The sequence below is a fragment of the Methylobacterium sp. Leaf104 genome, from assembly GCF_001422885.1.
Classification (GTDB): domain Bacteria; phylum Pseudomonadota; class Alphaproteobacteria; order Rhizobiales; family Beijerinckiaceae; genus Methylobacterium.
The window spans coordinates 333409-390515 of sequence record NZ_LMMZ01000034.1 but is presented as its reverse complement, the minus strand read 5'-3'; the positions used below and the strand labels follow the sequence as shown (position 1 = coordinate 390515).

At 70.6% G+C, this 57107-nt stretch carries 52 protein-coding genes and 1 pseudogene (2 of these 53 only partly in view); 29 read left to right on the top strand and 24 right to left on the bottom strand.

The features are described 5' to 3' along the window. A protein-coding gene (locus tag ASF49_RS17080) for an exopolysaccharide biosynthesis polyprenyl glycosylphosphotransferase (RefSeq protein WP_082511366.1) crosses the window boundary here: on the top strand, positions 1-47 show its 3' portion. The gene continues 649 nt to the left of window position 1, outside the view; only the last 47 of its 696 coding nucleotides appear in the window; its start codon lies beyond the left edge, outside the window; the stop codon is at positions 45-47. Positions 48-294: 247 nt separating this feature from the next. On the opposite strand, the gene ASF49_RS17075 is transcribed toward ASF49_RS17080, so the two are convergent. Further along, entirely contained in the window at positions 295-519 is a 225-nt protein-coding gene (locus ASF49_RS17075; protein ID WP_056475492.1) for a hypothetical protein, read from the bottom strand. A 487-nt stretch (positions 520-1006) separates the two neighbouring features. Between ASF49_RS17075 and ASF49_RS17070 the strand changes: the two genes are divergently transcribed. Both ASF49_RS17070 and mutS read left to right on the top strand, forming a co-directional pair. Beyond that, positions 1007-1300, top strand: coding sequence for a hypothetical protein (locus tag ASF49_RS17070; RefSeq protein ID WP_082511383.1), 294 nt, complete (start codon positions 1007-1009; stop codon positions 1298-1300). 159 nt (positions 1301-1459) lie between these two features. Further along, positions 1460-4213: a DNA mismatch repair protein MutS gene (mutS, locus tag ASF49_RS17065; protein ID WP_056475487.1), complete on the top strand. Its 2754-nt coding sequence runs from the start codon at positions 1460-1462 to the stop codon at positions 4211-4213. Positions 4214-4284: 71 nt separating this feature from the next. On the opposite strand, the gene ASF49_RS17060 is transcribed toward mutS, so the two are convergent. Together ASF49_RS17060 and ASF49_RS17055 are read right to left on the bottom strand one after the other, a co-directional pair. Beyond that, a complete protein-coding gene (locus tag ASF49_RS17060; protein WP_056475611.1) occupies positions 4285-4812 on the bottom strand; it encodes a retropepsin-like aspartic protease family protein in 528 nt (175 codons plus the stop codon). Between the two features lie 159 nt (positions 4813-4971). Further along, positions 4972-5421, bottom strand: a complete 450-nt coding sequence (locus ASF49_RS17055; RefSeq protein WP_056475484.1) for a MarR family winged helix-turn-helix transcriptional regulator — start codon at positions 5419-5421, stop codon at positions 4972-4974. A gap of 227 nt (positions 5422-5648) precedes the next feature. Between ASF49_RS17055 and ASF49_RS17050 the strand changes: the two genes are divergently transcribed. The 6 genes from ASF49_RS17050 to ASF49_RS17025 all read left to right on the top strand — a co-directional run bounded on the left by ASF49_RS17050 (position 5649) and on the right by ASF49_RS17025 (position 10433). Then, positions 5649-5945 (top strand): hypothetical protein, encoded by a 297-nt coding sequence (locus ASF49_RS17050; RefSeq protein WP_056475480.1) that lies wholly within the window; start codon positions 5649-5651, stop codon positions 5943-5945. Between the two features lie 152 nt (positions 5946-6097). Then, positions 6098-6325 (top strand): hypothetical protein, encoded by a 228-nt coding sequence (locus tag ASF49_RS17045; RefSeq protein ID WP_156653060.1) that lies wholly within the window; start codon positions 6098-6100, stop codon positions 6323-6325. Between the two features lie 435 nt (positions 6326-6760). After that, a complete protein-coding gene (locus tag ASF49_RS17040) occupies positions 6761-7453 on the top strand; it encodes a 50S ribosomal protein L25/general stress protein Ctc (RefSeq protein ID WP_056475477.1) in 693 nt (230 codons plus the stop codon). Between the two features lie 126 nt (positions 7454-7579). After that, complete coding sequence (pth, locus tag ASF49_RS17035; protein ID WP_056475474.1) at positions 7580-8188, top strand: aminoacyl-tRNA hydrolase; 609 nt, start codon at positions 7580-7582, stop codon at positions 8186-8188. A gap of 67 nt (positions 8189-8255) precedes the next feature. Continuing rightward, positions 8256-9353, top strand: coding sequence for a redox-regulated ATPase YchF (gene ychF / locus ASF49_RS17030; protein ID WP_056475471.1), 1098 nt, complete (start codon positions 8256-8258; stop codon positions 9351-9353). Between the two features lie 84 nt (positions 9354-9437). Further along, positions 9438-10433: a MaoC family dehydratase gene (locus ASF49_RS17025; RefSeq protein ID WP_056475468.1), complete on the top strand. Its 996-nt coding sequence runs from the start codon at positions 9438-9440 to the stop codon at positions 10431-10433. Between the two features lie 4 nt (positions 10434-10437). On the opposite strand, the gene mtnA is transcribed toward ASF49_RS17025, so the two are convergent. From mtnA to ASF49_RS17010, 3 genes are all read right to left on the bottom strand, one after another. After that, positions 10438-11535, bottom strand: a complete 1098-nt coding sequence (mtnA, locus tag ASF49_RS17020) for an S-methyl-5-thioribose-1-phosphate isomerase (protein ID WP_056475465.1) — start codon at positions 11533-11535, stop codon at positions 10438-10440. Positions 11536-11653: 118 nt separating this feature from the next. Continuing rightward, positions 11654-13246: a phosphoglycerate dehydrogenase gene (gene serA / locus ASF49_RS17015; protein WP_056475461.1), complete on the bottom strand. Its 1593-nt coding sequence runs from the start codon at positions 13244-13246 to the stop codon at positions 11654-11656. 106 nt (positions 13247-13352) lie between these two features. After that, positions 13353-14531 (bottom strand): phosphoserine transaminase, encoded by a 1179-nt coding sequence (locus ASF49_RS17010; RefSeq protein ID WP_056475457.1) that lies wholly within the window; start codon positions 14529-14531, stop codon positions 13353-13355. A 326-nt stretch (positions 14532-14857) separates the two neighbouring features. Between ASF49_RS17010 and ASF49_RS17005 the strand changes: the two genes are divergently transcribed. Next, complete coding sequence (locus ASF49_RS17005; RefSeq protein ID WP_056475455.1) at positions 14858-15814, top strand: helix-turn-helix domain-containing protein; 957 nt, start codon at positions 14858-14860, stop codon at positions 15812-15814. A 73-nt stretch (positions 15815-15887) separates the two neighbouring features. Here the strand turns inward: ASF49_RS17005 and trmD are convergent, their stop codons facing one another. After that, positions 15888-16589 (bottom strand): tRNA (guanosine(37)-N1)-methyltransferase TrmD, encoded by a 702-nt coding sequence (gene trmD, locus ASF49_RS17000; RefSeq protein WP_056475452.1) that lies wholly within the window; start codon positions 16587-16589, stop codon positions 15888-15890. 71 nt (positions 16590-16660) lie between these two features. Here trmD and ASF49_RS16995 point away from each other — a divergent pair, with 71 nt between their 5' ends. Further along, positions 16661-17473 carry a class I SAM-dependent methyltransferase gene (locus ASF49_RS16995; protein WP_082511364.1) on the top strand — a complete coding sequence of 271 codons (813 nt, stop codon included), beginning with the start codon at positions 16661-16663 and terminating at the stop codon, positions 17471-17473. A 10-nt stretch (positions 17474-17483) separates the two neighbouring features. Here the strand turns inward: ASF49_RS16995 and ASF49_RS16990 are convergent, their stop codons facing one another. After that, complete coding sequence (locus ASF49_RS16990; RefSeq protein WP_056475449.1) at positions 17484-19136, bottom strand: sensor histidine kinase; 1653 nt, start codon at positions 19134-19136, stop codon at positions 17484-17486. Between the two features lie 289 nt (positions 19137-19425). On the opposite strand from ASF49_RS16990, the gene ASF49_RS16985 reads away from it, so the two are divergent. Then, entirely contained in the window at positions 19426-20982 is a 1557-nt protein-coding gene (locus ASF49_RS16985; protein WP_056475445.1) for a sensor domain-containing diguanylate cyclase, read from the top strand. A 21-nt stretch (positions 20983-21003) separates the two neighbouring features. Here ASF49_RS16985 and rimM read toward each other — a convergent pair whose 3' ends face one another. From rimM to ASF49_RS16915, 13 genes are all read right to left on the bottom strand, one after another. Further along, on the bottom strand, positions 21004-21690 hold the full coding sequence (gene rimM / locus ASF49_RS16980; protein ID WP_056475442.1) for a ribosome maturation factor RimM: 687 nt from the start codon (positions 21688-21690) through the stop codon (positions 21004-21006). A 13-nt stretch (positions 21691-21703) separates the two neighbouring features. Then, positions 21704-22066, bottom strand: coding sequence for a 30S ribosomal protein S16 (gene rpsP, locus ASF49_RS16975; protein WP_056475437.1), 363 nt, complete (start codon positions 22064-22066; stop codon positions 21704-21706). A gap of 105 nt (positions 22067-22171) precedes the next feature. Then, positions 22172-23734: a signal recognition particle protein gene (gene ffh, locus ASF49_RS16970; protein WP_056475433.1), complete on the bottom strand. Its 1563-nt coding sequence runs from the start codon at positions 23732-23734 to the stop codon at positions 22172-22174. A gap of 38 nt (positions 23735-23772) precedes the next feature. Further along, positions 23773-23997, bottom strand: a complete 225-nt coding sequence (locus ASF49_RS16965; protein WP_056475430.1) for a hypothetical protein — start codon at positions 23995-23997, stop codon at positions 23773-23775. A 730-nt stretch (positions 23998-24727) separates the two neighbouring features. Next, positions 24728-25810 carry a class I SAM-dependent methyltransferase gene (locus tag ASF49_RS16955; protein ID WP_056475426.1) on the bottom strand — a complete coding sequence of 361 codons (1083 nt, stop codon included), beginning with the start codon at positions 25808-25810 and terminating at the stop codon, positions 24728-24730. Beyond that, positions 25807-26706, bottom strand: coding sequence for a prolipoprotein diacylglyceryl transferase (gene lgt / locus ASF49_RS16950; protein ID WP_056475602.1), 900 nt, complete (start codon positions 26704-26706; stop codon positions 25807-25809). Before lgt ends, ASF49_RS16955 begins: the two co-directional genes overlap by 4 nt. Positions 26707-26825: 119 nt before the next feature. Then, a complete protein-coding gene (locus ASF49_RS16945) occupies positions 26826-28976 on the bottom strand; it encodes a methyl-accepting chemotaxis protein (RefSeq protein WP_056475423.1) in 2151 nt (716 codons plus the stop codon). Between the two features lie 213 nt (positions 28977-29189). Continuing rightward, entirely contained in the window at positions 29190-30731 is a 1542-nt protein-coding gene (ilvA, locus tag ASF49_RS16940; RefSeq protein WP_056475420.1) for a threonine ammonia-lyase, biosynthetic, read from the bottom strand. A 155-nt stretch (positions 30732-30886) separates the two neighbouring features. Beyond that, on the bottom strand, positions 30887-31270 hold the full coding sequence (locus ASF49_RS16935; protein ID WP_056475416.1) for a hypothetical protein: 384 nt from the start codon (positions 31268-31270) through the stop codon (positions 30887-30889). Between the two features lie 13 nt (positions 31271-31283). Further along, the gene (locus ASF49_RS16930; protein ID WP_056475413.1) at positions 31284-32342 is read right to left on the bottom strand and encodes an asparaginase; all 1059 of its coding nucleotides are present in this window, start codon (positions 32340-32342) and stop codon (positions 31284-31286) included. 149 nt (positions 32343-32491) lie between these two features. After that, entirely contained in the window at positions 32492-32848 is a 357-nt protein-coding gene (locus ASF49_RS16925) for a diacylglycerol kinase (RefSeq protein ID WP_056475412.1), read from the bottom strand. Between the two features lies 1 nt (position 32849). Continuing rightward, a complete protein-coding gene (locus ASF49_RS16920) occupies positions 32850-33899 on the bottom strand; it encodes an AbrB family transcriptional regulator (protein WP_056475409.1) in 1050 nt (349 codons plus the stop codon). A 75-nt stretch (positions 33900-33974) separates the two neighbouring features. Further along, a complete protein-coding gene (locus tag ASF49_RS16915) occupies positions 33975-34949 on the bottom strand; it encodes a LysR substrate-binding domain-containing protein (RefSeq protein ID WP_056475405.1) in 975 nt (324 codons plus the stop codon). Positions 34950-35101: 152 nt separating this feature from the next. On the opposite strand from ASF49_RS16915, the gene ASF49_RS16910 reads away from it, so the two are divergent. Together ASF49_RS16910 and ASF49_RS16905 are read left to right on the top strand one after the other, a co-directional pair. After that, the gene (locus tag ASF49_RS16910; protein ID WP_056475403.1) at positions 35102-36691 is read left to right on the top strand and encodes a catalase; all 1590 of its coding nucleotides are present in this window, start codon (positions 35102-35104) and stop codon (positions 36689-36691) included. A gap of 505 nt (positions 36692-37196) precedes the next feature. After that, positions 37197-39179, top strand: coding sequence for a putative bifunctional diguanylate cyclase/phosphodiesterase (locus ASF49_RS16905; protein WP_056475400.1), 1983 nt, complete (start codon positions 37197-37199; stop codon positions 39177-39179). Between the two features lie 106 nt (positions 39180-39285). Here ASF49_RS16905 and rplS read toward each other — a convergent pair whose 3' ends face one another. Beyond that, positions 39286-39741 (bottom strand): 50S ribosomal protein L19, encoded by a 456-nt coding sequence (gene rplS / locus ASF49_RS16900; RefSeq protein ID WP_055957797.1) that lies wholly within the window; start codon positions 39739-39741, stop codon positions 39286-39288. A 269-nt stretch (positions 39742-40010) separates the two neighbouring features. On the opposite strand from rplS, the gene ASF49_RS16895 reads away from it, so the two are divergent. The 10 genes from ASF49_RS16895 (at position 40011) to ASF49_RS16850 (ending at position 50020) form a co-directional block, all read left to right on the top strand. Next, a complete protein-coding gene (locus tag ASF49_RS16895; RefSeq protein WP_056475398.1) occupies positions 40011-40577 on the top strand; it encodes a NifU family protein in 567 nt (188 codons plus the stop codon). Between the two features lie 161 nt (positions 40578-40738). Then, positions 40739-41416, top strand: a complete 678-nt coding sequence (gene tsaB, locus ASF49_RS16890) for a tRNA (adenosine(37)-N6)-threonylcarbamoyltransferase complex dimerization subunit type 1 TsaB (RefSeq protein ID WP_056475395.1) — start codon at positions 40739-40741, stop codon at positions 41414-41416. Continuing rightward, a complete protein-coding gene (locus tag ASF49_RS16885; RefSeq protein ID WP_056475392.1) occupies positions 41413-41934 on the top strand; it encodes a GNAT family N-acetyltransferase in 522 nt (173 codons plus the stop codon). Before tsaB ends, ASF49_RS16885 begins: the two co-directional genes overlap by 4 nt. 27 nt (positions 41935-41961) lie before the next feature. Further along, positions 41962-42894, top strand: a complete 933-nt coding sequence (locus ASF49_RS16880) for a lysophospholipid acyltransferase family protein (RefSeq protein ID WP_056475389.1) — start codon at positions 41962-41964, stop codon at positions 42892-42894. Further along, positions 42891-44231, top strand: coding sequence for a tRNA (N6-isopentenyl adenosine(37)-C2)-methylthiotransferase MiaB (gene miaB / locus ASF49_RS16875; protein WP_056475386.1), 1341 nt, complete (start codon positions 42891-42893; stop codon positions 44229-44231). The genes ASF49_RS16880 and miaB overlap by 4 nt, the downstream gene beginning before the upstream one ends. Before the next feature lie 213 nt (positions 44232-44444). Beyond that, positions 44445-45488 carry a PhoH family protein gene (locus ASF49_RS16870; protein ID WP_431739902.1) on the top strand — a complete coding sequence of 348 codons (1044 nt, stop codon included), beginning with the start codon at positions 44445-44447 and terminating at the stop codon, positions 45486-45488. Continuing rightward, entirely contained in the window at positions 45485-46000 is a 516-nt protein-coding gene (gene ybeY, locus ASF49_RS16865; protein WP_056475379.1) for an rRNA maturation RNase YbeY, read from the top strand. The genes ASF49_RS16870 and ybeY overlap by 4 nt, the downstream gene beginning before the upstream one ends. Before the next feature lie 48 nt (positions 46001-46048). Further along, positions 46049-47161: a hemolysin family protein gene (locus ASF49_RS16860; RefSeq protein ID WP_056475376.1), complete on the top strand. Its 1113-nt coding sequence runs from the start codon at positions 46049-46051 to the stop codon at positions 47159-47161. A 10-nt stretch (positions 47162-47171) separates the two neighbouring features. Further along, complete coding sequence (gene lnt / locus ASF49_RS16855) at positions 47172-48848, top strand: apolipoprotein N-acyltransferase (RefSeq protein WP_056475372.1); 1677 nt, start codon at positions 47172-47174, stop codon at positions 48846-48848. Beyond that, positions 48845-50020: an MFS transporter gene (locus ASF49_RS16850; protein ID WP_243214588.1), complete on the top strand. Its 1176-nt coding sequence runs from the start codon at positions 48845-48847 to the stop codon at positions 50018-50020. Before lnt ends, ASF49_RS16850 begins: the two co-directional genes overlap by 4 nt. A 152-nt stretch (positions 50021-50172) precedes the next feature. On the opposite strand, the gene ASF49_RS16845 is transcribed toward ASF49_RS16850, so the two are convergent. Further along, a complete protein-coding gene (locus ASF49_RS16845; protein ID WP_056475368.1) occupies positions 50173-52242 on the bottom strand; it encodes a protein meaA in 2070 nt (689 codons plus the stop codon). Positions 52243-52806: 564 nt separating this feature from the next. On the opposite strand from ASF49_RS16845, the gene ccrA reads away from it, so the two are divergent. After that, positions 52807-54084: a crotonyl-CoA carboxylase/reductase gene (gene ccrA / locus ASF49_RS16840; protein WP_056475365.1), complete on the top strand. Its 1278-nt coding sequence runs from the start codon at positions 52807-52809 to the stop codon at positions 54082-54084. 28 nt (positions 54085-54112) lie between these two features. Here ccrA and ASF49_RS24270 read toward each other — a convergent pair whose 3' ends face one another. Next, entirely contained in the window at positions 54113-54280 is a 168-nt protein-coding gene (locus tag ASF49_RS24270) for a hypothetical protein (protein WP_181017318.1), read from the bottom strand. A 175-nt stretch (positions 54281-54455) separates the two neighbouring features. Between ASF49_RS24270 and leuD the strand changes: the two genes are divergently transcribed. The 4 genes and pseudogenes from leuD to ASF49_RS16825 form a co-directional block, all read left to right on the top strand. Further along, complete coding sequence (gene leuD / locus ASF49_RS16835) at positions 54456-55058, top strand: 3-isopropylmalate dehydratase small subunit (protein ID WP_056475361.1); 603 nt, start codon at positions 54456-54458, stop codon at positions 55056-55058. A gap of 206 nt (positions 55059-55264) precedes the next feature. Further along, positions 55265-56470: a lytic murein transglycosylase gene (locus ASF49_RS16830; RefSeq protein WP_056475595.1), complete on the top strand. Its 1206-nt coding sequence runs from the start codon at positions 55265-55267 to the stop codon at positions 56468-56470. 19 nt (positions 56471-56489) lie between these two features. Next, positions 56490-56579, top strand: a pseudogene (locus ASF49_RS24580) (RidA family protein); the annotation flags it as partial. Positions 56580-56593: 14 nt separating this feature from the next. Further along, positions 56594-57107 carry the 5' portion of an NAD-dependent epimerase/dehydratase family protein gene (locus ASF49_RS16825; protein WP_056475358.1) on the top strand. The gene runs 410 nt beyond the window's last position, so 514 of the gene's 924 nt are visible here — the first part of the coding sequence; its start codon is at positions 56594-56596; the stop codon falls past the right edge of the window.

Genomic DNA, 57107 nt, shown 5'->3' with positions numbered 1-57107 from the left:
TGCGCACCGTCCTGGCCGAAATCACGCGCCGAACCAACGCGTTCTGAGCGCTCGACCTCTGGTACATCGAGAACCAGAGCCTGCGCCTCGACATCCAGATCCTCGTGCGCACCGTCCTGGCCGAAATCACGCGCCGAACCAACGCGTTCTGAGCGAGGCGCCGGATTCCGGACGCGCCGGGTCACGTCCGCTGCGAGCGAAGCTTCGGCGCGTCGGAGTCCGACGAAAGCGTACCCTGCGATCCGCGCCGATCCGCGAGATCCCATCTGATGCGCGGCGCCGAAATCCGCGACCCTAGGAGGTCAGCGGATTGAAATGGTGGAAGACCCGGTGGCGATCCATCTCCAGGATCCCGTGGTCCCGCCGGATCGACCAGACGATCAGCCCCTTCTCCAGGAACTCCCCTGCCACGGCCAGCGCCTCCTCCTCGCCGCGCAGGGCGAGGTAGACGTGGGGCGTGATGTCCTCTTCCGTCAGACCGGGTTCGACGGGCTCGCTCCAGTGGACGGTCCAGGACATGGAGGTTTCCTTTCAGGGCATGATCCCGCCCCCCGACGGGCTGGGATCGCGGCGCATCGCCGGTGCGCCGGCGACGGCACGCGAGCGACGCTCATACAGAGCGTCCGGTGCCCGAGGCAATGAATGCGCCGGTCGCCGGCCGGTGCCGTGAGGCGGCCCGTCGCGCGATCGATCCATCCGAAGGGCACCGGTGACGGCATCGCGCCCGACCCTGGTTCGGGCCGGTCCAGCGAAGATTTCCGGCCGGCATCGCCGGCGGCAGGCAAGGTCCGGGTCCAGTCCCCGGCCTGATGGCTGTGCGCGGTCCCGCGCCGGAGGCCGACGTCTGTTCAGCCGGGCATGCGGCGTTCGATTTCCGATGTCTTTGCCATGTGCCGAGTCCCCGCGACTGAATCCAACCTGCTCCGGCTCCGAAATGGGAACGGATTCACGACCAGGAACTTGTTGGCTGGATGCGCAACCGGCGCGTCGAGGGAAGATGGAACTCATGACGAAACTTGCGATCGCTCTGGCCGCCAGCACCCTGCTCGGCGCCATCGGACTGACATCTGCGTCGGCCGCTCCCGTGATGCCGGCGCCTGCCGTCGCCGTGGCCGGTGACCAGGGCATCGATCAGGTGGCCTACCGCCGGCACCACCGTGGCATGCGCCACCATCGTCATCACCGCCGCATGCACCGCATGCCGCGCTCGCGCATGATGAGCGATCCGAACTCCCGCAACCCGTCGCAGCCCGGCTACCAGCAGCAGAAGGGCAACACCTCGGGCGGCCCGCGCTACTGATCGCCGTTCGAGGCCCTCGCGGCCCGGGTCGATCGGGGGCCGGCATGCCGGGCATGCCGGCCCCTTCCGCGTTCGGAGTGAGGCCTCGCAGATGTTTCTCCCCAGGCCAGACGCACCGCCGCGCTGATCCTCGAGCGGCCGCTCTGCTATGCTGGGGCCATGTCACAGCGTCCCGCCCGCTCCGTCGCCAAGACCGGTTCCGCCCCCTCGGACTACACCACTAGCGCTGCCGTCCTCGACACGGCCGGCGCCACGCCGATGATGGCGCAGTACATCGAGATCAAGGCCGCCAACACCGACTGCCTGCTGTTCTACCGGATGGGCGACTTCTATGAGCTGTTCTTCGAGGATGCGGAGATCGCCTCGCGCGCCCTCGGGATCGTGCTCACCAAGCGCGGCAAGCACGGGGGGGCCGACATCCCCATGTGCGGCGTTCCGGTGGACCGCGCCGACGACTATCTCAGCCGTCTCATCGCCCTCGGCCACCGCGTCGCCGTCTGCGCGCAGACGGAGGATCCGGCCGAGGCGAAGAAGCGGGGGCCGAAATCCGTCGTCCGGCGCGAGGTGGTCCGCCTCGTCACGCCCGGCACCATCACCGAGGATCGCCTCCTCGATCCTGCCCGCGCCAACGTCCTGCTGGCGATCGGCCGGCGCAAGGCCGGCGAGACCGCCTCCGTCTACGGACTGGCCGCGGTCGACATCTCCACCGGGCGCTTTTCCCTGAGCGAGGTCCCGGCGGCCGAACTGGGCTCGGCCATCGCCCGCCACGATCCGCGCGAGATCGTCCTGTCGGAGGCGATCCATGCCGACCCGGCCCTGGCGCGGCTCTGGCGCGAATGCCCGGCACCCGTGACGCCGCTGGCCCAGGGCGAACTCGAGCCGGCGGCGGCCGAGCGACGGATCAAGGCGCAGTTCGGCGTCACCACCCTGGAGGGCTTCGGGCAGTTCGGCCGGGCCGAGATCGCCGCCGCCGGGGCGGCCCTGCTCTACATCGAGCGCACGCAGATCGGTGCGCGCCCGACGCTCTCGCCGCCGACGCGGGAGAGCTCGGGGGCGACCCTCTCGATCGACGCATCCACCCGGGCCAATCTCGAACTGACCCGGACCCTCTCCGGCGAACGCCGGGGCAGCCTGCTGGACGCCATCGACCGGACCGTCTCGGCGGGTGGGGCGCGCCTCCTCGCCGAGCACCTCGCCGGCCCCCTGACCGACCTCGAAGCGATCCGCCACCGGCACGCGGCGGTGGAGTTCCTGGCCGACGACGCCGCCACCCGCGCGGCCTTCCGCGCCAGCCTGGCCCGGGCGCCGGACCTCGCCCGCGCCCTCTCGCGTCTCGCCCTCGGACGGGGTGGACCGCGCGACCTCGCGGCCCTGCGCGACGGGCTCGACGCGGCCCAGGACCTCGCGGAACGCTGCGCGGCCCTGGAACGCCTGCCGGAGGATCTCGTGGCCGCCGCGACCCGGCTGGCGGCGGTGGACCGCGCCCTGGTCGCGGAACTCCGTGCCGTCCTGGCCGACGACCTGCCCCTGAAGCGCCAGGACGGCGGCTTCGTGCGGGCGGGCTACGATGCCGAGATCGACGAGAGCCGTCTGCTCGGACAGGATTCGCGCAAGGTCATCGCCGCCCTACAGGCGCGCTACGCCGAGGAGACCGGCTGCCGCACCCTGCGGATCAAGCACAACAACATGCTCGGCTACTACATCGAGGTGCCGCAGGGGGTGGGCGAGGCCTGCCTCAAGGGCGTGATGCGCGAGACCTTCATCCATCGCCAGACCATGGTCGACGCGATGCGCTTCACCAGCGTCGAGCTCGGCCAGCTCGAGAGCCGGATCTCGGGCGCGACCGACCGGGCGCTCGCCCTGGAGGGCGCGGTGTTCGACGCTCTCGCGGGGCGGGTCCTGGCCCAGGCGAGCGCCGTCGCGGAGGTGGCGGAGGCGCTGGCCGGCCTCGACGTGGCCGCGTCCCATGCCGAGCTGGCCGTCGAGCGCGACTGGCGCCGGCCGGTGGTCGACGAGAGCTACGCCTTCGTGGTCGAGGGCGGGCGCCATCCGGTGGTGGAGGCGGCCCTGCGGCTGTCCGGGGCTCCCTTCATCGCCAACGATTGCGACCTGTCGGGGGAGGGGCGCGGGCGCATCCGCCTCGTCACGGGGCCGAACATGGGCGGCAAGTCGACCTTCCTGCGCCAGAATGCGCTGATCGCCGTCCTGGCGCAGATCGGCGCCTTCGTTCCCGCGACCCGCGTTCGACTCGGCCTCGTCGACCGGCTGTTCTCCCGCGTCGGGGCGGCCGACGACCTCGCACGCGGGCAATCGACCTTCATGGTGGAGATGGTCGAGACCGCCGCGATCCTGAATCAGGCGACCCGGCGCTCCCTCGTGATCCTCGACGAGATCGGTCGCGGCACCGCCACCTTCGACGGTCTCTCCATCGCCTGGGCCTGCCTGGAGCACCTTCACGAGCAGAACGGCTGCCGCGCCCTGTTCGCGACCCACTTCCACGAGCTCACCGCGCTCGGGCAGCGCCTGTCCCATCTCGACAACGCGACCTTGCGGGTGGCCGAGCACAAGGGCGAGGTCGTCTTCCTGCACGAGGTGGTGCCGGGCGTGGCCGAGCGCTCCTACGGGCTGCAGGTGGCACGGCTCGCAGGCCTGCCGGCCGGCGTCATCGCGCGGGCGGGATCGATCCTGAAGCATCTGGAGAAGGCCGAGCGCGACCGCCCGTCTCGCCCCCGCATCGACGACCTGCCGCTCTTTGCCAACCTCGCGCCGCCGCCGATGCCGGAGCCGGCCCCCGAGGCGCCCGACGACACCTTGCGGCTCGCCCTCGACGCCATCGATCCCGACGCGTTGACGCCGCGCGAGGCCCTGGAGGCCCTATACCGGCTCAAGGCCGTGGGCGGCCACGGCGGCTGAGGACGGCCTCGGTGGATCGGGGCCGGGGTCCCGTGGGCCGGCCGCCCGGCTCGATCGGACCGGTCCGGGTGTCATCCGCGCAGGGTGAGGCGGCCGCCATTCATGCTGAATTCGTTCAGGCGCTTCAGGAACGACATGCCGAGAAGGCTGGTGGAGAGCCGCCCGCGCGGCATCACCATGCCGTTGACGCCCTGGACGGTGATGGTGCCGATCCGCATCTCGGGTATCCGGATCGCCGCCGCCATGGCGACTCCGTTGGCGGTTTGGACCGGAACGCGGAAATCGCGTTCGCTCACCCGCAGCCCGGCGCGCTCGGCATCCTCGTAGGTGAAGGCGCAGGTCGTCGCCCCGGTATCGACCAGCATGCGCAGGCGCTGCCCGTCGATCGTGACGTCGGTGGAGAAGTGTCCCTGCGCATCGGCGAAGAGCGTCACGGTGCTCGGGCCGCTGCGGAGCGCTGAGGGCTGCGAACGCTCCGCCAGCGGCGTCGCCACCGCGGCCCGCTCTGGGGCCGGACGCTGGAATCGATCCGCCAGGCCGACAGCCCAGATCGCCGCCGCCGCCGTCACTCCGAGCGCCCACACGATCGGTCGCGTCATCGAATCCATCCCTCGCAGAGGCCGAAGGCTAGGGCGGGGAGGGTGAACGCGCCGTCGGCAGCGGACCGGATATCCGGCGCAAGCGCCGACGATCCGGTCCTATGGTTTCGAAGTCGCTGAGGAGTTCGATCGCATTGCCGGGGCGCGATCCCCTCGGCGTCAGGCGGAAAGGGCGGCGGCCGCGGATCGGAAGGTCTCCTGTCCGACGCCGGCGAGTCGCTTCCCGCAGGCCGCCTGGGCCGCCTGCCAAAGCGGGTAGGCCTCGCTGAGCAGGTGCCGACCCTCGTCCGTCAGCACGATGCGCCTGACGCGGCGATCATCCGCGTCGGGTCGGATCGCCAGGAGCCCGCGGCGCTCCAGCGGCTTCAGGTTCGCCGTGACGGTCGTCCGGTCGGAGGCCAGATGCTGCGCCAGGGCGGTGACGGTGGGCGCCTCGTCGCGCACCAGCATCATCAGCAGGGTGAACTGCCAGTTCGACAGACCCGTCGGCCGCAGGGCGGCATCGTATCGGCGCCCGATCGCGCGCGCCGCCCGCTGGGCCGCGAAGTTGAAACAGGCCTGCTCGACCGTGGCGGCGATGGCGGGCGTCAGATCGGGTGAACGCGCCACGCGGCGGCCTCCATCGGGTTGATACCAACCATATAGTCGATCGATCCGCGGTTGCGACTCGGGCGAGCCCTTCGGACGAACACCGCCCCAGAGGATTGATACCAACCTATGTGCGGCGCCGCACGGAATTCGGGTGAGTAACGTTTATATCAACGTTATCGCAATGAGCCGAGGCGCTCCGCCAGGACGGCGGACCGGATCCAAGGCTCACATCCCGGAGAAAGACCATGACCGTTCGCAGCACCCACGCCGCTGTTCTCGCCGCCGGCCTCGGCCTCGTCGCGGCGCACGCCAACGCCGCCGAGCCACGCACCTATCAGGCCTGGGGCCACACCTTCGTAGCGGCGGACCAGCATCCAGACGAGACCGTCCTGCCGACGGAGGGGGCCGGCGCCCGCGTTACGGCCGCCCCGGTGGCGCCGAAGCGTGCCTACACCTCCGGCGGCACCGTCGAGCCCATTCGCGTCGAAGCGAGCCGCACACTCAATGTCTGGGGCGCCCGGCTCGACGCCGCTGCACGCTGACCGACCCGACGCCCCGGCCCGGCCACTCGCGCACCATCATTGATCCAGTAGATATCGGATATTGAAAACATCTGTTTGAATGATGGTGCAGTGCAAATACATTGCGATCACCGAGCGCGGCACGCGCCCCCGGAACACCAAGGACCTTCATCATGACCCTCCATACCCTCATCCTCGCGACGCTCACGACGGCCAGCCTGGCCAACACCGCCCTGGCGGACGATCGCACCTTCCTCACCCCGCCGCTGTATCGGGAGCAGGCCCGCGTCACGGCCGCCGTGCGTCCCGCTTCCGAACTGACGACGACGCCCTCCCTGACCCCGCGCGCGCCCGCCACCCGGCGGAGCGTCGCCGAGACCGCCGACGCCTCCGTCCGCTGAGACGGCCGCCCCGTGTATCACGGCGGGCATCGTCCGACCCGCGCTCCAATGGGACGTCTCCCATTGGAGCGCTCGCGTCTCGAAAAGACCATCCGAATCATCCGATCCGCCGAGCGTTGAGTAGAGCCGGTGCGCTCGCCGCTCGCGCCGCTCGCGCCGCTCTCGTCGATCGGCATGCCGGGCCGCCACAGCCCGCGGGCGATCCCAGATGGGGGGCCGGGCCTGGGCGATGGCCTCGGGACGGCCGTTCGATCCGAAACCACCCGATCGAAAAGACACTTCGGTTGCGCCGCGCGACGCTTGCGGGTATAGGCCGCGCCAGCGCCCGCCAGACACCCTTGGAGGCACGGGCGCTTCGGGGATCGGGGCATGGCCGTCCGTTTCGGGCGGCCTTTCGCGTTTCCCCGGGATTTTCATTTTCAAAAGGATCACGCCATGAGCGCAGTCAAGACGCTTGAGGCCGTGGCACGCGACCGGGTCGGCAAGGGGGCCGCCCGGGCCGTTCGTCGCCAGGGTCAAGTTCCCGCCGTCATCTACGGAGGCGGTCAGGCCCCGCAATCCATCGCCGTCGACCTCGTCCGCGTCCGCACCCTGATCTACGCCGGTGGCTTCAAGACCACCCTGTTCGAGATCAATGCCGGCGGCAAGAAGACCCGCGCGATCCCGCGCGACTTCCATCTCGATCCGGTGTCGGGCGTGCCGATCCACGTCGATTTCCTGCGCGTCGTCGCCGGCCAGTCGATCACGGTCGAGGTTCCGGTGCATTTCCTGCACGAGGACGCGGCGCCCGGCATCAAGCAGAAGGGCGGCACGCTCAACGTCGTGCTCCACACGCTGGCCCTCGAGGTCGCGCCCGACGCGATCCCGGAAGCCATCGAGGTCGACCTCACGGGTCGCGAGATCGGCGATGCCATCCACATCACCGACGTGAAGCTGCCCTCCGGCGCCACCTTCACGGGTGAGCCCGACGCCACCGTCGCCAACATCGTGCCGCCGACCGTTCTCGGCGCCGAGGTCGAGGCCGAGGAGGCCGCGATCGCCGAGGCGCAGTCCGCCGAGGCCGCCGAGGAGAAGGCCGAGGAAGAGGCGTCCGAGGACGCTGCCGAGGACGAGAAGAAGGAGGATTGAGGCCGGGGCGCAAGCCCTGTCTCAGCCCATCCCTGCGGGTGCCCCGGCCATCAGGCTGGGGCATCTCCGTTTCCGGGGCCGCGCTCCGCGGTCCCTCGAAAACACCTGTCTGGATCGATTCGCGCCATGCGCCTGATCGTCGGCCTCGGCAATCCCGGCTCCCGCTACGCCAAGAACCGCCACAACATCGGCTTCCTCGCCGTGGACGAGATCGCGCGCGTGCACCGCGCCGGGCCGTGGCGCCGCAAGTTCCAGGGTGAGATCGCCGAGGTCGCTCTCGGCACCGAGCGGGCGATCCTGCTCAAGCCGCAAACCTTCATGAACGAATCCGGGCGCGCGGTGCAGGAAGCGCAGCGCTTCTACAAGATCGCCCTCGCCGACGTGATCGTGCTGCACGACGAACTCGACCTCGCTCCGGCGAAGCTGCGGGTGAAGACGGGCGGCGGCAATGCCGGCCATAACGGGCTGCGCTCGATCACGGCGCAATGCGGCAACGATTATCGCCGGGTCCGCCTCGGCATCGGCCATCCCGGGGACAAGGCCCTGGTGCACGCTTACGTGCTGAATGATTTCGGCAAGGGCGAGGAGGCCTGGGTCGACGACCTCTGCCGGGCCATCGCCGACCACGCGCCCCTGCTGGCGGGCGGCGAGGATGCGAGCTTCCAGAACAAGGTCCACCTCGCCCTGGCGGGGCGCGGCTGGGACGACGTCAAGCAGGTCAACGCGCGCGATTGACCGCGGCGGCCACATCGGATTTCACGCGGGCAGGCTTCCAGCGGACCCGCGAACGGACAGGTGACCCATGGGCTTCAAATGCGGCATCGTCGGCCTGCCGAACGTCGGCAAGTCGACCCTCTTCAATGCGCTGACGCAGACGGCGGCCGCACAGGCGGCGAATTACCCGTTCTGCACCATCGAGCCGAATGTCGGCGAGGTGGCGGTGCCGGACCCGCGCCTCGACGATCTCGCGAAGATCGCCGCGTCGAAGGAGATCATCCCGACCCGGCTCACCTTCGTGGACATCGCCGGCCTCGTGCGCGGCGCCTCGAAGGGGGAGGGCCTGGGGAACCAGTTCCTCGCCAACATCCGCGAGGTCGATGCCATCGCGCACGTGGTCCGCTGCTTCACCGACGGTGACGTGACTCACGTCGAGGGCAAGGTCGATCCGGCGGCCGACATCGAGACCATCGAGACCGAGTTGATGCTCGCGGACCTCGACAGCCTCGAGAAGCGCGTCATCGCCCTGGAGAAGAAGGCCAAGGGCGCGGACAAGGAAGCCAAGGAAACCCTCGACCTCGTCCAGCGCGCCCTGCCGCTGCTGCGCGAGGGCAAGCCCGCCCGCCTCGTGCAGCGCAAGCCCGAGGAGGAACGCCTGTTCCAGAGCCTCGGCCTGATGACGGCGAAACCGGTCCTCTACGTCTGCAACGTCGACGAGGGCGATGCCGACAAGGGCAACGCCTATTCGGAGGCGGTGATGGCCCGCGCCAAGGCGGAGGGTGCCAAGGCCGTGGTGGTCTCCGCCAAGATCGAGAGCGAGATCGCCGTGATGCCCCTGGCCGACCAGGGCGACTTCCTGGAGGCCGTCGGCCTCGCCGAGCCCGGCCTGAACCGCGTCATCCGGGCCGGCTACGAACTCCTCGGCCTCATCACCTACTTCACGGTCGGCCCGAAGGAAGCGCGCGCCTGGACCATCGAGAAGGGCACCCGGGCCCCGGCCGCCGCCGGCGTGATCCACACGGATTTCGAGAAGGGCTTCATCCGCGCCGAGACCATCGCCTTCAACGACTACACGAGCCTGAAGGGCGAGGCCGGCGCCAAGGAGGCCGGCAAGTTCCGCCTCGAGGGCAAGGAATACGTGGTGCAGGACGGCGACGTGCTGCATTTCCGCTTCGCCAACTGATCCGACGCAGGCGGGAACGGCCTCGCTCCCGCATCGCCGGGCCCTCCCGCGGCCCGTTGGTCCCCAGCGCCTGAAAGGACCCGCATGACCGGCATCGCCTTCGAGGACTTCACGCCCGGTACGGTGATCGAGGGTGGTCCGGTGACGGTGACGGAAGCCGAGATCGTCGCCTTCGCCCGGGAATTCGACCCGCAGCCGTTCCACCTCGATCCGGAGGCCGCCAAGGCAACCTTCGTCGGCCGGCTGATCGGCTCCGGCTGGCAGACCGCCGGGTTCGGGATGCGGCTGCTGCAGGAGCACGTCTTCCGCGGCGCGACCTCGATGGGCTCGCCCGGAATCAACGAGCTGCGCTGGCTCAGGCCGGTGCTGCCGGGCGATCGCCTCGGCATCTCGGTCCGGGTCGAGACCTGCCGGGTCTCGAACACCAAGCCGGACCGCGGCTTCGTCGGCTTCGCCATGACCGTCCTGAACGGCGACGGCGAGCGCGTGATGACGCAGATCTTCACGGTGATGTTCCCCCGCCGCGGCGCGGCGCCGCTGCCGCCGCGGGCGGTGTCTCGGCAGGAGGTCGTGCCGCCCGAGGAGTCCGACGACGTCGAGATGCTCCCCTTCCTCGAAGCGGCTCCCATCGGCGCCGTGCGGGACCTCGGCGCGCACCATTTCACGCCGGACGCCGTGACGGCCTTCGCGCGGGCCTACGATCCGCAGGCCTTCCACCTCGATCCCGAGGCCGCCCGCCACACCCATTTCGGCGCGCTCTGTGCCTCCGGCTGGCACACGGCCGCCGCCTGGATGAAGCGGCTCCACATCACCCGCGGCCGCGACGTCGCCCATACGGCGACGTCCGGTCCGGTCCCGCAGCTCGGCCCCTCGCCGGGCTTTCGCGACCTGCGCTGGCTCGCGCCGGTCTATGCCGGCGACAGCATCCGCTACAGCTGCGCCCTGATCGACAAGCGCGAGACCGCGTCGCGCCCGGGCTGGGGCCTCGCGACCCACCAGAACACCGGCGTGAACCAGCGCGGCGAAACGGTCTTCGCCTTCACCGGCTCGGTGTTCTGGCAATGGGCTCCCGAGGCCTGAGGCGTCAGGCGGCCCTGCGCCGCTCCGGATAGAGACTCAGCAGCCCCTCGGCATCGGCCGGGGCGACGCCGCGCTCGGTGATGATGCCGGTGACGAGCCGGGCCGGCGTCACGTCGAAGGCCGGGTTCGCCACGGGGCTTCCCGGCGAGACCACCTCGACCGTGGCGAAGCCGCCGTCGGCCAGGCGTCCGGTGAGATGGGTGACCTCGCGGCCGTCGCGCTCCTCGATCGGAATCTCGCGTACGCCGTCCTGCAGCGTCCAATCGATCGTCGAGAAGGGCAGGGCGGCGTAGAACGGCACCCGGTTGTCGCTGGCGGCCAACGCCTTCAGGTAGGTGCCGATCTTGTTGCAGACGTCGCCCGAGGCCGTGGTGCGGTCCGAGCCGACGATGCAGACGTCGATGGCGCCGTGCTGCATCAGATGCCCGCCGGCATTGTCGGCGATGACGGTGTGCGGGATGCCGTGGGCATTGAGCTCGAAGGCCGTCAGGGCCGCCCCCTGGTTGCGCGGGCGCGTCTCGTCCACGAAGACGTGGACCGGCACGCCGGCCTCGTGCGCCACGTAGATCGGAGCGAGGGCCGTGCCCCAATCCACGGTGGCGAGCCAGCCGGCGTTGCAGTGGGTCAGCACGTTGATCGCCCGGCCCTTCCGGCGATGAAGCTCGCCGAGGATCTGGGCGCCATGGACGCCGATGGCGTGGCAGCTCTCCACGTCCTCCTCCGCGATGCGCCCGGCTTCCGCGTAGGCGAAGGCGGGCCGCTCGGATTCCGGCACGGCGCGGAGCTTGGCGGCGACGCGGTCGAGGGCCCAGCGCAGGTTGATCGCGGTCGGGCGCGTGGCGGCCAGCGTCGCGACGGCCCGGTCGATCCCGGCCTCGGAGGCATCCGCGCGCAGGCCGAGGGCGAGCCCGTAGGCGGCGGTGACGCCGATGAGGGGCGCGCCGCGCACCACCATGGTGCGGATCGCCACGGCGGCCTCGTCCAGGGTCGAGAGCGCCTTCAGCTCGAAGGCGAAGGGCAGGCGGGTCTGGTCGATCACCGCCACGGAGGCGCCGTCCTCGGCGGGGAAGATGGTGCGGTAGGGCTTGCCGTCGATCTTCATGGGGCGGGTCCGGATGCTGGCGGGGCCGAGGCCCGAGGCCTCTTCGTCGGACCGCGTTTACGTCAGAATGCGCTTCGGAGGCCAGCTTGCGGCCCGGCGTTTCCGGAATCCGACCCCCTCAGAAGCGCAGGGGCCGCACGCGCTTCACCTGCGGGATCGCGGCGATCCGGGCCAGGACCGCGTCGCTCACCGGCGCGTCGACGGCGCAGAAGCAGATCGCGTTGCCGCCCTTGGCGTCGCGCCCGAGGCTGAAGGTCGCCACGTTGACGCCGGCCTCGCCCAGGACGCTGCCGAAGCGCCCGATGAAGCCCGGCTGGTCGCGGTTGCGCACGTAGAGCATGTGCTCGGCGAAGGCGGCGTCGATCGGGATCGAGCGGATCTCGATCATGCGCGGCTTGCCGTCGTGGAAGACCGTGCCGGCCGCATCGCGCGGCATGTCCTCCGCCTCGACGGTGATCCGGATCACCGATCCGAAATCGGGTGCCGCGCCGGCGCGGGTGACCTCCTCGACCATGATGCCGCGCTCGCGCGCCACCGCCGGAGCGGAGACCATGTTGATGCCCGACAGGACGGGGCGGAGCACCCCGGTGACGGCGGCCGCGGTGAGGGCGCGGATGTTCATCTCCGCCACCGCGCCCTCGTAGGTCACCCGGATGCCGCGGATCGGTGCGTCGGTGAGCTGGCCCAGGAACGAGCCGAGATTCTCGGCCAGTTCCACGAAAGGCCTCAGGCGCGGCGCCTCGTCGGCCGAGATCGACGGCATGTTGACCGCGTTGGCGACGGCGCCGCTTAGCAGGTAGTCGGCCATCTGGTCGGCGATCTGCAGGGCCACGTTCTCCTGCGCCTCGTTCGTCGAGGCCCCGAGATGCGGGGTGCAGACCACGTTCGGATGCCCGAAGAGCGGATTCTCGTAGGCCGGCTCGGTCGCGAAGACGTCGAAGGCGGCACCGCCGACCCGGCCGGATTCGAGGGCGGCACGCAGCGCGACCTCGTCGACGAGACCGCCGCGGGCGCAGTTGACGATGCGGACGCCCGGCTTCGCCCGAGCCAGGGCATCGGCCGAGAGGATGTTGCGGGTCCGCTCGGTCAGGGGGACGTGCAGGCTGATCAGGTCGGCCCGGGCCAGGAGCGCGTCGAGGTCGAGCTTCTCGACGCCGATCTCGGCGGCGCGCTCCGGCGTTAGGTACGGATCGTAGGCGATCACCTTGAGCTTCAGGCCGATGGCGCGGTCGGCGACGACGGCGCCGATGTTGCCGCAGCCGACGATGCCCAGAATTTTGCCCGTCAGCTCGGTGCCCATGAAGCGGGCCTTCTCCCAGCGGCCGGCCTGGGTCGAGGCATCGGCCTGCGGGATCTGCCGGGCGAGGGCGAACATCATCGCGATGGCGTGCTCGGCGGCGGTGATCGCGTTGCCGAAGGGCGTGTTCATCACGATGACGCCGCGGGCGGTGGCCGCCGCCACGTCGACGTTGTCGACGCCGATGCCGGCACGGCCGACGACCTTCAGGCGCCGGGCGCGGGCCAGCAGCTTGGCGGAGACCTTGGTGGTGGAGCGGATCGCGAGGCCGTCATAGGCCTCGATCAGAGCGGCGCAGGCATCGCGGTCCCGGCCGAGGTCGGGGCGGAAATCGACGTCGAGGCCGCGGTCGCGCAGGCGCTGCACGGCCGATTCGGAGAGAGGGTCGGAGATGAGCACCCTGGGAGCGGGCATGGAGGTGTCCGGCTCGGGCGCAGGCCGACGCGCGACGGGACCGGGAGAGGAGCCCGATTCCGTCGCGTGCGGAATACGCCGCGCGTTCGTCGAGGTCGCGCGGTTTTCAGGCCGCCCGGGCGAGCTTCGCCTTCTCGGCCGCGAAGGCCCAGTCGAGCCACGGGGTCAGGGCCTCGAGATCGGAAGCCTCGACGGTCCCGCCGCACCAGATCCGGATACCGGCCGGGGCGTCCCGGTAGGCACCGATGTCGAAGGCGACGCCCTCGCGGTCCAGGGCGTCGGCGATGCCCTTGGCGACCGCACCGACGACGGCGTCGCCCATCGCGAGGATGTCCGGGTCGGTGACGACGAGGCAGACGCCCGTGTTGCTGTAGGTGCCGGCATCGGCGGCGAGGTGGCCGATCCAGGGGGTGCGCGCCACCCAGTCGTGGATGACCTTCGCGTTGGCGTCGGCCCGGGCGTGGAGCGCCGGGAGGCCGCCGATGCGCGTCGCCCATTTCAGGGTGTCGAGGTAGTCCTCCACCGCGAGCATCGAGGGCGTGTTGATGGTGTCGCCCTTGAAGATGCCCTCGATCAGCTTGCCGTCCTTGGCCAGGCGGAAGACCTTCGGCACCGGCCAGGCCGGGACGTTGGATTCGATGCGGGCGACGGCGCGGGGGGAGAGCACGATCATGCCGTGCGCGGCCTCGCCGCCCATCACCTTCTGCCAGGAGAAGGTGACGGCATCGAGCTTGGACCAGTCCAGCGGCATCGCGAAGGCGGCCGAGGTGGCGTCGCAGATGGTGATGCCCTCGCGGTCGGCGGCGATCCAGTCGCCGTTCGGCACGCGCACGCCGGCGGCGGTGCCGTTCCAGGTGAAGATGACGTCGTTGTGCCGGGTGTCGACGGCCGAGAGGTCGGGCAGGACGCCGTACGCGCCGACATGCACGCGCGGCGCGATCTTGAGTTCCTTCAGGGCATCGGTGACCCATTCGAGGCCGAAGGCCTCCCAGGCGACGACCTCGACCGTCTTCGGCCCCAGCATCGACCACATCGCCATCTCGACGGCGCCGGTGTCGGAGGCCGGAACGATGCCGATCCGGTAATCGGCCGGCACCTGCAGCACCGTGCGGGTCAGGTCGATCGCCTCCTTCAGCTTGGCCTTGCCGACGGCGGAGCGGTGCGAGCGTCCGAGCGGCGCGCCGGCCAGGGCCTCCAGGCTCCAGCCCGGGCGCTTGGCGCAGGGGCCGGACGAGAAATTCGGCACGCGGGGGCGCGTGGCGGGTCGGTTGGTCACGTGCGTCATCCTTCCAGATGAGAGCTCCTCGTTGGGGAGGAGTGGCCCGGAGACGCCAATGGACCCGCGCCGTTCCGGACGCAAGCGCCCGGCGCCGCGGCGGGGATCAATCCGCACCCGCACGGGCGGTCGGACCTCCCTGCGCGAACGCGGACGATCCGGGCCGTGCGGGAGGAAACCGGGTGCGTTCCGGTCGATCCGCCGACTGACTCGGCAAAATGCACGACTTCCGAAAAGTTGATCGGGCACTTGGCTGCCGGACAGCCCGGTCCGGCTTGATCGTGGTCGGTGCCCATGTCCATCTGCACGAACAGGGACTTGAACCGATTGACCGGGTGTCGACGACCGTGATCTTCGCCCAGCGTCAGACGACCCGCGACGTCGAACCCGGTCGCAGCTTCGATTACTGGCGCAGTACGGCGCTGGCGCGCGTCGATGCCTCCAATACCGAAGATGTCCGGAGCTTCGCGGCCGAGCGACTGCTCGCCGTCTCGTCCCACGGCATGCTGATGCACACCCGGAGCAGCGGCGTACAGGTCGAGCGGAACGACCGGCATATCCGGGCGGACAATGTCGACGACGTCTGCGTCAGCCTGCTCGTGGCCGGCCGGGCGCATCACGAACAGGGGGCCTGCGGCGGCGTTCTCGAGTCGGGAGACCTTGGTTTCACCGCCCTCGACCGTCCCTTCGTGTCCGGTCTTCCGGGCGCCTACGAGGAAATCCGCCTGAGCTTTCCGCGCGCGGTCTTCGTCTCCCACATCGGAAGCGTCGGGAGCCGCGCCGGTCGGATGGTCCGGGGCGGCGGTCCCTTGTCCGACCTGCTCGCCAGCTACCTGACGTCGTTCGCCGGTTCGATCGAGCGCATGTCCGAAGCCGAGACGGCCCATGGTTTTGGTGCCGTGCTGCATCTCCTCAGGGGGGTCGTCGATCCCGAGACCGGTTTGCCGGACGACGCAGCCTCGACCGTCGGTCTTCGCTCCCTGGCCGGCGCGTATATCGAACGCCGGCTCCACGATCCCGGCCTGACGCCGGACGAGGTCCGGGTGACGCTGAAGGTCTCCCGGACCCGCCTGTACGAGGCGTTCCTCGCCGATGGCGGCATCGCGGCGGCGATCCGGGACGCGCGGCTCGACCGGGCGCGCCGCCGCCTGTCCGCTCCAGGCGGCCACGGCAGGACCATCACGGACATCATGCTGTCCTGCGGCTATCGCGATCCGTCGCTCTTCAGCCGCGCCTTCAAGAGCCGGTTCGGCCTGCCGCCGCGGGACTACCGCGAGACGGCGCGTCTCTGAACGGTCTCCGCGAGCCATCCCGCATGGAACCGTCCGGGCCGGCTCCCAGCGCGAGATCCCCGCCCGCGTCGGTTCAGCCCTCGGGCGGGCGCAGCAGGTCGGGCCGGCGCTCCCGGGTCAGGCGCAGGGCCTCGGCCCGGCGCCACCGCGCGATGGCGCCGTGGTTGCCGCCGGTGAGCACGTCGGGGATCGCGCGGCCTTCCCAGTCCCGCGGCCGGGTGTAGTGCGGGTATTCGAGCTGGCCGGCCTCGAAGCTCTCCTCCTCGCCGGAGGCGACCTTGCCCATGACGCCGGGCAGGAGGCGCACGCAGGCGTCGAGCACCACCAGCGCGGCGACCTCGCCCCCGGAGAGGATGTAGTCGCCGATCGACACCTCCTCGAGGCCGCGCCCGGCGATCACCCGCTCGTCGACGCCCTCGAAGCGGCCGCAGACGATGAGCACGCCGGGTCCCCCGCTGAGCGCCCGCACGCGAGCCTGCGTCAGGGGACGGCCGCGCGGGCTCATGAGGAGCCGGGGCCGGGGATCGTCCGGCGCGGCCGCCGCGTCGATGGCCGCGGCGAGGACGTCGCAGCGCAGCACCATGCCGGCGCCGCCGCCGGCGGGGGGGTCGTCCACCGCGCGGTGGCGCCCGAGACCGTGCTCGCGGATATCGCGGGCCTCCAGATTCCAGGTGCCCCGCGCCAGCGCCTCTCCGGACAGGGACACCCCGAGCGGTCCCGGGAACATCGCGGGGTAGAGCGTGAGGACGGTGGCGTTCCAGGGGCTGAGGGTCATGGCGCTTGATGGCGCGCGGAGGCGCGCGCGGTCAACGTGGCACCGAAGCGGCGGCAACGGGTTGTCCTGCCATGGCCGCTTCCCGCTCCCTCCGTGACCGTGCCGTCGTTCCGCTCCTGCGGACCGTCACCGTCTCCCTCGCGCTGACGGGTTCGGCGCTGCTCCAGCCGGTCCGCGCGGCCGAACCCCTGGCCCCGGCGGGCACGCCCGCCTCCGCCTTTCCCAGGCCCGACCGGCCGGTGGCCGAGATCGTCGCGCCCCTCTGGGCCTCGGAGAAGCAGCGTGATTCGGTCGACGAGGTCGGGCAGGTGGTCCGCCTGATGGGCATCGCGGCCGGCCAGAGCGTCGCCGATATCGGGGCCGGCAGCGGCTACTACACGGTGCGGCTGGCCGAGCGCGTCGGCCCGCAGGGCCACGTCTACGCCGAGGACGTGACGCCCCGCTACCTGGCGGGGCTGGAGGCGCGCATCGCCAGGAGCGCGCTGACCAACGTTACGGTGGTGCGCGGCGAGCCGCACGACCCGCGCCTGCCGGCCGCCTCGCTCGATGCGGCGGTGCTGGTCCACATGTACCACGAGATCGCCCAGCCCTTCGGACTGCTCCACAACCTGGCGCCGATGATGAAGCCGGGGGGCAAGGTGGGCATCGTCGACGCGGACGACGTGCCCTCGCGCCACGGAACGCCGCCCGCGCTCCTCGCCTGCGAGCTCTCCGCTGCCGGATACCGGCAGACCGGCGTCACGGTGCTCGACGGCGGCGTCGGCTACCTCGCGATCTTCGAAGCGCCCACGGCGGCGGACCGGCCGGACCCGCGCACGATCCGTCCCTGCCGGGACGACGCCACCCGGCGGGCGAAGGACGGACCCGGCAGCCCGCCGCGATGACGGGCGCGGCTCACTCCTCCGCCTCGATGCCGCGCAGCGGCGCCGTGAGTTCGCAGACCAGCCCCACTGACTCGTAGGTCGTGCGGACGCTGCCGCCGACGGCACCCGCGAGGCCGCGCTCGATCAGCCGGCTCCCGAATCCGCGGCGCTTGGGCGGGGCGACCGCGGGTCCTCCGCGTTCCCGCCACGACAGGGTCAGCATCGACTCGGGGCCGTCGGCCTCCACGGTCCAGGTGACCGCGACGGTCCCCTCCGGGCAGGAGAGGGCGCCGTACTTGGCCGCATTCGTCGCGAGTTCGTGGACCATCAGGGCGAGGGACAGGGCGGCCTTCGAGCCGACCTGGACGAAGGGTCCGGCGAGACGCAGGCGTTCCGATCCGGCATCGTCGTGGATCTCGAGCGCCCCGCGGATCACCGCCTCGATGCTCGCGCTCTCGCGCGTGCCGTTGAGGAGCAGGTCGTGGGCCTTGCTCATCGCGAAGAGCCGGTCGGCCAGGACGTCCCGGGCCGTGTCCAGGTCGGGAGCGTTGCGGAGCGTCTGGGTGGCGATGGCCTGGACCATGGCCAGCATGTTCTTCATGCGGTGGCTGAGTTCGCGGTTCAGGACCGCCTGCTGTTCCTCGGCCCGCAGGCGCGCGATGCCGACCTGGACGCGATCCGCGACGTTGCGGACGAAGGCGACCTCCTCGGGGTGCCAGGCGCGCGGCGCCGTGCTGTGGACGAAGAACAGCCCGACGCTTCGGCCGCGCTCGCGCACCGGCACGTTGAGCAGGGCGCCGACATCGATCCGGGCGAGGCGGGCGGCTGTCTCCGCGGTCCGTGGATCGTCCGCCACGGCGTCGACGACGAGGGTTTCCCCGCGCGCGAGGTCGGGACCGAGGGTGTCCTGATTCACGAAGGGATGCCGCCCGACGAGACTGGCCGTGCCGGCGGTCGTCCAGTCGCGGTGGACGGTGATGTGCTCGCCGGCCGCATCGAGTTCGCCGTAGCCGGTCCGATCGGCGTCGAGGGTCCGGCCGACGATCTCGGCCGCCCGCTGGGTCATGGCGGGAACGGAGGCCTCGTTGCGCAGGAAGTCCCCGAGTTCGATCAGCGCGGCGCGCCGGAGCGAGGCCGCCCGGGCGTAGATTTCCTCGGCCTTGACCAGGGCGATCTGCCGGCGCTCATGGATGAGGGTCGTCACCTGGCGCGCGAGGCGCCGCAGACCATCGGCCTGATCGTCGGTCAGCCCGTCCGGGCGCGGCTGATGATCGAGCACGCACAGGCTGCCGAGCACCTGGCCGCTCCGCATCCGCAGGGGCGCGCCGGCATAGAAGCGGATATGCGGTTCACCCGTGACGAGCGGATTCCGACTGGTTCGCGGATCGTCCGCCAGGTCCGGAATCACCAAGAGGTCGGCCTCGCTCAGGGCATAGACGCAGACCGAGGCGTTGAGATCGGTCTCGCAGGGCGGGAACCCGGTGCGGGCCTTGAACCACTGGCGGTCCTCGTCCACGAGGCTGATCAGGGCGACCGGGGACCCGCACAGCAGGCGACACAGTTGCACGACGTCGTCGAAGGCCTGTTCAGGCGCGGTGTCGAGGATGTCGAGAGCCCTGAGCTCAGCAAGCCGCGCGGGATCGGCTGTATCTGGCCTGATACCCTGCTCGAGGTGGTAGCTCATGGGGGAACTTTCCCGGCGGCCAGTCGTTGTAACGGCCATTTTCGTTCATGTCACTTAGTTCGAACGGGTCGGCCTGCTCGCGTCGAGGACGCCGCGCTGCCCCACGGACCGCGTCCTCGACCTCCCGAGACCATTGATCCTGACGGGCGCGGCCGCGCGACGATGCGGAGCCGGCGTCGGGTTCCATGACGCCGCGTCCGCTCCGGCGACGTCCGACCATGCAACCTCCGATTAGGACTTGCCATGGCATGTGGGGCAATGCTCGCGAACGGAGGTGGGATGGTCGTCGATGCGGATGCTGGTTGATCTCGCGCACCGGCTGCGCTCGTCGCAGACCTGGATCGGGCTGGGCATCCTGGCACCACTCGGGTTGCTCGCGATCTCGGGGCTGATGCTGCTCGACCTGCGCGCGGATGCCTGGGAGAAGGCGACCCAGACCTCGCGCAATCTGCTCCAGGTGATCGAGCGCGACATCGCCCGCAACATCGAGATCATCGACCTGTCGCTGCGCGGGGTCGCCGACAACCTGACGGCACCGGGATTTGCGGCGGCCAGCCCCGCCCTACAGCAACTCATCCTCTTCGACCGGGCCGTGCTGGCGCGGGACATGGGCGTGATCCTCGTGGTGGACGAGACCGGCAGGACCGTCTTCGACGCCAAGGGCATCCCGGCCCGTCCCCTGAACAACGCGGACCGGAGCTACTTCCGGGTCCACCGCGATCGGCCCGATGTCGCGCTCTTCATCAGTGAGCCGGTGGTGTCGCGCCTCCTCGGCGTGCCGGTCATCGTCCTCAGCCGCCGGATCAACGGGCCCGACGGCCGCTTCGGCGGCGTGGTCCAGGCCTCCCTGAAGCTCACCTATTTCAGCCGGCTCTTCGCCAACATCGCCCTCGGGACCAAGGGGGCGATCAACCTCTACCTCGCGGACGGACGGCGCCTGATGCGCCACCCCGCCGTCGATGAGGAGATCGGCGTCAGCGTCGCGTCCGCGCCGACCTTCCAGCGCTTCGTGCAGGAGGGCGCCGGCACCTTCGTCGGCACCTCGGTCCGCGGCGACGAGAACCGGCACCACGCCTTCACGCGGATCGGCGACCTGCCGCTGATCCTGGACGTCGCCCTGGCCGCCGAGGAGATCGAGGCGGAATGGCGCGCCAAGGCGCTGGTGATCGGCAGCGCCGTACTGAGCCTGTGCGGCCTGTGCGCCGGCCTCTCGCTGCTGTTCGGGCGCGAGCTCCGGCACCGGAGCCGGATCGAGGCGGAACTGGCGCGCCTCTCGCTGACCGATGCGCTGACGGGCCTTCCGAACCGGCGCCGCTTCGAGGAGGCCCTGGCGGAGCGCGAAAGGTCCGGCCTGCCGCCCGACCAGCCCTTGTCGCTGCTCGTGATCGATGCGGACCACTTCAAGGCGGTGAACGACCGCCACGGCCACGTCGGCGACGAGGTCCTGAAGGGGCTGGCGCATTGCCTGATGGCGAGCGCGCGACGCCCGGGCGACCTCGTGTGCCGCGTCGGCGGAGAGGAGTTCGTGCTGCTGCTCGCCGCCGACCTGGCGGCCGCCCGTCGCGTCGCCGACCGGATCCATGCCGAAATCCGGCGCTTCGGCCTTCCCGGCGCCGGCATCCCCGCCGGCTCGCTGACGGTGAGCATCGGGCTGGCGAGCACGTCCCCGGGCCGCGACGGACCGCGGGCGGTCATGGACCTCTACCGCGACGCCGATGCGGCGCTCTACGCGGCGAAGGCGGACGGCCGAAACCGGACGTATATCGGCCGGACGTCGCGGGAATCGTCGGCCGCCGGGGATCGGGCGCCGGCCTGGGGCGCGGCATCCGGGACCGGTTCCGCCTGAGGGCCGGCCGCGATCGGGCTCTCAGGCGGGCTCGTCGGGCGGGCGCGGCTGGGCCGGCGCGAACAGGTCGTCCGGGGGATCGACCACGACGCGGCCACCGGCGACGTCGAGCTCCGGAACGAAGGCCTTGGTGAAGGGCAGGAGGGCGGTGGTACCGCCGAGGGCCGGCTTGATCTCCAGGAGATCGCCGCCGCCGTAATTCGGCACGTCCGCGACGGTGCCGAGGAGCGCGCCTTGCGTGTCGACCACCGCGAGACCGACGAGGTCGGCGGTGAAGAATTCGTCCGCGTCCGCCACGGTGCCGAGGCGCTCGCGCGGGAGGAACAGGGCGAGGCGGTTCAGCCCCTCCGCGCCGGTGCGGTCGGTCACGCCCTTCACCCGAACGACCAGGAGGTCGGGGGAGGCGCCGCCGGCCTGGCGGATGTCGGTGATCTCGATGCGGCGCCCGTCGGCGCCGATCAGCGGCCCGTAGGAGGCGATCGCCTGCGGGTCGCCGGTGTAGGATTTCAGCCGGACCTCGCCGTTGAGCCCGTGCGCCCGCCCGAATTCGCCCATCTGGACGAGGCTCGGGTCGGTGGGCGGCAGGGGCGCGTCGGCGTCGGGCTTCGGCCGGCGGGCCGAGGTGGCCGCATCGCTGCCGATGCGGCCGGGGCGCGCACGGCGGCCACCGTCACCGTGGGATGAAGAGCCTCCGGGACGGCGGGCCATGCGCGGACGCGCCTCAGGCCGCGGCGTCTTCGGCCGGGGCGGCGGCCTTCTCGGCGCGCTTGGCGGCGCGCTCCTTCGCCTTCTCGCCCGGCTCGGCCTTCTGCGGGTTGTTGCGCGCGGGGCGCTTGGCGAGGCCGGCGGCGTCGAGGAAGCGCAGGACGCGGTCGGTGGGCTGGGCGCCCTTGGCGAGCCAGGACTGGATCTTGTCGGCCTCGAGCACGATGCGGGCCGGATCGTCCTTGGCCTTCATCGGGTCGTAGACGCCGACCTTGTCGATGAAGCGGCCGTCGCGGGGGGCGCGGGCGTCGGCGACGACGATGCGGTAGTACGGGCGCTTCTTGGCGCCGCCACGGGTGAGACGGATCTTGAGGGACATGGTTCTACTCCAAAGGTCAGTGTGTCGTGTCAGGGCGAGGAGCGCGTAGCGAATGGCGAGTCCGTGGGCGCGAACCCGACTCGCTATGCGCTACGCCCCCCGTCGCTACTTCTTCTTCCCGAAGGGAAATCCGCCGAGACCCGGCAGGCCGCCGGGGCCCTTGGGACCCCCGAGCCCGGGCAGGCCCGGCATCTTGCCCCCGAGGCCCGGGGGCATCGGGGGGAGCTTGCCGCCGAGCTGCTTCTGCATGTCGGCGATCATTTCCGGCGTCGGTTCCGGCATGCCGGGGGGCAGGCCGGGCATGCCGCCCGGCATTCCACCACCCCCCATGCCGAACATCGAGCCGAGGGCCTGGCCGATGCCGCGCTTGCCCGAGCCCATCGCCTTCATCATGTCGGCCATGGTCCGGTGCATCTTGAGGAGCTTGTTCAGCTCCTCCACCTTCGTCCCCGAGCCCGCAGCGATGCGCTTCTTGCGGGAATTCTTGAGGATGTCGGGATTCTTCCGCTCCTGGGCGGTCATCGACGAGATGATGGCCCGCTGCCGGGCGAACATCTTCTCGTCCAGGTTGGCGTTCTCGACCTGCTTCTTGATCTGGCCCATGCCCGGGAGCATGCCCATCAGGCCGCCGATGCCGCCCATCTTCTCCATCTGGGCGAGCTGCATCGACAGGTCGTCGAGGTCGAACTTGCCCTTGCGCATCTTCTCCGCGGTGCGGAGCGCCTGCTCGTGGTCGATGGTCTCGGCCGCCTTCTCGACGAGGCTGACGATGTCGCCCATGCCGAGGATGCGGTTGGCGACGCGGGAGGGGTGGAACTCCTCCAGGGCGTCGACCTTCTCGCCGGTGCCGACGAGCTTGATCGGCTTGCCGGTGACGGCGCGCATCGACAGGGCCGCGCCGCCGCGCGAATCGCCGTCCATGCGGGTCAGCACGATGCCGGTGACGCCGAGGCGCTCATCGAAGGCGCGGGCCGTGTTCACCGCATCCTGGCCGGTCAGGGCGTCGGCGACGAGGAGCACCTCGTGCGGGTTGGTGGCCGCCTTGACCTCGGCCGCCTCCGCCATCAGCGCCTCGTCGAGGGTGATGCGGCCGGCGGTGTCGAGCATGACCACGTCGAAGCCGCCGAGGCGGGCGGCATCCATGGCGCGGCGGGCGATCTGCACCGCCGACTGGCCGGCGACGATCGGCAGGCTCTCGACCTCGACCTGCTTGGCCAGGATGGCGAGCTGCTCCATCGCCGCCGGGCGGCGGGTGTCGAGGGAGGCCAGCAGCACCCGGCGCTTGTCGCGGGCCACCAGCCGGCGGGCGATCTTGGCGGTGGTGGTGGTCTTGCCCGAGCCCTGGAGGCCGACCATCAGGATGGCGACGGGGGCGGGGGCGTTCAGGTCGATGATGCTCGCGTCCGAGCCGAGCATCGCCACGAGCTCGTCGTTGACGATCTTGACGACCATCTGGCCGGGGGTGACCGACTTCAGGACGACGGCGCCGACCGCCTTCTCGCGCACCTTCTCGGTGAAGCCGCGCACCACTTCGAGAGCGACGTCGGCCTCGAGAAGGGCGCGCCGGACCTCGCGCAGGGCGGCGGTGACGTCGGCCTCGGTGAGCGCGCCGCGCCGCGTGAGGCCGGAGAGAATCCCGGAAAGGCGATCGGACAGGCCTTCGAACATGCGTCAGGCTCCCTGGACCGGCATCGTCGTCGGACCGGTCACTGGTTCACGCCCGCGCTCTCGGCCCGGCGCGCCTGGAGCGCATCCTCGAAACCGCGGATCGCCTTGGCGAACTTGTCCCGGCACTCCGGATTGCAGAAGCCGACCACCGCACCGTTGTAGAGGGTGAGCGAGTCGGCCGCGATCGGCTTGCCCGACCAGGGGCAGGTGTCGTTCACCGCATCCTCGATGCGCAGGGTCGTGTTCGCGGCAGCGTTGGGCATCGGGGCTCGACGACGACGGGGTGAGCGGGGCCGACGCCCTGTCCCCAACGCGAAGCTCGCCCGAGGGCGCATCGCGCTGTCGGGCGTTGACCTCCGGCCTCGCGGGGCCGGTCGGCGTTCGTGATGACGATCAGACCGTCGAATGAATAGGGAGGCGGTTAGTCCGACAGGGCCGGCAAGTCAAGTTTTCCCCATCCACCGGAGATTGGCGCCCGGCACCCCTTGACCGAGATGGAGGAATAGCTTCCTGTTCGGTGTCCGCGCGGGTGATCAGGCACGACTTCTCCACGCTCGCCGTGCCCGATGTCTTCGTCGGCCTGCCTGACCGCACAACGATCCGAGGTTACAGGGTTCGAGGCGCCATGGGTGAGTCGCAGGACACCAGGACGCGACTGATCGCGAACGAGCGCGCAAAGCTGACGGCGACCTATGTGAACGGCGTCGCCATCGCGGTGCTCGCGGTCGGAGGCCTGGCGCCTCTGTTTTCCCAGCGCAGCGCAGCGGCGGCCCAACCCGACAGGCCATGGCTGACTCCGGTGCTCTCCCTGCTTTGCATCTGCGTCAGCGGAGTCCTACATTGGGCTGCAAGAGGTTTTCTGCGGGAACTCCGGTAATGGATGTCCACACCCTGACCCTGCTGCTGTTCCCCCTCGGCGCCCTCGCGCTGGGCCTGGGCACGCTCTGGTTCGCCCGCCGCGCGCATTGAGCCGCGTCGCACCGAACGATCTTCTCAAAGCTTCGCTGCCGGAAGACCCGGCAGAGCCGTCAGTGCCGAATCCGAGAACGCCATCGCTTTGAACAGGCTGCCCATGCCGCGCCGGGATGGGTCGGTGAGGCGGGTGGCGGCGGCCGTGATCGCGTCGCGCTGCGCCGGTGACGCGTCCCGCCCCAATCGCTCGGCCCGCTCGCGCAGGCCGAGGGCGAGGAGGAAGTCGCGCTGGTCGACCGGGCCGTGCAGGATTGCGCCTTCGCCGGTCGCGGCGCGGCCGAGGGCCGCGAAGTCCACGTGCGTGGTGAGGTCGGCTTCGCCGGGGGCGGCGAGCGGCGGGACGAAGGCATGGCCGCGCAAAGCCTGGAGCGAGTCGCCGAAGCCCGGCCGGACATGGCCGTAATCGATGGCCAGCACCGCGCCCCTCTCGGCGACGACGCGGCGGGCGAGGCCGCGCACGGTGTCGAGGGCGGCGCCCGGCAGGGTCATCAGGACCCCGTTCGGGCCGCTCGCGGCGATGCGGGTATCGGGCTCCGCCGCCAGGCCGAAAGCGAGGGCGCCGCCATCCGGCGAGAGGCCGACGAGGCGTTCGAACCAGCCGCGCGATGCGCGCTGGAACTGGCGGACGGGGAGGGCGTCGAAGAATTCGTTGGCGACGACGAGGGTCGAGCCGGGCGGCAGGGTCTCGATGGACTCGTGCCAGGTCGGCGCGGCGCCCGAGAGGCGGGCGGCCTGCTCGGCCCGGAGCACCGGGCTCGTCTCGACGAGATGCAGGGCCGGGCGCAGGTCCGGTGCGGCGCGGGCCAGCGCCCGCAGCGCATCCTGCATCAGGGTGCCGCGGCCAGGTCCGAGTTCCACCAGGGCGAGGTCGGTGGGCGCACCCATGGCAGACCAGGTCGCCGCGATCCAGATCCCGATGAGCTCGCCGAACATCTGGCTGATCTCGGGGGCGGTGACGAAGTCGCCGGCCGCTCCCAGGGGATCGCGGGTGCGGTAGTAGCCGTGCACCGGATGGCCGAGGCAGAGGCTCATGTAGCGGTCGAGCCCGATCGGACCGGAGGCCAGGATCTCGTCGCGGATCTCGGCGAAGAGCGGGCTCGTCACGCCGCGTCGACCTTGGCGGGCGAGACGGGACCGGCCTCCTCCGCCGGGACGCGCGGGCGCGTGGCGCCGCGCAGGGCCAGGACGATGGCGGTCAGGCCGACCAGCGCCATCGGCACGCACAGCACCATCCCCATGGTGATGCCGCCGGTGGACCAGGTCTCGGTGCCGAACAGGTAGCCGAGCTGTCGGTCCGGTTCGCGGAAGAACTCGCAGAAGGTCCGGGCGATGGCGTAGCCCAGGACGAAGATCCCGCCCATCAGGCCGGGCCTGCGGAAGCCGTTGGCGCGCACCGCGATCATCATCACGACGAACAGGAGCGCGCCCTCGGTGGCCGCCTCGTAGAGCTGGCTCGGGTGACGGGGCAGGGGGCCGCCGGTGGGGAAGACGACGGCATAGGGGAAGTCCGGGGCGATGCGGCCCCAGAGCTCGCCGTTCACGAAATTCGCGATGCGCCCGAAGAACAGCCCGATCGGCACCACCACGCCGGCGAGGTCGAGGAGGGTGAGGGCCTGGAGCTTGCGGGCGCGGGCGAACAGCACCATCGCCAGCACGGCGCCGAGGAAGCCGCCATGGAAGGACATGCCGCCGTTGCGGATGGCCAGGATCTCGACGGGATCGGCGAGGTAGAGGGGCAGGTTGTAGAACAGGACGTAGCCGATGCGCCCGCCGAGGACGACGCCCAGGGCCACCCAGACGATGAGGTCGTCGATGTCGTTCAGGCTCGGGCGCCGCACCACGCCCCAGTAGCGGTCCGCCGCCACCAGCCGGCGCGCGTAGTACCAGCCGCCGAGCAGGCCGACGATGTAGGCCAGGGCGTACCACTTGATGGTGATCGGCCCGATCGCCACCGCCACCGGATCGATGGCGGGGAAGGGCAGGGCGAGGAGCGGCGGCATCGGCGAGGGGTCCCGGTTGAGCCGGGGCATTGGGCCCGAGCCCGCCGGGGGGTCAACCCTTGTCGGGACATGGCCGGCGGGCGCCGACGGCCCAGGCGGGGGGCACGGCCCGCCCGCGCTCAGGCGGCCCGGACGGTGGCGAGGAAGCCGGCGACTTCCGTGCGCAGCTGCTCGGACTGGCGGGACAGGTCGGCGGAGGCACGCTGGACCTGATCGGCCGTCGCGCCGGCCTCGGCCGCCGAGCGGGCGACCGCCTCGATGTCCTGGCTCATGGCGCCGGTGCCCGAGGAGGCCTGGCCCATGTTGCGGACGATCTCCTGGGTCGTCACGCCCTGCTCCTCGACTGCGGCGGCGATGCTGCTGGTGACGACGCTCATGCCCTCGATCCGCGTCACGATGCTGCGGATCGCGCCGGTGGCGCCCGTGGTGGCCGAGCGGATGGCGTCGACCTGCTCGGCGATCTCCGTGGTGGCACGGCTGGTCTGCTCCGCGAGGTTCTTCACCTCGGCGGCGACCACCGCGAAGCCGCGCCCCGCCTCGCCGGCCCGCGCCGCCTCGATCGTGGCATTCAGCGCCAGGAGATTGGTCTGGCTGGCGATCTGCGAGACGAGGCCGACGACATCGCCGATCCGGGTCGCGGCATCGGACAGGGTCTGCATGGTGGCGGCCGTGCGTCCCGCCTCGTCGACGGCCTGGGCGGACATGGTGGAGGCCTGTTCGACCTGGCGGCCGATCTCCCCGACCGTGGCGCCGAGCTCCTCGGCCGCCACCGCCACGGCGTTGACGTTGCCGGCGGTCTCCTGCGCGGTCGCCGCCACGGAGGTGGAGCGCCGCGCCGTGCCGGCCACCGCCTCGGTCATGCCGGTCGCGGCACCCTGCAGGTCGCTGGAGGCCTGCGAGACGGTGCCGACGATGCCGCCGACGGAGCGCTCGAAGCGGTCGGCGAGGTCGCGCAGCAGGGTCCGGCGCTCGGTCTCCTCGCGCAGGCGCGCCGCCTCGGTGGTCTTGAGCTGCTGCGCGGCCTCCTCCAGCGAGATGTCGCGGATGGTGACGACGGCCCGGGCGATGTCGCCGATCTCGTCCGCCCGGCGGCTGCCCGGCACCTCGGCCAGGGCCTCCCGGCGGGCCAGCGCCTGCAGGGCGCGGGTGAGGGCGCCCAGGGGGGCGACGATGGTGCGGGCGAACAGAAGCCCGAGGATCGCCGTGACGGCCAGGACGGCGAGCGCCGTCACCGCCAGGGCGCGGGTGAGGGTGCCGACGGCCGCGAGGGTCTCGTCCTCGGCCTGCTCGGCGATGATCGTCCAGGGCGCGCCGAGAACCGACACGCGGGCGGTGGCCGCCATCCGGTGGCCGGTGCCGCTCGTATAGGTGAAGGGGCGATTGCCCGCGAGATCGCCCTTGTCGAGGCCGAGCGCCGTGGCGGGCTTGCCGGCGACGACGGAGCGGGACAGGGGCGGGTTGCTGCGCAGGGCGCCGTCCGCTCCGACGGCCATGACCTGGCCGGTCTCGCCGAGGCCGCCGCGGTCCGAGAGGGTCCGGTCGAAGAGGGTGGGCGTCAGGCGCAGCAGAACGAAGCCGATGCGCGACGCGTCCTGGCCGGTGCCCATCGCGACGTTGGCGCGGCGGGCGATGGCCCGGCCGATGAAGGCCGACGGAACCGCCTCCGTCGGATAGGCGGCGTAGTCCTCGTAGAGCGTCGCGTCGGGGTCGGCGGTCTTCAGCCGCGCGACGAGGCGGGCAAGACCCGTCGAAGCGAGCTCGGGCTCGGCTAGCGCGCGGCCGAAATCGGCACCCTTGGTCGTGGTGTAGACGATGCGCCCGTCCTCCGAGACGAAGACGAGGTCGGCGTAGCCCGGGCGCTCGAGGAGCTTGCGGGCAACCTCCTGCACCTTGGCGTGCCGCCGGCCGTACATCGACCCGGCCGCTTCGGCACCGAGGCGCGCCTCGAGGGTGGCGCCGCCGGTATAGGTCCGGACGAGGTTGGCGAAGTCGGACTTGGCCGGGTCCAGGGCCTCGACGAGGTCACCGAAATTGCCGGCGACCTGCGGGTTGCCCGCCACCGTGACGAGGTCGCCGCCGACGCGCTCGGCGATCAGCTCGATGCCGGCCTTGCGGGCCGAGGCCGCGAATTGCAGGCGCTCCTGGGCCGCGTCGACGAGGCCGGACCGGGCGCTGTACCAGCTCAGACCACCCATGACGGTGGCGCTGACAAGCGCCAGCCCGACGGTGATCGCCGGGAGGCGGACGTTGAGACTGGTAAGACGCGGCATTCGAGGCGACCGGTGAGGAATTCGGACGCCGCTTCTAGGCCCAAATGTTGAAGTAAAACTTTCGCGGTCGAGCTCCAGAAAAGTATTCAAAATACCACCACCAGTCATGGTGATGTGAATACCCTGAGTTGTTGTGACTGCCTCGGCGCGTGCATCGAGGGCCGGTCAATCGGACGCGCCATCAGTGCGCCCGACGGTCTCGACGGTCCGGTCTCAGGCCGCCGCGTCCGCGCCGCCGCGCCCGTCGTCGAGGAACATCCGGTAGGCTGGATTGTCGGTCTCGTCGACGCAGGGGTAGTGCAGCGCCTCGATGGCCGCATCGAAGCGGGCGCGCTCGGCCGGCGGCACGTCGATGCCGGCGAGCACCCGGCCGTAATCGGCGCCGTGGTTGCGGTAGTGGAACAGGGTGATGTCGAAGCCGTCGCCGAGGGCGTCGAGGAACTTCATCAGGGCGCCGGGCCGCTCCGGAAACTGGAAGCGGTACAGGCGCTCGTCGGCGAGGCCGGTGGCGCGCCCGCCGACCATGTAGCGGATGTGGACCTTGGCCATCTCGTTGTCGCTCATGTCGACGGCGCGGTAGCCGGCGGCCCTCAGCGAGTCGATGAGGGCGTGCTTCTCGCGAAGGCCGCCCGCGAGGTTGATCCCGACGAAGATCTGCGCGTTGGCGCCGGCCGCGTAGCGGTAGTTGAACTCGGTGATCGCCCGGGGGCCCAGGGTCTGGATGAAGGCGCGGTAGGCGCCCGCCCGCTCGGGGATGGTGACGCCGAGCAGGACCTCGCGCTGCTCGCCGATCTCGGCGCGCTCGGCGATGTGGCGCAGGCGGTCGAAGTTCAGGTTCGCCCCGCTGGAGATCGCCACCAGCGTGCCGGTCCCGCCCTCCTGGCGCGCGGCGTAGGCCTTGGCGCCGGCCAGCGCCAGGGCGCCCGAGGGCTCCGAGATGGCGCGGGTGTCGTCGAAGATGTCCTTCACGGCCGCGCACATGGCGTCGGTGTCGACGGTGATGACCTCGTCGAGGAACTCGCGGCAGAGCCGGAAGGTCTCCGCGCCCGCCTCCCGCACGGCGACGCCGTCGGCGAACAGGCCGACGGTGGGCAGCACCACGCGTTTCCCGGCCGCGAGCGCCGCGGCCATGCAGGCGGCGTCGTCGGGCTCGACGCCGACGACCCTGGTCTCGGGGCGCAGGTACTTGACGAAGGTGGCGATGCCGGCCGCCAGGCCGCCGCCGCCCACGGGCACGAAGATCGCCTCGATCGGCCCGGAATGCTGGGTCAGGATCTCCATCCCGATGGTGCCCTGGCCGGCGATCACGTCCGGATCGTCGAAGGGATGCAGGAAGGTCAGGCCGTCGCGCGCCTCCAGCTCCCGGGCATGGCCCAGGGCCTCGTCGAAGGCGTCGCCGAACAGGATGACCTCGGCGCCCCGGGCCCGGCAGGCATCGACCTTGATCGCCGGGGTGGTGCGCGGCATCACGATCACCGCGCGCACGTTCAGGCGGGCGGCGGCGAGGGCCACGCCCTGGGCGTGGTTGCCGGCCGAGGCGCAGACGACGCCCTTGGCGAGCAGCGCGGGGTCGAGCCCCGACATCTTGTTGTAGGCGCCGCGCAGCTTGAACGAGAACACCGGCTGCAGATCCTCGCGCTTCAGGAGCACCGGGCGGGCGAGGCGCGCCGACATGCGCGGCATCGGATCGAGCGGGCTCTCGATGGCGACGTCGTAGACGCGGGCGGTGAGGATCTTGCGGATGTAGTCGGTCAAGGAGACACGAGCTCCGGGGTGGCGCGGTGCGTGGGATGTCGCCCGCACATAGACCTTCGGAGCCGCAGAAGCGAGCGAGGTGGATGCAGTCCTGAATCGCCTCGGCGCCGCACCGAGGCGCAGGCCTCGACACGGGCCGGCGCGGACGGGCCGGATCAGCCCTGGCGGCACTCGAAGCGGAACGGCCGGTGTGCGTCCGCCAGGACCCGCATGTCCACGCTCCAGAGACCGTCCGCGTCGCCCTCCAGGGTGAAGTGGAGCGCGTAGCAGAGCGGATCCGAGCCGGCGTGGTCGCGGAACTCGATCGCGTCGAGCCACCAGGGCTCATCGGCACGGCCGCAGGCCCTGGCCCGGTCCACGAACAGATCGAGATAGGACGCGGCCTTGTCGCGCAGGGAGCCGAGCGACGCAGCCACGACCGCGGCGACCGCGGCCTGCGCCGGGCTCGGCGCCCCGTTCTCGTCGCTCAGATGGAGACGGACGGGGCCGACCTGCCGGACCCAACCGGCCGGTCCCGCCCGGCTGTAGTCCGTCGCCATCGTGCCGTCCCACCTACCTGTCGAACAGGGCCTGGAGCGCCGCCCGGTTCCTGGTCGTCGGCAGGGCGATCAGGGTGAGGATGCGCGCCTTGTCCGGCGTCAGGTCGTCGGCGAAGACCGCCCCGGCCTTCAGCAGCGTGTTGCCACCGCCCTTGAAGCCGTAAACCGGCAGCGCGCGCCCGTTATAGACCTTGGTGGCCACGACCACGGGCACGCCCCTGGCGATGACGTCCTTGATCGCGTCGTGCATCTCGGCGTTCATGTTGCCCCAGCCATAGGCTTCGACGACGATGGCCTCGGCGCCCGTCTCGGCGGCATGGCGCACCTGGCTGCCGTCGGCACCCGCATACATCGCGACGAGATCGACCCGGGGCATCCGGTCGGGCAGGGGAAGCGTCTGACGGCGCAGCGACTTGCGGCTGAAGATCACGCGGTCCTCGTCGACGTAACCGAGGAAGCCGGCATCGCCCGAATTGAAGGTCTCGACGTTGCTCGTGTGCGTCTTGCGGACCTCGCGGGCGGCATTGATGTGATGGTTGAGCGTCACCGTCACGCCCATGCCGGTCGCGCCGTCGGCGAGGATCTGCCGGGCCGCGTTGAGGAGGTTGCGCGATCCGTCCGAATCCCAGTCGGAGGCGTTGCGCTGGGCGCCCACCAGCACGATGGGCTTGTCGCTCTTCACGGTCAGGTCGAGGAAGTAGGCGGTCTGGTCCAGCGTATCGGTGCCGTGCAGGACGATGGCGCCGCGGACCGACGGGTCGGCCAGGATCTCGTCGACCTTGCGGGACAGGGCGGGCCAGCGGTCCGGTCCCATGTAGTCGCTCGGGACGTTGCTGAACTCCGTCACGGCGATCGCGGCGATGTCCTTCAGCTTCGGGACCGCGGCGACGAGATCCTCGCCCGAGAGGGCGGGCACCGGCGCGTGGGTGGTGGGGTCGAGCTTCATCGCGATCGTGCCGCCGGTCGCGATCACGGCGATCTTCGGCAGATCGGCCGCACCCGCTGGATGTATCAGGAGAAGTAGACCGCTCAGGCCGAGCAGTGTTTGTCTCAGGATTGTGGCGACTGCCATGAACGCACCTCGGCTGACTCAGGTCGTTCCGACAGGGGCCGACCGTAGGTTCAGCGTTGGAGGACCGTATCGGGCGTGTCCAGACCGCGCCGGCCCTTGGTTCTTTACGAAACCGGCGGATCTTCTCCGGAATCGTTTTTCGAATGACGTCAGGGAAGGCTGGAGAGCCGCTCGAACAGCGCCGCCGCCCAGACCAGGGCCGCGATCCCCTGTGCGGAGAAGGTCCCGGCCGAAGCGAGGTCCTTGACGATCCCGATCCTAGGGTGCTGACCCGGATGGAGATGGTCGCAGAGCTTCTCCACCGCCGTGTTGAGGAACTCGGCGGCGAGCATCAGGAGCAGGCTCGCCACCAGGGCCACCCGCACCCAGAGGCCGGAGCCGAGCACCAGCGCCAGGGGCAGGCCGAGGAGGAGGAGCACGAGCTCGAGGCGCACCGCCCGCTCGGTCCGGGCGCCGTGCAAGAGGCCGCGCCAGGAATTCAGGAAGGCGAGGTAGAGGGCGTGCATCTCAGGGCGCCGCCGGCGCACCGCGGGCGATCCACTTCGCCACGATCGGACCCGTCACCAGCACCACGAACAGCCGCAGCGTCTGTACCGCGAGGACGAAGGAGACGTCGACCTTGGAGCCGACCGCGATGATCGCCACCGAATCGAGGCCGCCCGGGCTGGTGGCGAGGTAGGCGGTGAGGAAGTCGATGGGCAGCAGGAAGGTCAGGCCGTAGGCCCAGCCACCGCAGAGCGCGATGACCCCGAGGGTCGCGATGACGATGCCGGGCAGCGCCCCGAAGGTCTCGCGCAGGGTCTCGCGGCGGAAGCGCAGGCCGACATACCAGCCGATGGTGGCGTAGGCGAGGTCGAGGAGCGGCATCGGCAGGGCCATCGAGACGAGGCCGGACGCGTGCAGGGCCGCACCCAGAAGCATCGGCCCGGTGAGGGCGAAGGCGGGCAGGCGCAGGAGCTTGGCCAGGGCCGCCCCGCAGGCGGCGACGGCCAGCGTCGCCAGGATCGCGAGCGGCGCCACGCTCATGGGGTCGGGCGCCGGGACCACGTCCGCGACGTTCGTCAGAAGCCGCGCCATGACGGAGGCCGACAGCACCACGGCCACCACCCGGACGTACTGCATGAAGGCGACCAGGCGCGGGTCGGCGCCGTATTCCTCCGACATCGCCACCATGGCGGCGGCGCCGCCGGGCGACGAGCCCCAGGCGGCGGTGGAGCCCGGCAGGACGCGCAGGCGGGTCAGGGCCCAGCCGACCGCCCCGCCGACCAGGACGGTGACGAGAACCACGGCGAGGATCAGGAAGCCGTCATCCACGACCGTGGCGACGATGTCGCCCGTGACGGTGTGCGCCACGAGACAGCCGATCATCGCCTGGGCGGCCTGGAAGCCGAACTTGGGCACCGAGAGGTCGGCGCCGCCGACCCCGAATGCGATGGCCGCCACCATCGGCCCGAGCAGGAGGGCCGCCGGGAAATGCGCATGGTCGAGGGCGTAGGCCAGGAGGCCGGAGGCCGCGAGAAGAGCCGCCCAACGGCCGATGAAGCGCAGTGAGAGCACGGAGATGCCGGGGATTGGATGCCGGGATTCGGATGCCGGGTGAGGGACGGGCAGGAATGCCCGTCGCGCCGGGCGCTACACCGGATCGGCGACGCTGTCACGGCGCGCGGCGCGCGGACGTGGCATGCCGTCGTCGCGGCAGGCGGTGGTGCCCGCCGGCGCGTGGGCGCGGAAGAACGCGGCCAGATGCGCGAGGCCGTCGGCGCGCGGGTCGCTGGTGCGCCAGGCGAGGGCGACGGTGCGGCCGGGCCCGTCCACGTCGAAGCTGCGCGTCACCGTCAGGCCGCTCGGATCGGGTCCGGAGGGCACCGCCAGGGTGGGGAGCAGGGTGTAGCCGGCGCCCGCCGCCACCATCGAGCGCAGGGTTTCCAGGCTGGTGGCGTGGCGCCCGGCGGCCGAGCCGGCGCCGCAGGCGGCCACGGTCTGGTCGCGCAGGCAGTTGCCCTCGTCGAGAAGGAGGAGGTCCGGCCCGGCGATGTCGGTCGCCCGAAGCGCCCCGCCCCGGGCCAAGGGATGCTCAGCCGGGCAGGTGAGTTGGAACGGCTCGACGAACAGGGGCGACACGGTGAGCCCCGAGGCCGGCACCGGCAGGGAGACGAGGGCGGCGTCGATGCGGCCGTTGCGCAGACCTTCCAGGATCTCGGCGGTGCGCGCCTCGCTCAAGGCCAGGGCGAGGAGCGGAAATTCCTGCCGCAGGGTGCGCAGGATCAGCGGAAAGAGGTAGGGGCCGAGCGTCTGGATCGCCGCCAGGACGAGACGGCCGGTGAGCGGCGCGCCGCGGCCCTCGCTCGCCAGCACCAGGAGGCGCTGGGCCTCGGCCATCACGACGCGGGCCTGGCGCACGATGGATTGCCCCGCCGGGGTCAGCATCACCCGGCGATGGCCGCGCTCGAACAGCGCGAGCCCGAGGAGGTCCTCCAGCTTGCGGACCTGGACGCTGAGCGTCGGCTGGCTGACGTTGCAGCGCTCGGCGGCCCGGCCGAAATGCATCTCTTCCGCGACGGCGACGACGTATTCGAGGTCCCGCAGGGAAAGCCCGGACATGTTCATAGGCTGTGCCTATCACCATGTTCGCCACGATGCATTAGCCAAATCGGTCCGGGCGGGTCATAAGGCTGTCTCAGAACCATTCCAGGTTTTCAGGCCAAGGTCTGGATGCGGCCATCGCCGCGTCGACCGTTTTCCGAGCGAGAGAGCACCGCATGAGCGATCAGCGCCCGATTCTGACCACCCGCCAGGGCCACCCGGTTCGCGACAACCAGAGCACCCGCACGGTTGGCGAGCGCGGCCCTGCGACTCTCGAGAACTATCAGTTCATCGAGAAGATCACGCATTTCGATCGTGAGCGGATCCCGGAGCGGGTGGTGCATGCCCGCGGCGCCGGCGCGCACGGCTACTTCGAGGCCTACGGCAAGATCGGCAACGAGCCGGCCTCCAAGTACACCCGCGCCCGCGTCCTCAACGAGACCGGCGTCAAGACGCCGATGTTCGTGCGCTTCTCCACCGTGGCCGGCGCCAAGGAGAGCCCGGAGACCGAGCGCGACCCGCGCGGCTTCGCGGTGAAGTTCAAGACCGTCGACGGAAACTGGGACCTCGTGGGCAACAACCTCAAGGTCTTCTTCATCCGCGACGCGATCAAGTTCCCCGACATGATCCACGCGTTCAAGCCCGACCCGGTGACGAACCGCCAGGAGGCGTGGCGCTTCTTCGACTTCGTGGCGCAGCACCCCGAGTCGATCCACATGGTCACGCACCTGAAGTCGCCATGGGGCATTCCGGCCAACTATCGCGAGATGGAAGGCTCGGGCGTGAACACCTACAAACTGGTCAACGACCAGGGCGAGGCCGTGCTCTGCAAGTTCCACTGGGAGCCCAAGCAGGGCGTACGCAACCTGACCTCGGCGCAGGCGTCCGAGATCCAGGCCAAGGACGTGGGCCACGCCACGCGCGACCTCTACGACAACATCAAGGCCGGCAACTTCCCCGAGTGGGAATTCTGCGTTCAGATCATGCCCGACGGCCCGAACGACCACCTGTCGTTCGACCCGCTCGACGACACGAAGCTCTGGCCCGTCGACCAGTTCCCGCTGCTGCCGGTCGGCCGCATGGTGCTGGACCGCGTGCCGGACAACTTCTTCGCCGAGGTCGAGCAGTCCGCCTTCGGCACGGGCGTCCTCGTCGACGGCATCGACTTCTCGGACGACAAGATGCTCCAGGGGCGCACGCTGTCCTACTCGGACACGCAGCGCTACCGGGTCGGCGCCAACTACCTGCAGCTGCCGATCAATGCGCCGCAGCCGGGCGTGAAGGTCTATTCGAACCAGCGCGACGGGCAGATGACCTACGGCGTCGATGGCACCGGTCCGAACAAGCACATCAACTACGAGCCCTCGACCCTCGCCGAGGGCCTGCGCGAGGCGCCGAAGCCCACCAAGGACTATCACCAGCCGGTGAGCGGCAATCTCGGCCGCTACCAGACCTCGCGCACCGAGGACGACTACACCCAGGCCGGCGTGCGCTACCGCTCGTTCCAGGATTGGGAGCGCGACGACCTGATCGCCAACCTCGTCGGCGACATGAAGCAGTGCCCGGAGCCGATCCAGCTGCGGATGGTCTGGCACTTCCTCCACGCCGATGAGGATTACGGCCGCCGCGTCGCCGAGGGTGCGGGCATCGATCTGGAGAAGGCGCGTGCCCTGCCGCCCCTGCCGGGCCGTGCCGCCCCGGGCAAGCGGCTCCAGTCCGAGACCTACACCGACGGCAGCCAAGCCCACAGCATCGCCGCCGAATAAGCCCCTAGGCAGGGCTTAAGCCTCCAGGGTAAGCTCGACGAACTTCCGCGATGGTATCGCCCCGCAGGGTCACCCGACCCTGCGGGGCTTTTCATGCCCGGAGAAAGCTGCGCCACCGCGTAAGGATCGCGCCCGGGCGTCCCGGCCACGGTTCGGTCAAGATATTCGGTCGACCAGCACCGATTGCACCGGAACCGACGAAGACGTCCAGAAGGGCCGAGAAATCCAAACGCTCGGACGCGTGGCGGGTGAGGGCGGGAAACCGTCGGCGCGCACCGGCGCTCATCAGCCGATATCCTTCGCACGATGTTCGACCGGCTCTGCTCTGAACTGAATTCTGAAAATATTGGCGCGAATACAGCGTCGAATGACACAGCTCAGATGCATGGCTTCCCGAAGCCAAATCAATCGTATGTTTACGTCTCTGGGAGACTAATCCGACGGTAGTAGGCTCCGGCACCCCGGTCGACCGTTCTTCCTTCCAGCAGCAGCGACGATGAACCGAGTGACGACCATCACGAACGTGATCGAACGCGACCGGCTGGCCGAGGTCCTTCGGGGCCTGCCGATCACCATGGTCTCGAATCTCTTCGTCGCGACGTCCCTTGCCGTGAGCATGTGGGACAGTCTTCCGCATGCCGTGCTCGCCGCATTCATCGGATGCAACACCCTGGTCAACGCCGCGCGCGTCGCCCTGGCATGGGTGTGGCAAAGGCGCGGCCTCCTCGACGCGAACCCGCGGCGGCTCCTGATGTGGTGCTGGGTCGGCGCCCTGCTCTCGGGGCTCTGCTGGGCCGGGATTCTCCTCGCATGCGCCCGCCACGGTCAGGCTTACTCGGTGGCCGTCGGGCTCACCTTCTGCGGCATCAATGCGGGGGCGACCGTGCAGAGCAAGGCCAGCCGGGCCCAGGTCCTCGCCTTCATCCTGCCCAACAGCCTCCTCCTGGTGATCCTCTTCGCCCTCGCGGGCTCGCTGGCCGCCAACACCATCGCGATCAACCTGGCGCTCCTCACCGCACTCATGATCCGCAGCGCGAACGACCAGGAACGGCACTTCCGGCTCTCGAGCCGCCTCCGGCACGAGGCCGACGCCCTGACGGCATCCCTGAAGGCGGCCAACGTCGCAGCCGTGCAGGCGGTCGAGCGCCTCAAGCACGCCGCCACCCACGATCCCCTCACGGGTCTGATGAACCGTGCGGGCTATCAGGCCGCCTTCGAGGACCGGCTCGCGGCTGCGGCGCGGGACGGCGGCACCTTTACGCTCCTGTTGATCGATCTCGACCGCTTCAAGTCCATCAACGACCGGTACGGACACGTCGTCGGCGACGCGGTGCTGGTGGCGACGGCGGAACGCTTGAGCCGGTATGCAGGTCCGGATGCCGTCATCGCACGCCTCGGCGGCGACGAGTTCGCCGCCCTCGTGCCCGTCGCGGACCGGGAAGCCGCCGCGAACCTGGCCCAAGGCATCGTCGCGGGTCTGGCGACCCTGGGCATGCCGTCCGGACAGGTGATCCAGGCCGGCGCCAGCGTCGGGCTCGCGCATTGTCCCCGTGATGGAGAAACGGCCAGGGATCTCCAGACCTTCGCCGATCTCGCCCTCTACGCAGCCAAGGAGGGCGGCCGTCGGTCCTGGCGTGAATTCGACGAGGCGATGCGCGACGAGACCCGCATGAAGCGGGCGATCGAGGCCGACCTCGCGCAGGCGTTGGCCGGGGATGCCATCGGGGTCTGGTTCCAGCCCCAGGTCGATTGTTGGACCGGCGCCGTCGTCGGCGTCGAGGCTCTGTTGCGCTGGCGGCACCCACGCTTCGGCTGGGTCAGCCCGCCCCGGGTGGTCAGCGCGGCCCAGACGACGCGGCAATGCGAGGCCCTGACCCGGGCGATCCTCCGGAAGGCCTGCCGCATGATCGCCCTGCTCGACAGGAGCGGGCACGGCGACACGGTGGTGTCGATCAACGTCTCGCCCGGGGAGTTCGGGACCTACCCGGTCGCCGAACTCATCGCCACCGAACTGGCCGCCGGGGACCTCGACCCGTCTCGGCTCGCCATCGAGATCACCGAGGAGGCCGTTTACTCGACGGAGCGCGGCGGGGCGGACATCGCCGCGCTGACCCGCCTCGGAGTCCGCGTCATCGTCGATGATTTCGGCGTCGCCTACTCGTCGATCGGCTCTCTCCGCGACCTGCCGCTCGCGGGCCTGAAGATCGACCGCAGCTTCATCCACGGCGTGGCCGACAACACGCGCGACCGCCTGTTGACCGAGGCCGTGCTGGCCTTCGCCAACACCCTCGGCGCGCATGTCGTCGCCGAAGGGGTCGAGACGCGCGAGCAGGTCGAGGTCCTGCGCGCCCTCGGCTGCCAGGTGCTGCAGGGCTATTACTTCGCCAAGGCGATGCCCGAGGCGGAGGCTCTGCTCTGGATCGGCCGGAACGCCGGCGTCGCCGCGATGAAGCGGATCGCGCCTCCTCCGATGCTGCGGCACGCCTGACGAAGGCGAGGGCGGCAAACGCGGAAGGCCCGCCCGGTGTCCCGAGCGGGCCTTCGCCTTGTCCGGGCCGGATCGCTCCGGCCAGACACGCCTTGCGGCGACGGACTTACTCGGCGGCGGTCTTCGCGGCGCTCTTGGCGGCCTTCTCGGCCTTGCGGGCGTCCTTGTTCGCCTTCGAGGCATCGGCCTTGGCGGCCTTCTCGGCCGGGCGGTCGGCGCGCTCGACGATACGGGCGGACTTACCGCGACGGTCGCGCAGGTAGTACAGCTTGGCGCGACGCACCTTGCCGCGACGGACGACGGCGATCGAATCGATCAGCGGCGAGTAGAGCGGGAACACGCGCTCGACGCCCTCGCCGTAGGAGATCTTGCGGACGGTGAAGCTCTCGTTGAGGCCGCCACCGGAGCGGGCGATGCAGACGCCCTCGTAGGCCTGCACGCGGGTGCGCTCGCCTTCCTTCACCTTGACGTTCACGGTGACCGTGTCGCCGGGTTGGAAATCGGGAATGGTCTTGCCGAGCGAAGCGATCTGCTCCTGCTCGAGCTGCTGGATGATGTTCATGGTTCACGTCCTGCCGGTGCGCGCCCGTGATCCCCGGATGGGACCGCGTGCGTCAGGATTTCGGCATCCTGTTTTGAATTGAGGCGGGCCTTACACGAGGCGGGGGCGCTTGTCCAATAGCCGGCGGCAGACTGCGCGGGCAGGCCTGCGCAGCCGGCGCGGTTGAGAAAATCCCGCGCGCGGTCCACATGGAGGGGGTCGGCGGAGCCTTCCGCCGCCATTCCCGGCCGGCCTTGAACCGGCGCAGCGGACGAGGATCTTTCGCAGCCATGTTCATCCAGACCGAAGCCACCCCGAACCCCGCCACCCTGAAGTTCCTGCCCGGCCGCGTCGTCCTGACCGAGGGCACCTTCGAGGCGCGCGATTCCGAGGCCGCCGCCCGCTCGCCGCTGGCGAGCCGGCTGTTCGACGTGCCCGGCGTGAGCGGGGTCTATCTCGGCCACGACTTCATCTCGGTCACCAAGGCGGAGGACGACAACCTCTGGCCCCAGGTCAAGCCGGCGGTGCTCGGCGCGATCATGGAGCATTTCCAGTCCGGCGCCCGGACCCTGGCCGAGGGTCATGTCGCCGGCAGCGAGGATGCCGAGGAGTTCTTCGACCCGGCCGACATCGAGACCGTCGAGACCATCAAGGACCTGCTCGAGACCCGCGTGCGCCCGGCGGTGGCCGGCGATGGCGGCGACATCACCTTCCGGGGCTACAAGGAGGGCGTGGTCTACCTGGAGATGAAGGGCGCCTGCTCGGGCTGCCCGTCCTCCACCGCTACCCTGCGCAACGGCGTGCAGAACCTCTTCCGGCACTTCCTGCCGGAGATCCGCGAAGTCCAGGCGATCTAGGGCCGCTCGAATTCCGGCGGGCCGACGCAAAGCCGCAACAGGTTCGCCCGAATTTGCCCATGATGGCCGCTCCGCCCTGACGGAGCGGCCGTTTTTGTCTTAAAGTCGTGTCCCCGGACGCCTCCGCGCGGTCCGGGCCTGTGGCACGATCGGGAGTGACGTTGCGTATCCTCGCCATCGACACGGCGCTCGACGCCTGTTCCGTCTGCATCGCCTCGGATTCGACCGACGATCTCCTCGCACACGAGTCGATGGTCCTCGGGCGCGGCCATGCGGAGGCGCTTCTGCCGATGGTCGAGCGGGTGGTCGCACGGGTGGAGGGCGGCTTCGAGGCCCTGGACCGCGTCGCCGTCACGGTCGGGCCCGGGAGCTATACCGGGCTGCGCGTCGGACTCTCCGCGGCGCGCGCCATCGGGCTCGCCACCGGCATCCCGGTGGTCGGCGTCACCACCCTCTCGGCCCTGCTCGCGCCGCTGCTCGCGCTGAACGGCGAGGGCCTCATCGTGGCCTCCATCGATGCCCGGCACGGCTCGGTCTACCTCCAGGCGATGAGCATGACCGACGGCATCGTCGTGCCGCCGAGCCACGTGCCGGTGGATGAGGCGGCGGCCATGCTCGACGGAGTGGTCACCCTCGTCGGCTCCGGCGCACCCCTGGTCGCCCAGGCCGCGAAGGCGCGGGGCCTCGACGTCGCGGTCGCCGGGACCGGCGCGGCGGAGATCGCCTGGGTCGCCTCGCTGGGCATGCTCGCCGACCCCGCCCAGGCGCTCGCCCGTCCGCTCTACCTGCGCGGCCCCGACGCCCAGCCGCAAGATCACGCGAGACTCGCCCGCCGATGAACCGTTCGCTGACACCGTTCTGGCCCTTCGAGGTCTGGTCCGCCTGGTGGGAAGCCTGGGGCACGGCGCCCTACGTCACCCTGCTGCGGGATTCCGGGCAGGCGCGGACCCTGGCCCGCATCCACGCCACCGCCTTCGCCCGCCCCTGGGACGCGCACGAGTTCGAGCGCATGCTGTGCGAGCGCTCCACCGAGGCGCACGCCCTGTGGAAGGGCGGCGCGATCCAGGGCTTCGTCCTGTCGCGCCGGACGGCGGACGAGGCCGAAATTCTCACCGTCGTGCTGGCGCCGGGCGCGCGGGGCGGCGGCCTCTCGCACAAGCTCATCGCCGCCCATCTCGATCACCTCGTCCAGGCCGGGGTGCGGACGGTCCATCTCGAGGTCGACGAGGGCAACGCCCCGGCGCTCAAGCTCTACGCCCGGCACGGATTCCGGCAGGTGGGGGAGCGGACGGGCTACTACACCCGCGCCGACGGCGCCCGCGCGACCGCGCTCACCATGACGGCGGTGCTGGCGTGACGCCACCCGGCGAGCGCTGACCGGCGGATGTCACGCCTCGGCGCGCTCTGCCGTCTGGCGCTCTGCGCGCTGGCCTTCCTCGTCATCGTCGGGCCGCACCTTCTCAGCCTCCGCTTCGGGCGCGGCCGCATCGCCGCCTGGATGCCGGTGCTGTTCCACAGGGTGTTCGTCGCCCTGTTCGGCCTGCGGGTGACGCAGAGCGGCACGCCGCCGGAGGCGGGCGAACCGGCGCTCGTGTTGTCCAACCACGTCTCCTGGCTCGACATCATCGTCCTCGGCTCCCTGCGGCCCCTCTCCTTCGTGGCGAAGTCCGAGATCGCCGGCTGGCCGGTGGTCGGCACCCTGGCGCGGCTGCAGCGCACGGTGTTTATCGACCGGGCGCGCCGGGCCGACACCGCCAACGTCAACGCCACGGTGGCGCAGCGCCTGGCCAGGGGCGACCTCATCGTGCTCTTCGCCGAGGGGACCACCGGTGACGGCACGCGGCTGCTGCCGTTCCGCTCCTCGCTGGTCGGGGCGGCCCGCGCGGCGGTCGCCGGGGAGGGGCCGACCCGCATCCGGCTCCAGCCGCTGGCCATCACCTATCCGCGCCGCAACGGCCTGCCGCTGGTGCGCGCCGAGCGCCCGGAGGTGGCGTGGTACGGCGACATGGACCTGGCGCCCCACCTCGCCGCCTTCTTCGACGGCGGCCCCATCGACGTCCACGTGGTCTGGGGGACGCCGATCGCCGTCGAGGCCGGCACCGACCGCAAGCGCGCCACCGTTCTGGCCGAGGCCTCGGTGCGCACCGCCCTCCAGCGCGGCGTGACGGGCCGGCGGCCGCTGGGGCCGGTCTGGTCTGGGCGTCGGCTTCAGCCTGGCTCGGATGACGGATCCTCCCCGAATCGAGGGGTCGCGACGCCGCTGACGAACCGTGCTATGCGCGGCGCGGAGATGGTGTCACCGGAATCGGACTGTTGAAGAAAGCTTACGTCAAATCCTACGGCTGCCAGATGAACGCCTACGACGCCGCGCGAATGGCGGACGTGCTCGGCGCCGAGGGCTACGCGGCGACCGATGCCGTAGAGGAGGCGGACGTCGTCATCCTCAACACCTGCCACATCCGCGAGAAGGCCGCCGACAAGGTCTATTCCGAACTCGGCCGCCTGCGCGTGCTCAAGGGCGAGCGGGCCGAGGCCGGCCGCGAGACCCGGATCGTGGTCGCCGGCTGCGTCGCCCAGGCCGAGGGCGCCGAGATCCTGGCCCGTGCGCCCACCGTCGACGTGGTGGTCGGCCCCCAGAACTATCACCGCCTCCCGGACCTGCTGGCGCGCTCGGCCACGAAGCGCGTGGTCGACACCGAGTTTCCGGTCGAGGACAAGTTCGACCATCTCCCGGCCCGCCGGACCCACGGGGTCACCGCCTTCCTGACGGTGCAGGAGGGCTGCGACAAGTTCTGCGCCTTCTGCGTCGTGCCCTATACCCGCGGCGCCGAGGTCTCGCGCCCGGTGGACGCGATCCTGGCCGAGGCCGAGAAGCTGGTGCGCGGCGGCGTCCGCGAGATCACCCTGATCGGCCAGAACGTGAACGCCTATCACGGGGCCGGACCCGACGGCGGCAGCGCGACCCTGCCGGCTCTGATGCGTGCCCTCGAGCGCATTCCCGGGCTCCTGCGCCTGCGCTACACCACCAGCCATCCCAACGACATGGACGACGACCTCATCGCCGCTCACGGCACGTTGCCGGCGCTGATGCCCTACCTGCACCTGCCGGTGCAGTCGGGCTCCGACCGGGTGCTCAGGGCGATGAACCGGAAGCACACGGGCGACGCCTATCGCCGCCTGATCGAGCGGGTGCGTGCCGCCCGGCCCGACATCGCCCTGTCCTCCGACTTCATCGTCGGCTTCCCCGGCGAGACCGATGCGGAGTTCGAGGACACGATGCGGCTGGTGCGCGAGGTCGGCTTCGCCAGCGCCTTCTCGTTCAAGTACAGCCCGCGCCCCGGGACCCCGGCGGCCGAGAACGCCGACGCGGTGCCGGAGGCCGTGAAATCCGCCCGCTTGGCGGCCCTCCAGACCCTGCTCGACGCGCAGCGTCACGCCTTCAACGCCGCCGCTGTCGGCCATGTCGTCGAGGTGCTGGTGGAGAAGGCCGGCCGGCATCCCGGACAGGTCGCCGGGAAGACGCCCCATCTGCTGCCGGTCCAGTTCGACGCGCCGGCCTCGACCATCGGTACCGTGGTTCCGGTGCGGGTGGTCCGGGCCGGTTCGAACAGCCTGTTCGGCGAGGCCGTCGGCGGCGCGGCGGCGGCCGCTTGAGGGCGCGGACCGGCCCCGTCGGTCGATACGCCGCGCCGGCCGGACCCTGTCCGGCGCGACCCGGCTGCCCATCTCGGGATCGTCTGCGACGCGGTCCGGACCGGAGCGATCGGCGGCGAATCCCTGTATCGAACGAAGGACAACGGCGTGCCAGGATCTGAAGGGGCGGGGGGACGCGGTGGCGCGCTGCGCGGGCGCGGCCCGGCGGCGCGGATCGGGGGACTGGTCGAGACCGAGGAAGTCTCCCTGACCTTCGACGACAATCGCCTCGCGAGCCTCGTCTTCGGCCAGTACGACCAGAACGTCGCCCATATCGAGCGGCGCCTCGCCGTGACTGCCACCGCACTCGGCAACCACCTCGTGGTCAAGGGCAGCGTCGAGGCGGCCGAGAAGGCCCGCAAGGTGTTCGAGCGGCTCTACGCCCGGGTCAAGGCGAGCGGGCTGCCTCTGACCCTCGGCGACGTCGACGGGGCGATCCACGAGACGACGCAGCAGGGCAACCTCTTCCCGGCCGCGGAGGTCAGCGCCGAGCCCGACCGACCGGTGTTCGACCAGCTCGCCACCCGCAAGCGCGGTGCGGTGCGCGCCCGCAACGCGGCGCAGGATGCCTACATCAGAGCCTTGCGGAGCCAGGAACTCGTCTTCGCCGAGGGGCCGGCCGGCACCGGCAAGACCTGGCTGGCCGTCGGCTATGCCGTCTCCCTCCTGGAGCAGGGCCATGTCGAGCGCCTGATCCTGTCGCGCCCCGCCGTCGAGGCCGGCGAGCGCCTCGGCTTCCTGCCCGGCGACATGCGCGACAAGGTCGATCCCTACCTGCGGCCGATCTACGACGCCCTCTACGACTTCATGGAGGCGCGCCACGTCGACCGGGGCCTGCAGACGGGCGTGATCGAGATCGCGCCCCTGGCCTTCATGCGCGGGCGCACCCTCACCAACGCCGTGGTGCTCCTCGACGAGGCGCAGAACACCACCTCGATGCAGATGAAGATGTTCCTCACCCGCCTCGGCGAGAATTCCCGCATGATCATCACCGGCGATCCGAGCCAGATCGATCTGCCGCCGGGCCAGAAATCCGGCCTCGTCGAGGCGGTGCGCGTCCTCGACGGCGTCGAGGGCATCGGCCGCATCACCTTCCGCGACGTCGACGTGGTGCGCCACGACCTCGTCCGCCGCATCGTCACCGCCTACGAGGCCGCGTCCCACGGGGAGGGCGATGCCGACCGCAACGCGGTCTCGCGCCGGAGGCCGCTGTCGTGAGCGCGGTCGCCACCTTCGAGGCGGAGATCGACGTGGCGATCGAGGACCTACGCTGGGAGCAGGTCGCGCCGGACCTCGAGGCCTTCGTGATTCGCGCCGTGGAGGCCGGCCTCGCCGTGGCCCCCGAGCCTCCGGATGGAGCCGTCGAGATCAGCATCCTGCTCGCGACCGACGCGGTGGTGCAGGCGCTCAACCGGACATGGCGTGGCAAGGACAAGCCCACCAACGTGCTGTCCTTCCCCGCGCCGGCGCAACCCCCCCATGCGGGCATGCCGGTGCCTCTCGGCGACGTGGTTCTTGCGTATGACACGATGCTGCGCGAAAGTGCGGAGCAGTCGAAGCCGCTCAGCGACCATCTGGCCCACCTCCTCGTCCATGGCACCCTTCACCTGCTCGGTCAGGACCACGAGACCGGCGAGGCGGATGCCGACGCGATGGAAGCCCTCGAGGTGGCGGCTCTCCGCACCCTCGGCGTTCCCGATCCTTACGCGGCAGAACCCTCGGCCGAGTGAGCGCCACTTTGGGCGGCCATCCTGCCCGACCTCCCAGATCAGAGAGACATGACAAACGATCGAAGTCGCGGCGCGGCCCAGGCCGCGCCCAGTTCCGGCGACGGTGAGAGCCAGGCCCGCGAGCCCTGGTACGACCGCCTCCTGCACGTCTTCCACCTGCGTCCCCGCGATTCGCTGCGCGACGACATCGAGGACGCGCTGGCAGAGCCCGACACCGGCGAGAACGCGTTCTCGCCCCTCGAACGCGCCATGCTCAAGAACGTCCTCGGCCTGCACAAGGTGCGGGTCGACGACGTGATGATCCCCCGGGCCGACATCGTCGCGGTGTCGATGGAGACCAGCCTCGGCGACCTCCTGAAGCTGTTCCGCACGGCCGGGCACTCGCGCCTGCCTGTCTATGGCGAGACCCTCGACGACCCGCGCGGCATGGTCCACATCCGCGACTTCGTCGACCACATCGCCGCCCGGGCCGAGGCCGGCGGCCGCCGCACGCCCCCCGCGACGCCCACCACCGAGGGCGAGGCGGCTCCGGTGCTGCCACCCCGGGCGCGACGGGGCACACGAGCCCTGCGCACCCTCAACCTCGCCAATGTCGACCTCTCGGCCACGCTGGCGGCCACCCGCATCCAGCGCCCCGTGCTGTTCGTGCCGCCCTCGATGCCGGCCATCGACCTCCTCGTCCGGATGCAGGCGACGCGGACCCACATGGCCCTCGTCATCGACGAGTACGGCGGCACCGACGGCCTCATCTCCATCGAGGACCTGATCGAGATGGTGGTGGGCGACATCGAGGACGAGCACGATGTCGCCGAGGGGCACCTCGTCCAGCGGGTCGACGGCGAGGGCGACGTCTTCGTCGCCGATGCCCGCGCGGGCCTCGCCGAGGTCTCGGCGGCCAGCGGGGTCGACCTCGTGGCGGCGGTCGGCGAGATGGCCGAGGAAATCGACACCATCGGCGGCCTCATCGTCACCCTCGCGGGGCGGGTTCCCTCGCGCGGAGAGCTAATCAGCGGACCCGGCGATCTCGAATTCGAAGTGCTCGACGCCGATCCGCGCCGGGTGAAGCGCCTGCGCCTCCAGCGCGGCGACGCGCGCATCACCGCCGTGGTGCCGCTGGCCCTGCCGGCCCCGAAGCCCGCGCCCGAATCGCCCATCCCGTGACGGAGCCGGCATGACCTCGATCCCCGCGGACCGCGCCGGGCGCGGTCCGGCGACGGGACCGCTCACCATCCTGGCCCAGTGGGTCATGCTGACCGCAGGCTGGCGCCGCCTCGCCGTCGCCGCGGCTTCCGGCGCGGCCGGCGCCCTCGCCATGCCGCCCTTCGGGCTCTTCCCCGCCCTCGTGGTGTCCCTAAGCGTCGCCGTCTGGCTGGTGGACGGAGCCGCCACGGGGCGCCGGGCCACCCGCGGCGCGGTGCTCGCCAGCGCGCTGATCGGCTGGGCCTGGGGCTTCGGCTACCTCACCGCGGGCCTGTGGTGGCTCGGCTCGGCGTTCCTCGTGGAAGCCAAGGAATTCCTCTGGGCGCTGCCCCTCGGCGTCGTCGGCCTGCCGGCGGTGCTCGCCCTGTTCTACGCCTTCGGCTTCGCCGTCGCCCGCCTGCTCTGGTCGCGGGGGGCGCTGCGCATCGTCAGCCTGGCCCTCGGCCTCTCCGCCTGCGAGTGGATGCGCGGGCACCTCTTCACCGGATTTCCCTGGAATACCCTGGGCATGGGGCTGGGCCAGAACCTCTGGCTGATGCAGGGCGCGTCCGTGGTCGGCCTCTACGGCCTGACGTTCCTGGCGATCCTGGTCGCGGCGGCCCCCGCGACCCTGGCGGTCGCCGACACCTGGCGCGGACGCTTCGTCCCCCTTGCCCTCGCCGCCCTCGCCCTCGCGGGGCTCGCCGGATTCGGCGCCCTGCGGGTCCCGGCCGCGGCCGATCCCGTCGTCGCGGGCGTACGCCTGCGCCTGGTCCAGCCGAACCTCAACCAGGACGCCAAGTTCCGGCCGGAGAACCGGCAGGACATCCTCGACCGCTACCTCGAGCTCAGCGACCGCGCCGCCGCTCCCGACCGCACCGGCATCGCCGACGTCAGCCACGTGATCTGGCCGGAATCCGCCTTCCCGTTCCTGATCCAGCGCGACCCGGAGGCCCTGGCCCGCATCGCCGCCGCCTTTCCGCCCGGCAAGCAACTCATCACCGGCGCGGCCCGGGCCGAGGTGCCGGTGGGCGACGAGCGGCCGCGCTTCTTCAACAGCATCCTCACGATCTCGGCCGGACCGAAGCTCGGCGACATCTACGACAAGGTCCATCTCGTGCCCTTCGGCGAGTACCTGCCGGGCCCCCTCGACGCGACCCTGCGAGCCCTGCGCATCCGCCAGTTCGTCTCGATTCCGGGCGGCTTCACGGCGGGCGACCGCGCGACCCAGCGGATCATGACCGTGCCGGGCCTGCCGCCGGTGGCGGCGACGATCTGCTACGAGGCGATCTTCCCGGGCGCGATCGTGCCCGGCGCGACGCCGAACGGCCCGGCACCGGTGCCGGGGCTGATTCTCAACCTCACCAACGACGCCTGGTTCGGCGATACGCCGGGGCCGCGACAGCACCTCGCCCAGGCGCGCCTGCGCGCCGTGGAGGAGGGGCTTCCCCTGGTGCGCGACGCCAATACCGGCATCTCGGCCGTGATCGACGCCCATGGCCGGATCACCGCCAGCCTGCCGCTGGGCGTCGAGGGCGTCCTCGATGCCGCCCTGCCGGCACGCCTCGCCGGGCGGACGGTCTATGCCAGCCTCGGCGATCTGCCCTTCGCCCTGATCTGGGTCGGCGCCTTCCTCACCACCCTGATGGCACGGCGGCGCAGCGCGTGAAGAGCACCCCGCCGGCCACGGTCCGGCCGATCCTCCTGGGCCTCGGCATCATGCTGGTCGCCTTCAACATGCGCCCGGCCCTGACCACGGTCGGCCCGCTGCTGGAGCGCATCCGCGGGGAGACGGCGCTGACCGCCGCCGGGGCGGCACTGCTCACCACTCTGCCGGTGCTCTGCATCGGCCTCGCCTGCACCCTCGGACCCTGGGTGATGCGCCGCCTCGGCGCCGATCGCGGCGTCCTCGTCGCCGTGGCGATCGTCGCCCTCGGCTCCGGCCTGAGGGGCCTCGGCGGCCTGGAGCCGCTCTTCGTGGGCGCCTGCCTGGCCGCCCTCGGGATCGGGCTCTCGGGGGTGCTGCTGCCGGGCCTGGTCAAGCGCGACTTTCCCGGCCAGACCGGCTTCGTCACCGGCCTCTACACGATGGTGCTCTGCCTCGGCGCCGCGGCCGGGGCGGGCCTGTCGGTGCCGCTCGCCGACGGCCTCGGCGGCTGGCCCGCGGCGCTCGCCCTCTGGGCCGTGCCCGCCCTCCTGGCGACCCTCGCCTGGGCTCCCTTCGCGCGGGCGCCCGATGCCGGCCAGGGGGCGGCGGGGCGCATCTCCCTGTGGCGCGACCGCCTGGCCTGGCAGGTCACGGGCTTCATGGGCCTGCAATCGTCGTTGGCCTACATCATGTTCGGCTGGCTGCCCCTGGTGCTGCACGACCGGGGGCTCAGCGCCGTCGAGGCCGGGTTCGTGTCGTCGCTGATGAGCATCGGGCAGGCCCCGGCGGCGCTGCTGGTGCCGTCCTTCGCGGCCCGGGTCCGCGACCAGCGCGGCTTCGCGGCAGGCCTGCTCGGCCTCTGCACCCTGGCGCTGGTGGCCCTGGTCTACGGTCCGCTCGCCTGGGCGCTCCCGGTCGGCATGCTGCTGGGTGCCGGCCTCGGCGGCCTGTTCGGGCTCGGCCTGACCATCATCGTCCTGCGGGCCCGCGATCCCGTCGCCGCCGGCAGCCTCGCGGCCATGTCCCAGAGCGTCGGCTACACGGTGGCGTCCCTCGGGCCCCTGAGCTTCGGGCTGGCGCACGACCTGACCGGCACCTGGGGCGCCTCGACGGCCCTGTTCTGCGCCATCGCGGCCTGCGCGTTCCTGTGCAGCCTGGGCGCCGGGCGTGACCGCTACGTCGGCAAGGCCTGAGCACGCTGGGGCCGGCGGCTCCTGATCCGACCGAAGCAGCGAAGAACGCCCCGACGGCCCACGCTTCGCCTTGGGTCCAACGGATCCCGGAGCCGGCACGGGATCCGTTGGACGAAGGGCAGGGCGGTGCCGACCCCAAGCCGGCGGCGCCCTCAGAACACCTTCTCGGTGGGCTCGCCGCGCGGGGTCGCCCCGGCGATGCCGGCCTTGGCGTCGGCCTGCTCGGCGGCGCGCTTGTCGAGGGCGCGCTCCACCACCTTGGCGATGCCGACCATGATGGTGTCGAGGACATAGTCCTTCGGCGTGTAGACCGCCGTGACGCCCATGTTCTTGAGCACGAGCTCGTCGTCCGGGGAGATGATGCCCCCGACCACGAGCGGAATGTGGTCGAGACCGGCCTCGCGCATCTTCGCCCGGACGTCGCGCACCAGCGGCACGTGACTGCCGGAGAGGATCGACAGGCCGACCACATGGGCGCCGGTCGCCTTGGCCTTGGCGACGATCTCGGCCGGGGTCTGGCGGATGCCGTCATAGGTCACGTCGAAACCGACGTCGCGGGCGCGCAGGGCGATCTGCTCAGCGCCGTTCGAGTGGCCGTCGAGGCCCGGCTTGCCGACCACGAGCTTCGGGGTCTCGCCGAGGCGCTCGCCGAGATCGGCGATGAGGAGCTTGGCATCCTGCGCCGCGCCCGAGGAGATCGTCTCCAGGGTGACGCCGGTGGGCGCGCGGTACTCGCCGAAGACCTGGCGCAGGCGCCCGCCCCACTCGCCAGTGGTCACGCCGGCCTTCGCCGCCGCGATGGAGACCGGCATGATGTTGGCGCCGGAGCGCGCCGCGGCCTCGAGCTCGTCCAGGGCCTTCTCCACGGCCTGACCGTCCCGCTTGGAGCGCCACTCGCGGATGCGCTGCTCGGCTTCCATCTCCACGGTCTCGGAGACGGTGAAGATCGCCCCCTCGCCGGCGGTGAGCGGGGAGGGCTCGCCGGTCTGGAACTTGTTGACGCCGACCACGACCTGATCGCCGGCTTCGATGGCCGAGATGCGCTTGGCGTTGGATTCCACGAGCGCACGCTTGAGGGCGCCGGTCTCCACCGCCGCCACGGCGCCGCCGATGCCCCCGATCTCCTCCAGGGCCTTGCGGGTCTCGGCCTTCAACGCCTCGACCTTGGCGTCGATGACCTTCGAGCCGTCGAAGATGTCGTCGTATTCGAGGAGATCCGTCTCGAAGGCGAGGATCTGCTGCATGCGCATCGACCATTGCTGGTCCCATGGCCGCGGCAGGCCGAGCGCCTCGTTCCAGGCCGGCAACTGCACCGCACGGGCGCGGGCACGCTTCGACAGGGTCACGGCGAGCATCTCGATGAGGATGCGGTGGACGTTGTTCTCGGGTTGCTGCTCCGTCAGTCCGAGGCTGTTCACCTGAACACCGTAGCGGAAGATGCGCTTCTTCGGGTCGGTGATGCCGTAGCGCTCCTGGGCGATCTCGTCCCAGAGCTCCGAGAATGCCCGCATCTTGCAGATCTCGGTGACGAATCGCATGCCGGCATTCACGAAGAACGAGATCCGGCTGAACACGTCGGCGAAGCTCGCCTCGTCGAAGTCCGGATCGTCGCGCACGGTATCCAGCACCGCGATGGCGATGGCCAGTGCGTAGGACAGCTCCTGCACCGGCGTCGCCCCGGCCTCCTGCAGGTGGTAGGAACAGACGTTCATCGGGTTCCACTTTGGCACTTCCTTGGTCGTGAACAGGATCACGTCCTTGGTCAGGCGAAGGGAGGGCGCGGGCGGGAACACGTAGGTGCCGCGCGAGAGGTATTCCTTGATGATGTCGTTCTGGGTGGTGCCCTGCAGGCCCGCGAAGGGCGCACCCTGCTCCTCGGCCACCGCGAGATAGAGCGACAGCAGCCACGGCGCCGTGGCGTTGATCGTCATCGAGGTGTTCATCTGCTGGAGCGGGATCTGGTCGAACAGGGTCCGCATGTCGCCCAGATGCGCGATCGAGACGCCGACCTTGCCGACCTCGCCGCGGGCGAGTTCGTGGTCGGGATCGTAGCCGGTCTGGGTCGGCAGGTCGAAGGCCACCGAGAGACCGGTCTGCCCCTTGGCCAGGTTGCCGCGGTAGAGGGCGTTCGACTCTTTGGCATTGGAGTGGCCCGCATAGGTGCGGATGATCCACGGCTTGTCGCGCTTCGTCGTCTCCGCGACCACTGCCTGTCCGCTCATCCCGGAACTCCCCCTCAAGACTGAATTTGATGTGATCTCAAATTGCATTTGACTGCGGTCGACCACTTGCCGCGCACCCTAGCGAAGCGCATTCGCCGCGTCATCAGCACGAAGGAACATCCTGCGCGCGGCCGCCCCGACGGTCTTCGCGGGACCGAAGGAGCTCACGGAAACGTGCCGTGCGCGCGCCGGCGAGTGCGCGATGCCGGCAGCTTGTGGACAAGATCGGTCCCCCGGCGAAGGCCTTCCATCCCGCCATCCCGGATCGGGTGCTTGGACATTGGTACAAGGCGGACGCCGATCTGCACGGCGGCGTGACCGATGGTCCCCTCTCGGAAGGAGCCGTTCCGCAGCCGGCCGACTTCGTCGGCTCACGCTTCTAAAGGCCCGCAGCACCACGATAATATTGAATACACAAGAGCGCCGTTTCAGCCGGTGCCTTCTTCTTGTGGGCCGTAACCTTTCTTGCGGGCAGACAAAAAGATTCTTGGCCGTTCGGGGTCTTGGAGGGCTCCCGGTTCGCCGATATAGCGGGCAGCACAAGAAGTAACGGGGAGAGCCGAGATGGCCGCGACAGCTGCGTCGAGCACGACTGAGATCAAGGACCTGTACGAGATGGGCGAGGTCCCGCCCCTCGGTCACGTGCCGGCGACGATGTATGCCTGGGCGATCCGGCGCGAGCGGCACGGACCGCCGGAACAGTCGCACCAGCTCGAGGTTCTGCCGGTCTGGGAGATCGGCGACGACGAGGTGCTGGTCTACGTCATGGCCGCCGGCGTGAACTACAACGGCGTCTGGGCCGGCCTCGGGGAGCCGATCTCGCCCTTCGACGTGCACAAGGGCGAGTACCACATCGCGGGCTCGGACGCCTCCGGCATCGTCTGGAAGGTCGGCGCCAAGGTGAAGCGCTGGAAGGTCGGCGACGAGGTCATCGTCCACTGCAACCGCGATGACGGCGACGACGAGGAGTGCAACGGCGGCGACCCGATGTTCTCGCCCTCGCAGCGGATCTGGGGCTACGAGACCGGCGACGGCTCCTTCGCCCAGTTCTGCCGGGTGCAGTCGCGCCAGCTCATGGTCCGCCCGAAGCACCTGACCTGGGAGGAGGCGGCCTGCTACACGCTGACCCTCGCAACCGCCTACCGCATGCTGTTCGGCCACGCGCCGCACACCGTTCGCCCGGGCCAGAACGTCCTCGTCTGGGGCGCGTCGGGCGGACTCGGCGTGTTCGCGGTGCAGCTCTGCGCGGCCTCGGGCGCCAACGCCATCGCGGTGATCTCCGATGACACCAAGCGCGACTACGTCATGAGTCTGGGCGCCAAGGGCGTGATCAACCGCAAGGAGTTCGACTGCTGGGGCCAGCTGCCGAAGGTCAACAGCCCCGAGTACAACACCTGGCTCAAGGAAGCCCGCAAGTTCGGCAAGGCGATCTGGGACATCACCGGCAAGGGCAACGACGTCGACATCGTGTTCGAGCACCCGGGCGAGTCGACCTTCCCGGTCTCGACGCTGGTGGCCAAGCGCGGTGGCATGATCGTGTTCTGTGCCGGCACCACCGGCTTCAACATCACCTTCGACGCCCGCTACGTCTGGATGCGCCAGAAGCGCATCCAGGGCTCGCACTTCGCCCACCTGAAGCAGGCGTCGGCCGCCAACCAGTTCGTCCTCGACCAGCGCATCGACCCGTGCATGAGCGAGGTCTTCCCCTGGGATAAGATTCCCCAGGCCCACACCAAGATGTGGAAGAACCAGCACGCCCCCGGCAACATGGCCTGCCTCGTCAACGCCCCGCGCGCCGGCCTGCGCACGGTGGAGGACGTGATAGAGGCCGGGAAGCTCTAAGCCTCCCGAGCGGTCATCGGCGACACGATCACCTGCCCTTCTCCGAGGGCAGGTGCTTCGCGTATTCCTCGCGTTCCTCCTTCTGCTTGATGAGGTCCGCGTAGGCTTGGCGCATCTCGGGCGACACCGTCACCGAGCGGGCCTTCTCCTTCTTGCGCTTGGGCGCTTTCTTGAACTGGTTCGTGGTCTCGGCCATCCCTGTCCCCATCCGTCCGTTCGCGTGAGCATAGGCGGGATGCGCGACGATCGCGAGACGCGAGGGGCCGGCTTCCGGCGCGTTGCGCGGGCTGATAGACCGATGTCCAAGCGGCCGGCCTCTCCTCCGATCGGGAGGCCGGCCCGCACGGCGTTCACGGATCACGGCGACCATCATGGACAAGTTCACCACTCTGGAGGGCGTCGCGGCGCCCATGCGGATCATCAACGTCGACACCGACCGGATCATCCCGAAGCAATATCTCAAGACCATCAAGCGCACCGGCCTCGGCAAGGGCCTGTTCTCCGAGATGCGCTACCGCGACGACGGTTCCGAGAACCCGGACTTCGTCCTCAACAAGCCGGCCTACCGCAATGCCAAGATCCTCGTCGTCGGCGACAATTTCGGCTGCGGGTCGTCGCGCGAGCACGCGCCCTGGGCGCTGACCGATTTCGGCATCCGCTGCGTCATTTCCACGAGCTTCGCCGACATCTTCTTCAACAACTGCGCCAAGAACGGCATCCTGGCGATCACGGTCTCGCCCGAGGATCTGGAGAAGCTGTTCGAGGATGCCGAGCGCGGCTCCAACGCGACCCTCTCGGTGGACCTCGAGGCCCAGACCATCAAGGGACCGGATGGCGGCACCCTGCACTTCGACATCGATCCCGGCCGCAAGGAGAGCCTCCTCAACGGCCTCGACGAGATCGGCCTGACCCTGAAGCGCGCCCCGGCCATCGACGCATACGAGCAGAAGCTCGCGGCGCGCGGCTTCGCCTGAAGGCCTCCTGAGGCGACGGGAGCCGTACCCATCGTTTCAGGACGCGGAAACGTCCCTCTCCCGCAGAGAGGGAGGCGCGGGCGGTACCGCGATGTATCGGGCGACACCCCACGCAACGAATCCGTACCGGCCTCAACCGTTCGTTAACCCTGGTATCGCCTGAATTCGCGCTCACATTCCCTGCGAACGCATTGGCGGAGATCACCATGGCATTCGGCCGATCGGGTCAAACGGCGACCCTCTCCCTCGGAGCGGCCGCGGTCCTCCTCGCGATCACTGCCCCGGCCCGCGCCGACTTCCAGGATTGCCTGGCCAGCCTGCAATCCCAGGCCGCTGCGCAGGGCATCTCGGCCCAGACCTTCCGGGCGGCCACGGCCGGCATCACCTACGACGAGAAGGTGCTCGAGCTCAGCCAGGCCCAGCCCGAGTTCAAGACGCCGATCTGGGACTACATGGCCGCCCTCGTGGACGAGGAGCGCGTCGACGACGGCAAGGCCGCCATGCGCCAGCACGCGCAGGCGCTCGCCAATGCCGAGGCCCGTTACGGCGTCGACCGGCACACCATCGCGGCCGTCTGGGGCGTGGAATCGAACTTCGGCAAGAATCTCGGCAAGATGCCGCTCGTGCAATCCTTCGCCACGCTGATCTGCGCCAATCATCGCCGGAAGGACTTCTTCAAGGGCGAACTGATGGCCACCCTGAAGATCATCGAGCGCGGCGACATCGATCCCTCGCGCCTCAACGGCTCCTGGGCCGGCGCCTTCGGGCAGACCCAGTTCATGCCCACCACCTACCAGCGCCTAGCCGTCGACGGCGACGGCGACGGGCGCCGCGACCTGGTCGATTCGGTCCCGGACGCCGTGGCCTCCACGGCGAACTTCCTGCGGGTCGCCAAGTGGAACAACGGCCAGCCCTGGGGCTACGAGGTGAAGGTGCCGCGCGGCTTCAACACCGGCGCAGCAGGTCGCAAGAACAAGAAGGCGATCGCCCACTGGGCCTCCCTCGGGGTGACCCGCATCGACGGCCGCCCGCTCTCGGGCGAGGGCCCGGCGGGCATCCTGCTGCCGGCCGGCATCGACGGGCCGGCTTTCCTGGTGACGAAGAACTTCGACGCGCTCTACTCCTACAACGCCGCCGAATCCTACGGTCTGGCCATCGCGGTGCTGTCCGACCGGCTGCGCGGGCGCGGCGGCATCCAGGCCGCCTGGCCGACCGACGATCCGCCGCTGTCGCGGGCCGAGCGCCGCGACCTGCAGGCCCGCCTGACCAAGCGCGGCTTCGATGTCGGCGAGCCCGACGGCAAGGTCGGTTCCAAGACCCGCGACGCCATCAAGGAGGTTGAGCGCAGTCTCGGCATGCCGGCCACCGGCCGCCCCGGGGCCAAGGTCTTGGAAGCACTTCGGCGCGGATGAGCGCACGGCGCCTGATCGGCTCCGGCTCGCCGCCACGCTCGTGATCGTCGCCGGGTTGCTGCGCCCGGAGATGAAGGTCGAGATCGAGGTCACGGCGCTGCGGCCATAGGGAGGGCTCGACCAATGGGCGGACCGCTGATCGCACTCACCGGTGCCACGGGCTTCATCGGGCGGCACCTGCTGCAGAGCCTGTCGCGGCGCGGCTTCCGGGTGCGCGTCCTGCTTCGGCGGCCGATCGAGGTTCCGGATGGTGCGAGCAGCGCCGTCGTCGGGGACCTGACCCGGCCGATGAACATGGCGGCTGCCCTGGCCGGGGTCGATGCGGTCGTGCATTCCGCAGGCCTGTCACCGACGATGTCCGGCAGGCCGGAGGACGATTTCCGGTCGTCGAACACTGAGGCGACCCTGCGCCTCGCCGAGGCCGCGGTCCGGGCGCGCGTGCAGCGCTTCGTCTTCCTGTCCTCGATCCGAGCCCAGACCGGGATCTCGGCACCCGGCATCGTCACGGAGGCGGATTCGCCGGCACCGACCGAGGCCTATGGCCGCTCGAAGCTCGCCGCCGAGACGGCCCTGGCCGGGACCGGCCTCGACTGGGTCGCTCTCCGGCCTGTGCTGGTCTACGGAGCCGGCGTGAAGG

Coding starts and splice junctions, on each gene's coding strand:
- rimM (WP_056475442.1), bottom strand. CDS start 21,690: ATGGCCCGCCGTCCCGGAGGCTCTTCATCCCACGGTGACGGTGGCCGC.
- ASF49_RS17045 (WP_156653060.1), top strand. CDS start 6,098: ATGACCCTCCATACCCTCATCCTCGCGACGCTCACGACGGCCAGCCTG.
- ASF49_RS16860 (WP_056475376.1), top strand. CDS start 46,049: ATGACAAACGATCGAAGTCGCGGCGCGGCCCAGGCCGCGCCCAGTTCC.
- ASF49_RS16845 (WP_056475368.1), bottom strand. CDS start 52,242: ATGAGCGGACAGGCAGTGGTCGCGGAGACGACGAAGCGCGACAAGCCG.
- rplS (WP_055957797.1), bottom strand. CDS start 39,741: ATGAACATCATCCAGCAGCTCGAGCAGGAGCAGATCGCTTCGCTCGGC.
- ASF49_RS16895 (WP_056475398.1), top strand. CDS start 40,011: ATGTTCATCCAGACCGAAGCCACCCCGAACCCCGCCACCCTGAAGTTC.
- ASF49_RS16990 (WP_056475449.1), bottom strand. CDS start 19,136: ATGAGCTACCACCTCGAGCAGGGTATCAGGCCAGATACAGCCGATCCC.
- rpsP (WP_056475437.1), bottom strand. CDS start 22,066: ATGTCCCTCAAGATCCGTCTCACCCGTGGCGGCGCCAAGAAGCGCCCG.
- ASF49_RS17070 (WP_082511383.1), top strand. CDS start 1,007: ATGACGAAACTTGCGATCGCTCTGGCCGCCAGCACCCTGCTCGGCGCC.
- ASF49_RS16945 (WP_056475423.1), bottom strand. CDS start 28,976: ATGCCGCGTCTTACCAGTCTCAACGTCCGCCTCCCGGCGATCACCGTC.
- ASF49_RS16965 (WP_056475430.1), bottom strand. CDS start 23,997: ATGCCCAACGCTGCCGCGAACACGACCCTGCGCATCGAGGATGCGGTG.
- ASF49_RS17025 (WP_056475468.1), top strand. CDS start 9,438: ATGACCGGCATCGCCTTCGAGGACTTCACGCCCGGTACGGTGATCGAG.
- ASF49_RS17050 (WP_056475480.1), top strand. CDS start 5,649: ATGACCGTTCGCAGCACCCACGCCGCTGTTCTCGCCGCCGGCCTCGGC.
- ASF49_RS16880 (WP_056475389.1), top strand. CDS start 41,962: ATGTCACGCCTCGGCGCGCTCTGCCGTCTGGCGCTCTGCGCGCTGGCC.
- ASF49_RS16985 (WP_056475445.1), top strand. CDS start 19,426: ATGCGGATGCTGGTTGATCTCGCGCACCGGCTGCGCTCGTCGCAGACC.
- ASF49_RS16995 (WP_082511364.1), top strand. CDS start 16,661: ATGGCCGCTTCCCGCTCCCTCCGTGACCGTGCCGTCGTTCCGCTCCTG.
- ASF49_RS16915 (WP_056475405.1), bottom strand. CDS start 34,949: ATGAACATGTCCGGGCTTTCCCTGCGGGACCTCGAATACGTCGTCGCC.
- ASF49_RS17075 (WP_056475492.1), bottom strand. CDS start 519: ATGTCCTGGACCGTCCACTGGAGCGAGCCCGTCGAACCCGGTCTGACG.
- pth (WP_056475474.1), top strand. CDS start 7,580: ATGCGCCTGATCGTCGGCCTCGGCAATCCCGGCTCCCGCTACGCCAAG.
- ASF49_RS16935 (WP_056475416.1), bottom strand. CDS start 31,270: ATGGCGACGGACTACAGCCGGGCGGGACCGGCCGGTTGGGTCCGGCAG.
- ASF49_RS16930 (WP_056475413.1), bottom strand. CDS start 32,342: ATGGCAGTCGCCACAATCCTGAGACAAACACTGCTCGGCCTGAGCGGT.
- ASF49_RS16830 (WP_056475595.1), top strand. CDS start 55,265: ATGGCATTCGGCCGATCGGGTCAAACGGCGACCCTCTCCCTCGGAGCG.
- ASF49_RS17010 (WP_056475457.1), bottom strand. CDS start 14,531: ATGACGCACGTGACCAACCGACCCGCCACGCGCCCCCGCGTGCCGAAT.
- ASF49_RS16910 (WP_056475403.1), top strand. CDS start 35,102: ATGAGCGATCAGCGCCCGATTCTGACCACCCGCCAGGGCCACCCGGTT.
- lgt (WP_056475602.1), bottom strand. CDS start 26,706: ATGCCGCCGCTCCTCGCCCTGCCCTTCCCCGCCATCGATCCGGTGGCG.
- serA (WP_056475461.1), bottom strand. CDS start 13,246: ATGCCCGCTCCCAGGGTGCTCATCTCCGACCCTCTCTCCGAATCGGCC.
- ASF49_RS16885 (WP_056475392.1), top strand. CDS start 41,413: ATGAACCGTTCGCTGACACCGTTCTGGCCCTTCGAGGTCTGGTCCGCC.
- ffh (WP_056475433.1), bottom strand. CDS start 23,734: ATGTTCGAAGGCCTGTCCGATCGCCTTTCCGGGATTCTCTCCGGCCTC.
- ASF49_RS24270 (WP_181017318.1), bottom strand. CDS start 54,280: ATGGCCGAGACCACGAACCAGTTCAAGAAAGCGCCCAAGCGCAAGAAG.
- mutS (WP_056475487.1), top strand. CDS start 1,460: ATGTCACAGCGTCCCGCCCGCTCCGTCGCCAAGACCGGTTCCGCCCCC.
- mtnA (WP_056475465.1), bottom strand. CDS start 11,535: ATGAAGATCGACGGCAAGCCCTACCGCACCATCTTCCCCGCCGAGGAC.
- ccrA (WP_056475365.1), top strand. CDS start 52,807: ATGGCCGCGACAGCTGCGTCGAGCACGACTGAGATCAAGGACCTGTAC.
- trmD (WP_056475452.1), bottom strand. CDS start 16,589: ATGACCCTCAGCCCCTGGAACGCCACCGTCCTCACGCTCTACCCCGCG.
- ASF49_RS17040 (WP_056475477.1), top strand. CDS start 6,761: ATGAGCGCAGTCAAGACGCTTGAGGCCGTGGCACGCGACCGGGTCGGC.
- lnt (WP_056475372.1), top strand. CDS start 47,172: ATGACCTCGATCCCCGCGGACCGCGCCGGGCGCGGTCCGGCGACGGGA.
- ASF49_RS16925 (WP_056475412.1), bottom strand. CDS start 32,848: ATGCACGCCCTCTACCTCGCCTTCCTGAATTCCTGGCGCGGCCTCTTG.
- ychF (WP_056475471.1), top strand. CDS start 8,256: ATGGGCTTCAAATGCGGCATCGTCGGCCTGCCGAACGTCGGCAAGTCG.
- ASF49_RS17060 (WP_056475611.1), bottom strand. CDS start 4,812: ATGACGCGACCGATCGTGTGGGCGCTCGGAGTGACGGCGGCGGCGGCG.
- leuD (WP_056475361.1), top strand. CDS start 54,456: ATGGACAAGTTCACCACTCTGGAGGGCGTCGCGGCGCCCATGCGGATC.